This is a genomic window from Paenibacillus sp. QJM3NY_38, assembly GCF_056173265.1.
In genome coordinates this window covers 1-57671 of record NZ_JBWBUJ010000003.1, presented here as the reverse complement: position 1 = coordinate 57671, position 57671 = coordinate 1, and the positions used below count along the sequence as shown (strand labels likewise).

Sequence of the window (57671 nt, the reverse complement as noted above, 5' to 3'; positions counted from 1 at the left end):
ACCCTGCCTTGTTTAATTTATATTTGAATCAAAAATTACCAGATTCTTTTTTGATCATTGGTGTAGGAATAGGGGTCCTACCAACAAAACGCGGAAAACATACGCTAAGCCAATTTCCGGATGAAAAAAAGCCGATTTCCTTACTTTAAGGAATATCGGCTTGATATTATAAAAGATGGTTATCCTGTACAACAAGATAATTTGGATACATCTTTATCAAACGTAAGGGCAGCCAGCTTTAGTTCTTCTGCCATTGTCAAATAGGGAGCAAGGGTTTCGCGAAGATCTTCTACTGTTAAACACCGCAAATTTCGCAGTCTCACGGTCTCATTCATTGGTTTGGGTTTCGTACTTCAAAAATTAAACAAGACGATTGGGTATTATTTAGGATTAGATGTCACAGCAAGACTCATTGGTAGGGCCAGATTCCTCGTAACGTTTTCCCAGAAGGCGACCTAATTCAAAGGCTTCCTTAACGGGGTACACCTTCCCATTTGGATGTTGGTTAAGCCAATTTTGGGCTGCACTTTCCGTGCTAAAAAAATGGACTTCGTTGCAGAATGACGACCGAACAGAGGACGTATCATCCGGTGTTACTATTGAGACAACAGCCGTCGTTGGTTCCAGGCTTAAAACACGATCCGGTTCCACTGTCAATCTTATAGGCTTTCCAGTACTGTAACAAGGCGATTCAATATGAACCATATGCCCTATAAGTTCCGGAAACATAAGGGTGTCAAGAGCACACCACGCATACAATTGTTTCTCATCAACTTCAAAGCGATGGGGCGTAGGGATTAAGGTGAGACCAAAACCGACAACACGACCCTGTTCATCGAGTTCCACACTGGATAAGGTCGAGAGAATGTCCTTAACCTCATCGAGGGGCTTCCCGGTTGTTGTTGCAATGTCCTCAACGGTAACTGGTTCACCTTTTGTTAGCATTTGTAACAACGGGCGAAAGAGCCACTTCATGGAGCCTCCTCCCTCTCCCTTGTTCTGGTCAAATAGGGTTACAAGTTCCTGAATTTCAGTTTTCATGACTTTTTCCTCCTTGGATTTTTTTGTCAGTTTTATTGTTTTTCGATGTTACTTACATGATTATATCTACATTCGATTGTAAAATTCTTAGGAAGATATACTTGATTGAATACGTCTTTCGGGGAATCCAGAAACGCTCCAACGTGTTGTCGTAACTTTTGTAGATCTTTAATATGCTCATCTATCATAGTCAGTTTCTCCTTTAACAAATGCTGAAGACGAGGTTCTACCTCCACAGGTTTTTTTTCGAAAATCACTACCAGATCCGTCATTTCCTCCAGCGATACGCCTAAAGATCGGAGTTGTTTGATACCATTGATACAAAATACATGCTCTTGGTTATAAACGCGGTAATTGCCTTCACTCCGCTTAATGGAAGGTAGGATAAGTCCCTTTTCTTCATACAATCGAATGGCTTTTCGACTGACTCCTGTTTGTTGGGCTAGTTGACCAATCGTAAATTGCTCCACTTTCCTCCCTCCTCGTTAACTGGTGGTACCATCAGCTGAACTAACTATAACTAGAGTATACAACCTTCACCTAAGGGGAAGGTCAAGAAGAAAAAGATCTTTTCCCAATGAAATTGATAAGTACAGGGGTACCACCAACATTTTGACATAAAACCCACGCTAAGACATTTTTTGGAATAAAAAAGACAATTATCTCTATGTTAAGAGAAGAATCGTCTTTTATAAAAGCTTTCTTTAACTGAAGACGTACATTAAGGCTTCCTAAAAAGGTGATTAACCTGCACAACAAGATAATTTTGATACATCTTTATCAAACGTAAGAGCAGCTAGCTTCAATCCTTCTGCCATTGTTAAATATGGAGCCATGGTTTCTCGGAGATCCTCCACGGTTAAACCGAATTTGACAGCCAGTGTCGCTGCATAAATTACGTCTCCTGCATTTTCTGCTACCACATGAGCCCCTAACACTTTCAGTGTCTTCTCGTCCGCCACCAGTTTAAACACGCCTGTTGTTTCCCGATTAACCAGTGCTCTTGGAACGGCATCTAACGGCAAGACGGATGTTTTCACTTCATATCCTTTCTCTTTTGCCTGTTGCTCCGTTAAACCAACCGTTGCAATTGCTGGAGCTGTAAATGTAACCCCCGGAACCACTTCTAAATTCAGCTTTTTGTTCAGTCCACCGATAGCATTTCCTGCCGCAACTCCACCTTGATAAGCTGCTACATATACAAATTGAGGACCAAGCGTGACATCTCCTGCTGCATAGATGCGTGAATTCGTTGTTTTTGAATACTCATCGATTACGATTTCACCACGGGGGCCTACTTCAACGCCTGCATCCTGTAAATTCAAGGTTGCCGTGTTTGGTGTTCTTCCTGTGGCAACCAGTAATTGATCTGCCTCAATGATTCGCTTCTTGCCATTTACCTCTACATGGACCTTTTTAATGTCTCCATCTTGTTCGATTCGTTCAAAAGATGCTCCCGTCACTAAGTTGACCCCTTGTTCTGTCAAGGCTTGCGTGATTGCTTCTGAAACCTCAGGATCGTATTCCTTTAACAAACGCGGGCTTCTTTGCATCAATGTGACTTCTGAGCCTAGATTATGGAAGAGTTGTCCCAATTCCATCCCGATATAGCCAGAACCGATGACCGTAAGACGCTTAGGCACCTTCTTTAATTCAAGCAGAGTTGTGCTTGTTAAATAATCGACTTCATCCAGTCCAGGAATGTTTGGCACTGCTGGTGAAGCACCTGTCGCGATTAAGAATCGTTTGGCTGACAACTGCATGCCATTGACTTCAACGGTTTTTTCATCTACGAATTTCGCTTCGCCTTTGATTAATTCAAAGCCGTAGTCATCAATCAAATCCACATATTTTGAGTTTCGAAGATCCGTCACCAGTTCATTTTTCTGCTTGATCAATGGTGCCAAATCAACGTCGCCAGCTGACGTGTGCAATCCGATGAATGGATTATTTTTTGCCAGATGATTGATTTCGCCAGCCCGCAGCAATGTCTTCGAAGGAACGCAGCCAATATTCACACATGTTCCACCAACCGTTCCACGTTCGATGATCGCCACTTTCGCTCCGTATTTCACAGCTTCAATGGCAGACGAAAAAGCAGCACCGCCAGAACCGATGATAATGTAATCATAATCGCCTTCATCGCCTAACTGCACCATTTCTTGCGGTTGTAATTCTTCTACCTCTCCTGGCTGGTATTTGGCTTCAGCAATCGCCTTTTTCGCTGTTTCCACCTCCACGTCATTCGTTAGCTCAAATACAGCTTCTCCGCGACGAAAATCCACTTCAATCCCTTTTGCACCCATGTTTTCAAGAGCAACAGCTACATGCTCTTCACAACCCGTACAAGTCATTCCTTGAACGTTTACTCGATATTTTTTCATGTTAAATCTCTCCTTTTACTCGACTCCAAGCCCGAAATTCGAAACTGCCGTCTTAATTGCCTGTAAATCCGTTTTCTTATCATCAAAGGAAACCGTTACTTCGCCCTTGCTTCCACTGACTTTAATGGCTGTTTTGCTAACGCCATCTACCTGTTCCAGGACGCTTTCTACAACAGACGGTGGACAACAATCCATCCCCAAAACCGTGAATGTCCCTGTTTTAGTTGTTTCAATGGTAGTTTTTACTTCCTGCTTAGCATCTATAGTATTTTGTGCTTCTTTTTCGTTGCTACACGCACTAACCACTAACAGAAGGGATAATAGCATCATAATCCTAATTATTTGTACGCTCATATAAAGCACCTCATCTTTTATAGTCCACCTTCAACTAGAAATAAAAAAAGAAACATGCAGAAAACGAAAAACGTCGTGATCCATAAGCCGATGATAGAACTCTTCCTTTTGCCTTTTCTCCCGTAAACCATGTAAAAGGAGTATGCAAGAAGGATGATGGTAACGATGCTGAACAATAACCGATACTTTAGTGAATAGAAGGCTAATGCTCCTGCAAATCCAGTTAGTCCAAGAGGAATGAAAATCAGTGGACCTAGGCAGCATGCAGCCATAACAAAAGCTGAAAATACAGTAGCTACTTGCGACACTTTTTCCTTCATGATTTAAACCTCTCCATACTGCAACAATCATGCGTTTTTGTTTCCTTTTTTGTTTCATTCTTTGTTTCTGGGTCAAGTTTTCTCCAGCCCTTGAAAAGAGCAAAGACAAATAACAGACCCATCACGATGAAAATAACATCTTTAAAGTCCGTGAAGTATGAACCCAGTGCCGTTCCTGCAACCAACGGAAGCAGTAAAAACAGATGACACGGGCATGTGATTAGTGCGACAAGAAACCAGCCTGAACTTTTTATTGTGTTTTTCATCCTGTTTCACCTCTTATTTCTTCATCAATGTTTCAATAATGGGGCATTCGTAAATATCTTTGTTTTCAGGACATCTTTCTTTAAGATCCATCAGCATTTGTTCAATTCTTTTGAGATCTTGAATTTTATGCTGGATGTCTTCTATCTTAAGAACGGTGAAATCATACATATCACGGCACTTTGCTTCATCGCGATCGACGACCCCTAGCAATTTGTCAATTTCATTTAAGCTAAATCCTAATTCCTGCATCCGTTTTATGAAATTCAACCGATCGACCGTTTGTTGTGAATACATTCGGTATCCTTTTTCGGTACGATCAGGCTCTGGAATTAAGCCTAAACGCTCATAATATCTAATGGTCTCTTTGTTAACGTTACACTTCTCTGCGATTTCTCCGACTCGAAAATGCAATTTACTTCACCTCACATATAATATAAACCATGTACCATAGTACATGGTCAATATATTTTACTCCCTTCAATTAAATGATTCCAATACCGAAAACGACCGTTTTTGGTTAAAAACAGAGAACTTCTCTAAAACCTCAAAAACTACTTAAAATACATAACCAAAAATATAACCAAAATCTAAATACCAATATATCTATTACAAATCCCTTTTTGGTATAGTTAGGATATTAAAAAAGGGGGGATTCTTGTTGAAATTTGGATATGCACGTGTCAGTACACAAGATCAGTCATTATCGTTACAACTCGATGCATTGACTCACTACGGAGTGGACCAGACTTTTGAAGAAAAGGAATCAGGCAAGAGAAAAAACCGTCCGCAGCTTGACGAGCTTCTTAAAGTTTTGCGTAAAGGTGACACGGTAGTTGTCTATAAATTAGACCGTATCAGTCGTAGTACCAAACATTTAATTGAGCTTATGGAACATTTTGAAGCAAAGGGTATTCATTTTGTCTCCATACAAGACAAGATTGACACAACAACTGCTATGGGACGATTCTTTTTTAGAATGTTGGCCAGCATAGCAGAATTAGAACGAGATATTATTAGTGAACGAACGAAAGATGGATTGACGGCTGCTAGAGCTAGAGGAAGAAACGGAGGCAGACCGAAGGTTGATTTAAAGAAAATAGAACTTGCTATAAAAATGTACGAAAGCAAAGATTACTCTTTATCTCAAATTAAGACGGCAACAGGGATTGGAGCGACAACCTTATATCGTTATCTAGAAAAGAAAAAGATATCTAGCAAGGAGTTGTAGCATGAGAGGGAAAGAATTACTAACAGAAGATCAAAGAACGGAATTTGTACGAATTCCAGCTGATATGAGCGAAAGTGAACTAGAAACTTATTATACTTTTTCACAATATGACCTTGAAATTATAAAACGACACAGAAGAGATCATAATCGATTAGGCTTTGCTGTTCAATTATGTGTTCTACGCTATCCCGGATGGTCCCTTTCAGATGTTGGACCTATTCCAGATTACATAATCGAATACATAGCTAGACAAATAAATGTTAATCCTAATTCATTTTCTTTATATGCCCAACGAGAGCCAACTAAACATGAGCATATGGAAGAAATCCGTCAAGTTTATGGTTATGAAAATTTTTCCCTAGGGAACTATCGTAAGGTAGCTCAGTTTCTGTTGAATCATGCCCTTCAAAATGGAAATTCAATGTATCTTCTTCGTACAGCGCAAGAAGAACTACGAAATCAGAAAATTATTCTCCCTGGCATGACTACTATAGAAAGGCTTGTTTGGGAAACTCGTCAACGAGCAGAGGAAAGAATTTTTAAATCATTAACTTGTACTCTTTCAAAATGGCAAAAACAAAAGTTAGATAAACTTATAGATCCCTTTGTAGACAATAGAAAAACCCCCTTAGCATGGCTTAGAGAACTTCCCGGCCAATCTTCACCTGAAGCCTTTTTAAAAGTAATAAAGCGCTTAGAATATATACGAGATTTAAAATTAGAGATAAATTCAGAGCAAATCCATCCCAATCGGTTACTTCAATTATCTCGTATTGGAGCAAGGTATGAACCACACTCATTTCGAAGGTTTAAAGAAAAAAAGAAATATGCAATTCTTGTTTCCTATCTAGTAACACTAAGCCAAGATCTAATTGATCAAGCAATTGAAATTCATGATCGACAAATGATGATCTTGCAATCAAAAGGACGTAAAACACAAGAGGAAATGCAAAAAGAAAATGGAAAAGCAGTGAATGAAAAAGTCGTGCATTTTGCAGATATTGGTGCAGCACTTATCCAAGCACGAAATGAAGGGCTTGATCCATTTAATGCTATTGAAATGATTATGCCGTGGGATAAAATTGTTTCTTCCGTCGAAGAAGCCCAAAAATTAGCCCGTCCGATGGATTACGATTATCTAGATTTGTTAGAAAATCGGTATTCTTATCTAAGAAAATATACTCCTACTTTTCTTAAATCTCTTGAATTTCGTTCTACACAAGGTACAGAGCCATTATTGCAAGCTCTAAAAACGCTAAATGAAATAAATGAATCTGGTAAAAGAAAAATTCCAAATGATGCGCTAGAAAACACAGTAATCGTATTCATGTAATGGGTGAACGCCTAGATACATCGGCCTTTTTTTCCATTAGTGACGTTGTTGTAGGAACAGGTCGAGTAGCTCTTGAAGCGATGTCCTGCAAGCGGCCTGTAATTGCAATCGGTGCAAAGGGGATTTTTGGAATTGTGAAGCCAGATAATTTCAAGCTTGCTTGGAGGTATTACTTCGGAGATCACAGAGCCAAGGAAACTCTTGAAATAAGCAAGATCGAAAATCTGATTCTTACTGCATTAAGGTCTAAGAAAAGTTCAAAAAATTGGGGAGAAGCAGGACGTGAATTCGTTAAGAAGCAATTTAATATCTCTGGCATCGTCGATAAGCTGCTTAGCTTATATCAGTCCTTCATCTAGAAGATTTGGAGGGAAGACAATGTTCAATAAATTGATGATTGTAGCCCATCCTGATGATGAAATAATCTTTGGAGGAGCTCAACTTATCAAGGGAAAAGGGTGGAAAGTTATTTGTGTAACTAATGGAAAACACAAAGTGCGGGCAAGAGAGTTTAAAAAAGCAATGAAAGACGTAGGAGCCGAGTATGAAATGTGGAGTTATAAAGATAAATGGGAAGGAGATTTTAACCGAAAGGCTTTGAAAAAAGATATCGCACAGGTACTGCAAGCCAATCCTCAGATCACGATGATTGTGACCCACAATAAAAAAGGGGAGTATGGCCATACTCAACACAGAGCATTGCATCAGGTTGTCAGAGAGCTGGCTCAGGAGAAGATGTATATTTTTAAACGCTCTAAATATAAATTGCCTGAAGATCTGATCAAGCAAAAATACAAAATTTTAAAACGATACAGAAGTCAGGACATTGAATGGCTAAAGAAATATACGGATTACGAAAGTATTCGGAAATTAAGTTAGTGTATAATAATCGAATGTGCGGCAATGTTGTTTGTTACAGCGAATAGAATGGACAGTCCCTAAAGTAGTTATACTACCGGAACAGCCCATTCTTCGCTTCAAATGTCCAATTTGCTAAATGGAGACATTTGAGAGTGAATTATATTCTTCTCTACGGGTACCTTCATCTGGAATAGTTACGGTTGTATAAGGTATAAAGTCATCCGTATAGGTAACTAATTTACAATTTCTCATATATTCCTCAGTGTCCCGTTTCTGTGTATGTGACTGAATGTTCTCTCTTCGAATACATACGTAATTTTTCTTAGACACATAATATACGGTATAGCCAGCTCTGCGGCATTTTTTTGCCCATTTGGCATCTGATCCTCCGATCGTATCCTCAGGAAATTTCACCTGTTTCCATACCCTTTTACGAAAAAATAATGTCCCGCCTTTAACCCTTTTGCCAGGCACATTCTCTTGTCCGGGTCGGTATTCCATAAGCGCTTTTTTCGCCTCAAAATAAATATACGCTGTGTGTTTACCAACAATCGGTGCCTTTTGTGTTCTTAGTGCAATGATGGATTCTTTTAAATAATGAGCACCATAATAATCATCATCATCAAATTTGGCAATAAACGAACCTTTTGCCCGGGCAATGGCCCAGTTAAGACATTTCCCCAGTGTAAATTTCTCAGGAAGCTTATAGACTCTAACATTTTCGTACTCTTTTGCCTTCTTTCGCCACTTTTTAAGATTCATACTATCCTTATTAAGGATGACGATCATTTCTTTGTTATGCCATTCCTGTCGTTCATAGTTCGCAAAAATGTTATCCATATATTCAGGTCTCATGGTACACGCTATGATTGAAGCCACAGATTTCAACTCCTTTTCAGAATCATATTTTTTCTGGTGTTCCACACCGACTGACGGATAATTTTATATTCCTTATTCGTGATGACTTTTTTATACAACTTAAGAAAATTGTCAGCCATGACTTTATCCGAAAAATGCCTTTTTACATAGGATCGGCAAACTCTTGCGGTGGGGAAATTGTTACGGTATTTCACTTTGCGAACCATATCATCCGTAGAGTTACATAATAATTGTGGTAAGCCTTTTAGCACTTCTGGAACGGCCCCTGCTTTGAATCCGAGTACTGGTGTACCACAAGCCAAAGATTCGATAAGCACAAGTCCGAAGGGTTCGTTCCATGTAGAGGTAAATAACACACAGCTCGCTCTTGAAATCAAATTAATTTTCTTTGCTCCACCGACAGGACCGATAAATCGTATCTTTTCATTTAGATGCGGTTTGACTTCGCTATCGAAATACTCTTGATATGCAGGCTTGTTAATTGTGCCAGCAATAATTAATTCTTTCCCCGTTTTTTGTGCAACTTCAATCGCTAAATGAACTCCTTTTTCTTTCATGATTCTACCCAAAAATAAAAGATAGCCCTTTTTCTTGGTTCGAAAAGTATAGTCACTAAGACGAATCCCGTTATGCACGAAATAACCTTTCTTGTTCTTATCACGAATTTTCTTGCTTACAAATACGGGGATTTGTGATCCTTTTGCCTTTTTGGAATGGGAGTTGTGGAGCGTAGGAATGGGCGGATTTGTTTTCGCAACAATGCCATAGTGATCATGGATAATATCTACATTTGAAGGAATGCGCTTAATGATGAAATCCAACTGCTGATCCGGGTCATCAGTAGGATATTCGTACGTCCTTGTGGCGTTGGTTTTCGAACCTTTCTTAGCAAATAAAATGACCTCATGACCTCGACGAACCAACTCTTCTGTCAGGTAGTGAATATCGCGCTGAGTGCCGCCATAATCTTCTGGGGGAACGGGAAGTGTATTCGTAGATATTTGAACTATTTTCATACCATTTCAGTCTCCTTTGGTTAGCATGAAGCCAACGGCTCTTTTGCCGTCATCTTATGCGAATGACCTGTGGAATGAATGGGCGTCAGAAAATTTTCACAAGCGTCAACGAACCATTTCATAAGAATTAGAAAACTTAGTTTTCTGAGAAACGTTCAAGGCTGTTAGAGCCTATCTATAAAATCTATCAGATGTTCGTCCAATCCAAATATATTTGTTTTTCATAGAGTATACAGAAGTGAAAATTAGAAGGGAGGAAACGACTTGAAAGGACTAATTCTTTGTGCTGGGAAAGGTTCCCGTATGTATCCATTCACTTTCTCTTATCCAAAATCATTGATTCCTGTAGCCAATACTCCCTTGTTGCACTCCTGTATAGATAAATTGGTCGAACAAGAGGTTTCTGAGATCGGAATAGTAATCCAAAAATCCCAAGAATCACTCATTAGAAGTAGCTTAGAGAATGTCACTAGGTGGAGTACGAATATTACGTTTATTTATCAAAAAGATCCAAAAGGAATTGCAGATGCCATATTGCAAGCAGAGCATTTTATTGGTCAGGACTCATTCATTTTACTCTTGGGGGATAACTTAATTTCCATTTCACTCTCTCAACTTAAGAAGCAAATAGAAGAACATGGGAATCATGCTGCGCTGCTTCTATCGGAAGTGGATAGCCCTCAAGATTATGGCATTGCAGAGGTGGAAGACCACCGGATTGTAAAGCTTGTAGAGAAGCCGAAAGCTCCCAAATCAAATCTTGCGGTATTAGGAGCATACGGTTTTACCTCCTCTATTTTCGAAGCTGCCAAAAAGATAGAGCCTTCGGCGAGAGGAGAATATGAAATTACAGATGCGATCCAATGGCTGATTCAACAGGGCTACTCGGTATCTTACCATCAAGCTGAAATAGCAAATATTGACGTAGGAACTTTACAGAGATGGCTTGATGCCAATCAGAAAATGCTTCGGGAGATGCCGGTTGAAAATGATATTCATCCTTCGGTGACTCTAAAAAACTGCAAGATTATTGCCCCAGTCTCTATAGAAGCAGGCTGTATTTTAGAAGATAGTGTGGTTGGTCCTTACGTTTCTATTGGTGCAGATTCCACTATTAAAAGCTGCTACGTCAGAGACAGCATCCTATTAAGTAATGTTCATATCAAGCAACTAACACACGCTGTTGTTAATACGGTAGTGGGGATCGGTTCTACCTTGGCTGGCTTGGAAGCGAGAAGGAAGGGTGACGAAGAATGAAAATACTCGTGATTGGGACAGGCTATGTGGGTACGACGACTGCCTTGGTATTTGCCGAGATGGGCTGGAAAGTAGTAGGACTTGATACAGATGCACACAAGGTCGATCAATTAATGAAAGGTGAACTTTATTTCTATGAGCCGGGTCTCAAGGAACTACTGGTAAAACACCTTAAATCCGGTCAGATTATGTTTACTACAAATCAAGCAAAAGCTATTCAGGAGAATGATGTAATATTTATATGTGTCGGGACTCCAGCGCTTACTGATGGCAGTGCGGATTTAACTTATGTGAAGCAGGTTTCACAAGATATTGGTCGTTATATGAACGGTTATAAACTCATCGTTAACAAAAGTACCGTACCCGTAGGGACGCAGGAAAAAGTGACTCAATGGATATTGCGGTCACAGGCAGCATCTTATCCTTATGATGTTGCATCCAATCCTGAATTTTTAAGGGAAGGCAAGGCAATGGAGGATTCTCTAAATCCAGACCGGGTTGTCATTGGCGCGACGAGTACTAAAGCGACCAAAATGCTTCAGACCCTCTACGCTTCAGTTCAATGTCCCATTGTGGTAACAACACCGCGGACCGCAGAGCTCATTAAATATGCATCGAATGCTTTTCTAGCCACAAAAATTTCTTATATTAATGAACTTTCCAGATTAAGTGACAAACTTGAGGTAGATATAAAAGAGGTTGCTTTTGGGATGGGACTTGATCAAAGGATTGGCAGCAGCTTCCTGCAAGCAGGAATTGGTTATGGTGGATCATGTTTTCCAAAGGACGTTGCAGCTTTACTCCGTATAGCAAAGGATAATAATACGGAACTACAGGTACTGAAGAATGTCGTTGAGGTTAATGAAACACAATATTTGTATATGGTTGAGAAAGCTAGAAGAAGGTTAGGAGATTTCGCAGGCAAAAAAATAGTGGTTCTTGGCCTGGCATTCAAGCCCGATACGGATGACATACGGGAAGCTCCTGCGATCCGGCTCATTGAGGAATTGACTGTGGGACAAGCACATATTAAATTGTTTGACCCGGTCGCCAAACTTCCCTCATATTTGAAGAATTCAAATATTCAATCCATGATTACCCCTGAGGAAGGCTTTAAAGATGCAGATGCTGTTTTTATATGTACGGAGTGGAAGATGTATCATGACCTAAACTGGAGTATGCTCAATAAACAGATGAAGCAGCCCAACATCTTCGATGGCCGAAACATGTTGAATGCCGACTTCATGAAATCGCTGGGCTACTATTATCAAGGTATAGGCTACAACTAATATAGGTTGATGATTCTTGTAATACTCCTCAACCTAAAGGTGTCTTACTAAAAAGATGTTTGGATTCAATGGCTGATATAGTTCCAAAATATGCTGCCGGTGCGAGCTCATAAATTAAATCTGAATAAGTTATACTTCTCATAAAAATCCCCTGGTCCTTGATACTAAAGAACCAGGGGATTTTACATCCGGAATTGAAGAGAAAGACTACATCTCCAATGAACTGCACTTAAATAAAACTGGCTCTAGGGCCGCGGCAGTGAATACGAGTGAACCAGTGACAAATGCTGTCGTCGCCAATTCTAGTGATTCCACTTCTTCCTGTAATCAAGTTGTCTTGAAAACTCATTTACTTCGACACGCCTTCGCTACGCATGCTGCTCAAACGGAAAAGATTCCGATCGATATTGTGAAAACACTGTTACATCAAAAAGATTTATCTGTCACTGAGTATTATTCCGTACCCACACATCGACAAAATTTAGATACTGGAGACTCTCTGCGTGATAGTTGGCTTCTTTCATTGATATCCAGAAGGGTGGATTGTCAACAGTAAATTAGACAGCTTTTTTAAGGGCTTCTTGGCGATACTGAACAGGTGTCAGGTATCCCAACGTTCCATGAATCCGATGTTTGTTAAACCAGTTAACGTAATCGTATAATTCCAATTCCAGATGGCGAAGGCTCTGGAAGCTCATCTGGTGGATGAACTCAGTTTTCATGAATTTGTAGGTCGCTTCGGCCACGGCATTGTCATACGGACAGCCTTTCATGCCGATTATATTATCTTTTTTGATTGGCTGATTGCTTTACCACAGTTCAAAAAAGAATAGAAATTGAATTATCCACGCTAGAAACATTAACGATACGTGAAACAGAAAGCTTTTTGTCTTTTTTGGAGTATCAACTTGGGAATAATAAGCTAACAATCAACCGTAAGCTTTCTTCTCTTAAGTCCTCATTTGATTACTTACAGAATAAAGCCGAAACAATTGATTTAAAGAAAAAGAAAGTCAGGAAACGATCGCGAATCGTATGGAAGGAAAAATACTGAGAGAAAATGATTTTGAAGCTTTTAGAGTGTTTGTAGCATACGATTATGGCGAATTAAACAAAACAAACAAACGTATCATGCATTTCCATCAGTTTAATCGTGAACGAGATACGGCAATAATTTCATTAATCTTAGGAGAGGACTTAGATTATCAGAAGTTTCCGGAATCAATCTTGAGGATTTAGATCTGACGAAATCGTCTGTAAGAGTAACTCGAAAAGGGGGAAAAGAGCATTTAGCAGCCAAACATCCCTAGATATTGAGAATTACCTGCAGGTAAGGGAAACAAGATATACCCCAGAAAAAAATGAAAAATATTTGTTTATTGCAGCACCTGTAGGACGCAAAGGTAAAAATAGACGTTTAACACAACGTTCTATTGAAAAACTTATTGAGAAATATGCAACAGCCTTTGGAAAGCCGGCTTTGACGGTTCATTCTTTGAGGCATTCATTTGCCACACGTTATCATATTGAGAATATTGATGTCCCAAAATTAAAAAATCAATTAGGACATTCTTCAATACAAACTACAATGATTTATACGCACTTAACAGATGATCAAATGAAAAACGCTGTAAACAACATGGATAAATAATTTGGAGGGAGTGACACAAAGTTGCCTACCAAGTTACAAATTTGCTCCGTTAATTAAAGACAAAGGGCATAAATGCATGAAAGTAGGGTACTTTGTGTCATTTTGGTAGGGAACTTTGTGTCAATGTACAACGCTAAGTTCTTGCCCTTTAACGGAACAAGTTCTTGTCCTCCGACAAAAGGGGATCTTATAAAAAACAGAACGAAAATTGTCGAGGGACAAAAACATGTTCCCATTGACGATTAGATGTCTATCTAATCGGTTGGTTCATTAAGCTAACGGGCAGCACATTTCGAATGGAAAAGAATTATTCGGAAAAATTTCTGATGGAGAACTAGCCATAATTTCTTTGTTGCAAAACGCCGGAGCTTGAAGTATCTAGAGGAATTGCAACGCTGATTCATATTTTCGATCCTCCTGCAGTGATCGTTGGTGGCGGTATTATGGAGCAAGAATGGCTTGTACGTAGGATAGGCAATTGTACCCAAAAACTTCTACTGGATAGTTTTAAACATACGCAGATCATTCCAGCTAAGCCTGGGCAATAAAGCAGGGCTGATTGGAGCAACCTCTCTGTTTCATCGCAATATATAATGAAGGCCCCTTGATGATTGAGTAGCTAACGGATATCTATTCTTATAAGATAAATGTAAATTACCCTGTATGCGGATTGATCCGCATACAGGGTAATTAATTCTAGAAACAGCTAAACGTGCTGATTTGCTGCAGATCAATGCCGCTGTATAGCCAGAAGAAGCCATTCCAGCGGAAGCCAGCCACCGAATTTCTGCCGACAAATACCGGGAACATCCAGAAGCCGGGACCACGATTCGGCCAAATATATGTGTAGCGAAACAGACAGCCGGATATGGCTCTTGGATCTACCGCAAATAACGAAGCGGGTTGCTGTGGAATGAATGATGGTGGCGGCCCGGTAGGTGCCTGCATGCCTTGTGGTCCGCCGCCTCCACCCCCGGGGAACGATGGAGGACCAGGCATTCCACTGGCTCCTCCGGGACCCCCAGGTCCGCCAAACCCTCCGCCAGGTCCAAAAGGAGGTAAAAAATGTCATATAACATCACTCCTGTTCATTAGTGTATTGTATGTAGGCAATTGAGCAGGGGAATGGGTGTGAGCCCATAGAAGGCCGCTAATTTGGTCAAAATCCTGTCAAGTAGACAGTACAAAAAAGACACGATCAAGCTGCGACCGTTTATCCTTGGGCGCGCGGAGTAATGAAAGTGGCGCATATTAATTTTGAATGGGAGTGTTGTATTCATTTGTCGGATTACAATGAAGAGCCCTCGAAGCTTTCCAGAAGGATTCCTTCAAGGGGAACACAGGTTGTGAAACCACATAAATAGGGGTTCCTGAATTTGTGGATCCTCTAAAAATCTCACAACGCACTGAAGAAGGAATAGAAGACAAATTGGCTACCGAAATGCGATAGGCGCCATTGAATTGGGTGCGGATAAATTCCAACAAGGGCTAAAAGGGAATTGAACGGAAACGGTTCCTTTAAACTGAACACGAGGGTTTGTCTCAGCACCGGCAGTCATTAGACCTATCTGTCCGAATAACTGAGGCCTGCAAATGAATAGAATGGGCACCAAAATAGAGTTAGCCAAACTAGCATTTTGTGATGTTCGAGCATCCAAAAAAAAGTATTCATGATATGCTCACTTCCTCATGAATAGATATAGCATAGGATAATATATGTAATACCGGACGCAATGCATGGATGAAGTGGCTATGAAACTCAAAAAAGGCAATTGTCAGGTAGCGATTAGGTTAGCCATTATATTATTTTATATTTACAACGAAACAGCGTATTTTGGGATGTCTCCAAGGAATATATGACCTCGCATCCTGGAAGCGATTACATCCTTGTTGGTACTTTAGAGCGAACTGATGTTGACTCGAGTCGTCCTGTGGTCAGGGCAACAATGTAACCGTTATTATCAAAAAATCTTCCATTCGTTAATAATGCTCAGGGTAACTTCAAAGGATTTTGCAAAAACGGCTTCCTTCCAGGCCTCACCTATTCTTGTTAAATGGAGGTGATTTTTCATGCTCAGTCAGAGAATTGTATTTCATTCGAAATACTATAAAACGCCTGTTTTGTCTTCTTGGGTGTATTCCAGTAACGATATGAATTAACACCCCATACTATAAGGAGTGAGATTCATAACCTTATTGGAGGGGAAATTCATGAAGAAGCCAACTCTTCGATTGCTTATGATCATAGATAAATTGGAAGTGGGAGGAACAGAGACATATGTGTCCGCTGTTGTCGAAGAGATGGGAAAAAGAGGGGTCTCCATTTATGTAGCAGGTAATCGGGGGAGTTTGTTGTCCAAGTTCAGGGCGCTTGGTTGTCCAATATTTACGAAAATAAACGACCGGCAAAGATTGGAGCAATGGATTATCAAGCATAAGATCAACGTCATTAATGCTCACCATGAATCTACCGGAATAATCGGTAGCGCCCTCAGCAGAAAGCTGAGAATCCCTTTTGTCTACACCATACATGGGACATACTATCCTCGGGCACTGATCACGAAAATAATGAAGAGGTGTTATAGTCGTCACGCGGTTATTAGCGTTAGCTGGCCGGTTAAAAAGTGGCTGGAAGAGAAAAATATCCAATCTGTATTAATTCCAAATGGAATTAATACGCAGCATTTTAGATACAACAGAAACCAGCAGTTGCTCACACAATTAAACATTGCCAGTAAGTCGAAAGTGCTATTGTATGTCAGCCGAATAGAGGATGAAAAAGCAGAGATATGTAAAAGTTTTTTAAGAGCTGCACAGCGCTGTATGGATTCCTCCCCAAACATGCATGTCGTAGTGGTTGGTGGTGGACCAGGGTTGAATAGTGTCAAGAAACTAGCAGCCCGGTAGATTTTATTCCTAAACGTTGGAAGAAGCATGTTTATGGTGATGATGGAATAATTAACCGACACTATTATGAGATGGCTGCACTAACAGAGTTGAAAAATCATATTCGTTCAGGCGACATATCCGTAGTCGGTAGTAGACTTCATAAAGATTTTGAAGAGTATCTTGTTCCTAAAGAAGATTGGAAAACAACTCGTCTTACGGAAACTAAACTAGCCGTTCGTTCATCGGCAGATGAATATCTTGAGGAAAGAAGAAAGTCACTAGCTCAACGCCTTACATGGGTTTCAAATAATCTTGATTCTCTAGAAGGAGTAAATATCGAAAAGGCTAAGATCCGATTGGACCGTTTGGAGAAGAATACACCCGAAGAAGCGAGAGCTTTTAGCCTGTCTTTATATAATATGTTGCCAAGAATAAAGCTCACTGATCTTTTAATGGAGGTAGCACACTGGACAGGATTTGACGAAATGTTGATACATGCCTCAACCAATCGCCCACCAAAGGGAGAGGAAAAAGTAGTTCTCATGGCTGCTCTCATGGCGATGGGAACTAACATAGGACTTACTAAAATGGCAGAAGCGACACCAGGAGTTACCTATCATCAAATGGCTAATGCAGCGCAATGGCGTTTATTCGATGATGCTATAAGTCGTGCACAAGCGACATTAGTGAATTTTCAACATAAGCTTAAACTAGCTTCCTATTGGGGAGATGGAAGTACCTCTTCCTCTGATGGAATGCGCGTACAGGTTGGTGTTTCATCGTTACATGCCGATTCCAATCCACACTATGGGTCTGGAAAAGGAGCAACCATTTATCGATTTACTAGTGATCAATTTTCAAGTTTTTATACGAAAGTCATTAATACCAATGCTCGTGATGCTGTACACGTTATTGATGGATTACTTCATCATGAGACAGATTTAAACATTGAAGAGCATTTTACAGACACAGCTGGCTACGCCGACTCAGTATTTGGATTGAGTCATTTACTAGGATTTCGTTTTGCACCAAGGCTACGTGATTTAGCTGACTCTAAGCTATTCACGATCCAAACGCCAAATGAATTCCCAAAATTAGAAAATATACTCCGTGGTCGTATTAATACAAAAATTATTCAAGAGAATTTCGATGACGTATTACGTGTAGCTCATTCTATTCGAGAAGGAAAAGTGTCCGGTTCACTTATGATGGGGAAATTAGGGTCGTATGCGAGACAAAATAAACTTGCAACTACTTTGCGAGAAATGGGGAGAATCGAAAAGACCATTTTTATTTTGGATTACATATCTAACGAAACACTACGCCGTCGAATTCAACGAGGACTAAATAAAGGAGAAGCGATGAATGGGTTAGCGAGAGCCTTATTCTTTGGAAAACGAGGTGAGTTGCGGGAACGAGGAATACAAGACCAGCTACAACGTGCAAGTGCTTTAAACATTCTAATTAATGCCATTAGTGTATGGAATACCGTTTATCTTACAGAAGCAACAAAACTATTGAAGGAAAAAGGGAATTTGAGAGAAGACTTACTTAAACATATTTCTCCATTAGGATGGGAACACATTAATTTTCTTGGTGAATACAACTTTGATGCAAGAAAAGTAACAAGTTTACATTCCCTACACCCTCTTCTTCAATAATATTAAAGGCCGATGATTCCTTAGCGTAGGAATCATCGGCCTTTTTACCTCGGAATTTCTCTTGGCGTATGTTTTCCGCGTTTTGTTGGTAGGACCCCTACATGATGGGGTTTGTGGAGTGGAGTGAAACGGAACGGAGCAATCCCCATGATGTATGAGCATTGCCCCAGAGTCTTTAGCTTCCCTGCTAGGCCCGTTAAGAATCCCAATGGAACCCGGATGCTTTTTCCGGGGTCGCTTGGGATTTAGGGCCGATGAACCGGGGGATTAAACACCTGTTTTCTTCACTTGTTTAGGTTTGATGTGTACGTATTTTTCTCCTGGTACTTTCTGCAGCAGATAAAATGTACACAGAAACTATCACGGCCGCGGATCTGAAGCCGATAATATGTGTACAGGACTGAATCTCTCACATAATGGGTATAATATTACTAGAAGGGAGCGTGAAGATATGGCAACAGTATTTACTATAGCCATTTTGTCTTTTGTAGCGTGGCTTCATGCGGTAATCCTGCGGATCAGCACGAGCAAAGAGGAATATAACAAATACGTTTTCATATCCGCAATACTTATGTATCTATCCTGCAACTATATCCAAGCACAAACTTTTCAACATAAGACTATATTCAACTTAGCATTTATCGCTTATTCTTTAGTATCAATTCCAATCCATATATGGCTCCTATCAGCATGGACGAAATCGAAACGGAAACCTACACATTAAATTGTGATGAAACAGAAAACCTTTTGCCGCACCTGCGGCACAACTACTATAGAGACGCACAATATAAGCAAACGTAAACGTAAACATATACGTGTACATTGTTGATTCCATTACAAAAGGCCACCTGCATATGCAAGTGGCCTTTGTTTTACCCGTTAACGCCGTGATTAAATGGTGTTATTGTTGGATTGGAAGGCGGTGAAGAAACCGGAATCACAATACTAAGAAATGTCATCAGCATAAATGTAGCTACTAATGCTTTTTTCATGATGCACCTCCTGTAAGATATTTTGGTACTTTATTTGTTGCTCTGTGGTAGCTAGGTTACGGACGTTTTCAAACATCCCTATAGTTGTAATAAATTCCCTGTATAAGTCCATTGTAACCGCTATTTGCATATAATCAAGGATATAATTAATTGCGATATCGTACCGTCGCTGATTCAAATTGTATGCTGCAAGTTGATTCAGCAATTTTACGTAATATACACGATTTCCAAGGTCTTCAAGCTCAGAAAAAGTGTCTGTCTAATGACACAAACATCACCTTAAAGCCCAAATTCGGATGGATTTTTGACACAAACATCTCCTTACAAAGTTCTGAATGGAAATACTCTCAGTGACACAAACATCTCCTTTTATGCCGCTTGTGACACAAACATGCCATGATCCAATTTAGGTTAATTCCAAAGGGTTTGATGTCACGATTTTTCGCATTTTCTCTATATTCACTTTTGTATAAATCGTGGCTGTTTTGGGGTCCGCGTGGCCCAATAGATCAGCAATTGCCAACAAATCAGCTCCCTCACCGTCGTTATATAGAACGGTTGCACAAGTATGGCGCAGCTTATGAGGCGTTACTTTATAATTATTTGCTCGAACACCGGCATCTTTTGCAATTTCCTCGATGATTAATCCCACAGCTCTTCTTGTTAGCCGCTGCCCTCGTTTTTCCGAAATAAACAACGCTGGTTCATCAATTCTATTGCGTTTTTGTAGGATCATTTGCCGAACTGGCTTATAATTCTCCAGGGCCCGAATTATTTTCGGTGTCAACACGAGTTTTCTTTCCTTGTTCCCTTTACCAATGACTGCGAGCGATCCATCATCTTCATTGAAATGCTTGAGATCGATACTTACGAGTTCAGAAACCCGTAGTCCGAGCAATAAAAACAGCGTAGTGATTAATGAGTCTCTTTCTTTAAATTTGCGCTTCGCGGCGTATTGTTCAAATGTCATGGCATCCTGTAGAGAAAGGCTTTTAGGAAGCCGTTCACCGAGTTTCGGGTTCTCTATATACTGGGAAACATCATATCGAAGGTATTGTTGTTTAACAGCCCATTTAAAAAACTGTCTTATTGAGGAAATGATGCGTGCTCTCGTCGTGGCTGCAAAAACGGTGCCCAATTTTGGATGCCTTTTATTCGTATTCGTTGTGGAAAGTTTACCTCGAAGAATTTTTATCTATCAGCACTGATCGGACCTCGTTCCAACTCGATAATTGTACTTATACAACCTCCACGGTATATATACTAATGGTGGGGTACAGTCCCCTCCTTGTATTTAGAGCAAATAGGCTGCCTGACTTACTTTTTCTGGTAGCCTATTTGTCTCGTCCTGGTGATCATTCATGGATCGCAATTTGCCATCTAACCTCTCTTGCACGAGTACTCCCGAGTAATTCTTTTTATCCTGCCAAACTTGCCCTACGATCGATTGTAATGCCGAGTGTTCAGGGAATTCTTCTGCGGGGGTTACTGAGACCAGCTTAACTTGGAGGTTCCTCGAACTCTAGCCTTGGAAACCGACTTCTGATCTACGAAAGAGCCGATCCACCACGCGCTATTATTTGCCATGAACATCCTCCTCGATTTTCAGCTGACGTATAATTGGCGAATTGTTAACGAATCAGCAATGGTTTAACTTCATCAATAATCTTTTCTAACGCTTTTGAACATTGCTCGTACATCTGCTTTGTATTTTGTTCTTTGGTAGATAAGCCAAACATTTCGAGATCCGCTTCACACTTTTTCAATGTTGCAAGCAACGCGGCTTTTTTCTGGGGTTTCGGTACTTTGATCTGATCATCAAATAAATCAACGTATAGCTGGCCATAGGAATCCACCTGTCCAAGAAATACGTTATCAATCGAAACACCTAATTTCTCCAGTTCCGTATCCAGCCATTTCCTGTTTAGACCTATCGTGGCAAGCGGTTCGTCCATTATTTTTCCATCCATAATGACCGATTGAGGTTCTTGTTCCGGCCCGACATTTATTCCCAGGTGTTTAGGCGTTAACGGTTGATTTTCCTTGGTTAAAAGAACGCTAACGTTACCGCTTGACTCCATGATGGCGAATTCAACATCGGCAGCTTTGAACACATTCTTAGTTCGAAGCTGTTCCATAAGTTCATCCGTGGTAATCCTTTCTTTTTTTAGGTTATCCTCCATGATCTTGCCGTCCTTAATGAGCACTGTTGCTTTGCCGTCGAATAGGTCTCTTGCCGTTTTGCTTTTCAGCTGTAGAAATTCAATCCCTAAAGAAACAACGGTCCAAACCGTCATCGAAACCAAGCCCAGATACCAAGTGGACTCCAGATCCAACGAAACGTAAGCTGCAAGGTTGCCGATCGTGATTCCGGTGATATACTCAAACAATGAAAGCTCTGATACCTGTCGTTTACCCAATATCTTCGTTAGGACAAAAAGAACCCCCATAGACAATAACGTTCGCAAAGCAATTTCTACCCAATCCGGCATAATATCACCATTCCTTTCCAATCACATTTAATCGACAAAAGTTAATATGTCCCTATTCCATTATTTTCACACATTTCCATTTGAAAATTTTTCTAACGTAGCTTTTGTTGCGAGACGGAAATATTAATTTCGGTATTGGGAGAATGTAAGCATCTATTCCTATTACCCCTGAAACATTATCCTATCCTAAGGTAAAGGAGGTGACATTCCGTGACAGTTGCTTCTCAAGTGAAAACGTGCGTAGCATCTTTAAAAAGTGCTCAGGCGAGTCTGGAACAATTTGCTTTGGAAACACAAAATCAAGAAGCAAAATCGCTCTTTACGAATGCGGCCCAACAAACCCAACAAATCGTGCAGCAAGTAGAAAGCCGCGTACAACAGTTGGAAAATGAAGAGCCTCAATATAAGGGGTTTTAAGAAAAACAGACAAACCATGAATATTGAGGACATGGCTTGTCTGTTTTCATCGGTGAACAGATTAGAAAAGAGATCAAACCCTACAAGTTGAGTAGGGTTTGATCTCTTTTCGCCACTATTCTATTGTTTAGACAGCTAACCTTGGATAAACCTAAACACTGCCGCCCCCATCGCCACTGCTAAAGCTGACAGTATCCAAGTTCCCCCTAGGCCCAACGCACGCCCATGGCTACGGCCGCCAAATGATGAAGGTTGGAATTGAATGCCGATCTTTTTTCCCCATTCGCTTCCCTTGGGCGCTGTCCTATTGGAGTTGCCGAAATCATTGTAAGATTGTTGTATTCGATGGTCAGGAAGCTTTTACTGGAGGCATCAATATCGGGGATGAATATACCGGATTAAAGTCGAATGTCGGCTTTGACGCGACACCCATATTCGAATAGTGGGTTAACCTTCAAACGAACTGCAAGCAGTCTTCGACGCCCATTGGAATATCGCGCCTTACTTTGTGCCAGATGCAGACATTATTATGGCGATTAAAGCAGCTTTGGTTCGCGGTGTCCGAGTGCGCTTAGTTACCCGCCACGTGGTATCGATCATCGTTGGAGCTGCAAGTCGGACCTACTATGGAGAACTTTTGGAAGCCGGGGTTCATATCTACCTCTACAATAAAGGCGTGTTGCATGCGAAGTTAATGATCATTGACGGAGAAATTGTCCTCAAATTTTGATTTAAGAAGCTACCGTCTGAATTATGAAGTGTGCGAAGTTGTGTACAGTTCTGAAGTAGCACGAAAACTGGCGGAACAATTCGAGCATGATCTTGCGGACTCCATTCCCTTACGGATGGAAGTCCCGCCTCAACGCACGCATTTGCAGCGGATTCTCGATCAAACGGCGTGCTTGCTTTCACCAATCATTTGATGAAAGAGGAAATGAAAAGTTGTTTCTTCAATTCTCAATTGAGTTCTTGCTAGGTTTTGTAGGATTGTCCATCATTACAAAGATGTTAGGGAAAAACCAATTTAGTCAAGTAACACCGTTTGACTTCATTTCAGCTATTTTTAGGTGAAGTCGTTGGAAATACTCTATATGACATGCAACTGTCTACCCTATGCTGTATTCTTTATTCTTATGGAGGTCATTTATGTTAGCTATTAAGACGGCAGGCCAAAAGTTTTGGAAATAAGAAGTTGGATCGATGGAACCCTGTGCCTTAATTCCGATAGTAGCATAATTACCCAATAGTTGGATTTCGTGCCGAATCAACTTATAAAAATATGGAGACTTAGTCCCTGGGCATCCGTTGAACTGCTAAAAAAATAAGAAGTATCAAACCCATATACCCAAATAGCGGATAAAGATAAGTAAGTAAGGAGGTGAAACCGGCTTGACTAATCAAAAAACTAGCAAGTAATATGCCAAGAACCAACCAACTTTTAGGAAGATTATAAAGACTTTGGATTTGACGAGAAATTCCGAATACATTGCCTATCAATGTGGTGAATATTTCTCCATAGATTACGAGCAAAAACAATACATGAAAATACCGCCCGAAATCTCGAATAATCTCGGCCATCGGAATATCGTATTGAAGAATCTCGGGCATCTTTGAGCTCATTGCAAAATGGCTGACAAGAAGCATAAAACCAAGACCAATGCCTCCCCAAAACCCTCCCCATTTTAATGCGCTTTCGTCATCCACCTCACTCCCCAGAGGAACCATAACGGCTAGAATAAAAGCAAAATTCAATCCTGCATACACAAACGGACTCACGAACCACTTCAAATTGTACAGTTGTTGGTTCTGCCAACCGACTATATCAAAAATATTGTCTATTCTGACAACCTTTACGACAAGGAGAATAGTGAAAAAAAGCATCATGGGAACAACTAACGAGTTTACGAACATAATTCCGCTGATTTCCTTCGTCATCACCAGATAACATAAAACGATGCTGATGATAATACCCAGTTGATAGGGTAGACGGAGTTGTTCTTCGAAAATGGTACCGGTTCCTGAAAGCATCACGGCCGTTACCCCAAATAGAATAATTAAAGTCAAGGCATTTGCGACTTTGCCGAAAATCTTGCCAAACAGATAAACATTAAACTCCTGATATGAAAATGCTTTGATATGGTGAGCTAGAATCATCATTTTAGTGCCGATCCACACAAAAAGAAAGGTGCTGCATAAAATGCCTAATACCCCATAGGCTCCGTATACCGTGAAAAACTGCATAATCAACTGTCCTGAAGCAAATCCGGCTCCCACCACGGTTCCCGAATATGTTGCGGCGATTTGTATTATCATACTTGTATTTTTCTTCATATTTCACCCATGTCCTGGTATAGTATAGAATCATTAAATTCTATGCTTAAAAAAAATGCTTATTCCAAAAGGAACTCGTTGTCAGCCGTTATGACGAGAATCGATAGTGGTCCGGTAGATCATCAATTAACAAACTTGAGTCTTTAACAATGACATGGTAAATATGCAGCTCATGAATCTGGGCATGATTTTTGGAATCGGTAAACTTATGGTTTTGGCCTTTATTTATCTACCGAGGATGAATCTGTGCAATCAACGCCCCGCTTGGCGATGCTCGAAGCCAGCAGATATAGCCCCACATAGATAGGAAAAGAATAGGTATGTTTCCAGTGAACGGGGTGGTATAAATCGGCCATTTGTGAGACCGGCTCGGCCACAAAAGCGGAAAATCCCCCAAATAGGAGAGCTTTGAACAACGGATGTATGCCAGACTTGTACTGGAGTAAGAACATCACCGTGACGGGAAGAAGTGAAAAATTCCATGGAAAATTGGCCGGCATGATCGGTATGACCTCCCAGTGATAATGCCAAAGTCCCATGGCAATCCCAAGCTGGTCCAGCCACGACGACACGATAATCATCATAAACCCGGATAGGAGAAACTGTCCCGTAGCTCTCTTATCCCGAAATCCGATCCAAAATAGCCAGGGGCATATCGATAAACCTACTCCCAACCACCATTGTCGCGTAAATAGTACGTGAGTGCGCCAAATGTCAGTCATGTTGCGGCGTGCTTAGACAATCAATTGATAGGCTTGTTCGATTACATGATGAATCTGATTTTCGTCCACCGATGCCACCCCTTTCCGTTATCCGGATACCGATCATTTTTCATTCGATATGTGCCTGCTTTGCCTCTTTATATACGCGAGTTTCCATACAGTATATTCGACGTTACAAATACACCAACCGGCGGCAACGAAGTTGAAGGCGGTTGCGGTGGGACATAGCCGCTATACCCCGCCAAGTTTATATCAGTTGTCGCTACCCAGGTTCCATATTCGCCCGCTTGTAAAGAGGGGGGGAGCATCTGCAGACGTCCGGTGAGAACCAGATGCCGAAGTTGAATCTGGACATCGTCATAGATGGTTAAATGGCCGGAGTAGGCGGCGTAGGGGGAATGAAACATGATCTGCTGCGCGCTTTCATTCCAGCTTCCTTCAATTGAAATCGGCGTTCCGCGAAATTGGATGGTGCCTTGAATTTGCTGGTCCTGCAAAACACGCATCACTAGTTTGCCCCACACAACCGGTCTTCCGGCGACAGATGCATGAACTCCCCATATGGATAAGGGAGGTAAACTCTTTGTACTTGTTTGAGCCGCAATGGACATGATTTATCACTCCTCAAAGTTGGATCACGTCATTATATGCGTCCTCGGCAAAAATGCCAGTCACTGGGCATGAATTCTTTACAGATAACCGAACCTGATCAAGTAAAAGAAGATGGACTATCTCTTATACTGGTTGTTTCTTAATGCAGACAGGTTTCGAACAAAATTGTTTCAACCCATCCCAGTTGCCCCAGATGCAATTTTTACATCGATTTGGTTGTCTTGGGGCAGAGGTAGTCCAGTTTTTAATGCTTGTACTGAATGTTGGTAACATGCAGGCATCCGCCTTTCCAAATTTATGCAAACAGCATTTAAGTTGTCCAGAAACGAATCATCCTATGCAGTTATCCGCATCGTGAAAGTCCGCTTGGATTTGATCCCATCTACCCTTGTCCCCTGCATACAAATATCAAAGGCCGGAGCAACCCATTTTGGGCAACAGCCGGCCATTTGGTCCTATTTCGCAGGCATTCTACCGATGGCTCGAATCGCAAACATTTTTCACACACCGATTCTCCCAGTTGTTGCAGAAGTCCTCATATACTTGCTCTACGCCACAGTCGGATAGCATGTGCCTGGCCAAAAAGTCATACCAGAACTGGTCGAAAGACAAGGGCATCCGGGTTCCATATTGGGAACGAAGGGTTACATAGCGGTCCCAGATTTTGATTCGGAATGCTGCCAATTCATCACATCGCTCCATGTCGGTTCGCCTTTAAGCGGCGCTGGTGTCGCTGGATATTTCTGACGTTTTCGCTTTTTCTTCGGAGAGCTTTTGAAATTGTTTCGCCCTTTCCAGATGAAAGGTACGTAATTGTTCGTGATACTGAGCCATTTTCATGTGCCAATCGTACATTTGCCTGACATAAGCGGCCTGGTCATGCGTATACATGGGCATTGCCTGTTTGATAAACTGCATTTGAAAACATTCCTCCTTGGGTTAGGTAAAGTTGAACTTACAGCATTAGTCTATGGCAGGCGCATAGAAGCGACAACGGCATCCGCCCGGTTTCCGGTCATTTTATCGGGTTGGTTGTCTATATGCAGGCGGAAACACAGCCTTTTGGGGACCTGACTCCTATGATGCATAAAGGATATGAAAATCGGAATAATATCAGTTGCATATTCTGAAAATGGCGAATGAAAAGGAGAAAGTATGGAAAAAAGCGAACTTAAATCACAATTTAAACAGCGAATCAAAACGACAAGTAACAAATCTCCAATAATCTTGGATGGAAAGGCAAGTGAAAATGTTCCAACCGAGCCGAGTTTAATGGAGCGAACCAAAGAAGTGATGGAGAATATAGGAACCGAAATAAATAGCGTCTGACAGTATATGGCTTTTATAGCTTGGTCAACGTAACCTTTGAGATTATCGATGGGGACATTCCGTACAGATTGGAACAAGTAAATGTTTCTCATAATCAAAACCGGCCGGTTAGGGATCGCCCTGACCGACCGTTACAGTGTATTTTAGCCAACGAAATTCGGATTGGGCCCCGTATTATCCTTTGGGTTTTACGAACAATGCAGCGAGAAACGAAAAAATAATCGCTGCGGATATTCCGGCACTGGTCACTTCGAAAATTCCGGTGATGATCCCAATCCAGCCATTGCTCTTTAGTTCTTGAAGCGCACCATGGACAAGCGCGTTACCAAAGCTTGTAATCGGGACCGATGCTCCTGCCCCGGCAAATTCAATCAGCGGATCATACCATCCCATTCCGTCGGCAATCGCGCCCAATACAACAAGCAGGGTCATGGTGTGGGCCGGTGTAAGTTTCAAGACATCAAAACAAAATTGTCCGAAAACACAGATTGCACCTCCCACCAAAAAAGCCCAAAGAAAAATCATAATATCTCCCTCCCTGCCTCTATGGATACGGCATGAGCGATACAAGGAATGCTTTCCCCTTGTTGAAATGAAATCGGGGATAGCAGCGCCCCCGTAGCGACAACGAGGATTCGTTTCAGTTCACCTCTTCGCATCCGATTTAGCAAATGTCCATAGGTAACAACTGCCGAACAACCGCAGCCGCTTGCTCCGGCTTGAACCATTTGGGTTTCATAATCGTAAATCATCATCCCGCAATCGGAATATTCGGTTTGTTCGATGGGAAAGTTATGTTTCTTAAACAATTTACAGGCGATTTCATATCCGACTTTCGCAAGATCGCCGGTAACGATCAAATCGTAATAACCCGGTTCAATTCCCAAATCTCGAACATGCGCCTCAATGGTGTCTACCGCTGCAGGAGCCATCGCTGCGCCCATATTAAACGGATCTTTAATGCCCATATCGATAACCCGGCCAATGGTGGCAGAAGTAACAACCGGTCCGTCACCTTCCGTGGATACGATGGCAGCACCGGCCCCGGTTACCGTATATTGGGCGGTTGGCGGTTTTTGCGAGCCGTACTCGGTCGGATATCGGAACTGTTTCTCCGCACTGGAATCATGGCTGCATGTCCCCGCCAACACAAATTTCGCCGAACCGGAATTTACAAGGTTAGCTGCTAATGCCAGACTTTCCATCGAGGTTGAACAAGCCCCAAACACACCGATGTAAGGGATCGATAATGTTCGCGCGGCAAAACTGCTGCTAATGATTTGATTCATCAAATCCCCGCCTATGTAAAACTGTACTTGTTCCTTTGTCAACCCCGCATTTTCAATAGCCAGTTTTGCCGCTTCTTCAATCAATACCTTTTCTGCTTTCTCCCAGCTCTTTTGTCCCATCATGGATTCTCCATGGACAATGTCAAAATCTTTGGCCAGCGGGCCTCTTCCTTCAAATGGACCCACTACCGTTGCTGTTGATCGGATGAACGGCTTGTTCTCAAATAGCCAACTCTGGTGTCCCTTTAACATATTAAGATCCTCCCCCGCCTTTGATCAGCAAATGTACAATTCCTACCGCAAAGGCGGCGACTGTACCAAATACAATAACCGGTCCGGCCAGTTTGAACATTTTACCGCCAACACCGAGCACCATTCCTTCACTCTGATGTTCAATCGCAGCGGATGCCATCGAATTCGCAAATCCCGTCACAGGCACTGCGGAACCCGCACCAGCCCATTGGGCAAACTTATCGTACACCCCCATGCTGGTCAGAATGACAGAAAGGAGTATCATAACCGCCACGGTAGGGTCTCCAGCTTTTTTCTCATCAAAGCCGCCCCAATGCACAAACATTTCCTGGATGGCTTGTCCAACCAAACAAATGGTCCCGCCAGCTATAAACGCACGAATGAAGTTTTTGATTATGGGCCTCGGAGGTTCGACGCTTTGCGCCAATTCTTTATATTCCTGTTGTACCCGCGTTAAATTTTTCTTTATATTATTTGCCATGAACATCCTCCTCGATTTTCAGCTGACGTATAATTGGCGAATTGTTAACGAATCAGCAATGGTTTAACTTCATCAATAATCTTTTCTAACGCTTTTGAACATTGCTCGTACATCTGCTTTGTATTTTGTTCTTTGGTAGATAAGCCAAACATTTCGAGATCCGCTTCACACTTTTTCAATGTTGCAAGCAACGCGGCTTTTTTCTGGGGTTTCGGTACTTTGATCTGATCATCAAATAAATCAACGTATAGCTGGCCATAGGAATCCACCTGTCCAAGAAATACGTTATCAATCGAAACACCTAATTTCTCCAGTTCCGTATCCAGCCATTTCCTGTTTAGACCTATCGTGGCAAGCGGTTCGTCCATTATTTTTCCATCCATAATGACCGATTGAGGTTCTTGTTCTGGCCCGACATTTATTCCCAGGTGTTTAGGCGTTAACGGTTGATTTTCCTTGGTTAAAAGAACGCTAACTTCACCGCTTGACTCCATGATGGCGAATTCAACATCGGCAGCTTTGAACACATTCTTTATTCGAAGCTGTTCCATAAGTTCATCCGTGGTAATCCTTTCTTTTTTTAGGTTATCCTCCATGATCTTGCCGTCCTTAATGAGCACTGTTGCTTTGCCGTCGAATAGGTCTCTTGCCGTTTTGCTTTTCAGCTGTAAAAATTCAATCCCTAAAGAAACAACGGTCCAAATCGTCATCGAAACCAAGCCCAGATACCAAGTGGACTCCAGATCCAACGAAACGTAAGCTGCAAGGTTGCCGATCGTGATTCCGGTGATATACTCAAACAATGAAAGCTGTGATACCTGTCGTTTACCCAATATCTTCGTTAGGACAAAAAGAACCCCCATAGCCAATAACGTTCGCAAAGCGATTTCTAGCCAATCCGGCATAATATCACCATTCCTTTCCAATCACATTAATCGACAAAGGTAAATATGTCCCTATTCCATTATTTTTATGCATTTCCATCTGAAAATTTTTCTAACGTATGCTTTTGTTGCGAGACGGAAATATTAATTTCGGTATTGGGAGAATGTAAGCATCTATTCCCATTACCCGTGAAACATTATCCTATCCTAAGGTAAAGGAGGTGACACCGTGACAGTTGCTTCTCAAGTGAAAACGTGCGTAGCATCTTTAAAAAGTGCTCAGGCGAGTCTGGAACAATTTGCTTTGGAAACACAAAATCAAGAAGCAAAATCGCTCTTTACGAATGCGGCCCAACAAACCCAACAAATCGTGCAGCAAGTAGAAAGCCGCGTACAACAGTTGGAAAATGAAGAGCCTCAATATAAGGGGTTTTAAGAAAAACAGACAAACCATGAATATTGAGGACATGGCTTGTCTGTTTTCATCGGTGAACAGATTAGAAAAGAGATCAAACCCTACAAGTTGAGTAGGGTTTGATCTCTTTTCGCCACTATTCTTTTGTTTAGACAGCTAACCTTGGATAAACCTAAACACTGCCGCCCCCATCGCCACTGCTAAAGTTGACAGTATCCAAGTTCCCCCTCATTTCGACTGCAGCTTTCCTTTTAAGGAAAACCTCTTTACGTTCTTCCGACCAATCGTCGGTTAAAACGACTGGCCAGTTGTTTATATCCAAATATTTCGGTTCAATTTCGACATTTTCTAAAATCCGTTTTCTACCCAATTCGCTTCACCTCGGTCAAGATTCCTAATTCGACTTCCTTTATATTGGATGCAATTAGTTCTCCTGAATAAATTAAGAAATATATGGATACGACTGATCGGAATTGTTGAACATATGCTTTGCAACTCTCCGATAGTTTTAGTTTCGTCACCGAGAGCACGTAGAATGTGCCTTTTATCCGTTTCGATGGGAATATTCCGTTGACCGATATATGGCAGTAACTACTTCATATTTTTCAGGTAAAGATCTTGTCCGCGTATGTCCTCTTCGTAGAGTACTTTATAGTCATATCCTTATTTAAAGCACCATTTTTCTAACCTCTCATGATCAGTCTCTTGGTTTTTATATCTTACGTTTACAAACGTTTCTTTTCCGTTTCGTTCAAGCTGCCACATATCAAAAACCTTATCTTATGTAAATTATTTTCTAGCAGTTTCTCACTGTTTGGTCTTTCGCAAAATTTAAGAATGTTGGGATCCGTTTCGACCAATATCCAATGATCGTACTTAAGATCACCGAACAATTGAACGTCCTTTTGAAGCTTGTAACTATACCTTTCCCAATAGCTACTACCGACTGCTTCGTTTAATAGGAATATTGGCTCGTACATAAAACACCTTTTTTTGACAAGATTTTGCTATTATCTTATCATAGTCATAATTTTCGGTAAATAATTTTCGCGCCTTATAAGTATATGTTTGTGTCACCAGATACGTAAAAGGGGATGTTTGTGTCACTGAACTAGGACACAAACATCCCCTTTCAACTAATAAGAACCCTTGATTTTATTGAGTATTAATTATGGCATGTTTGTATCATTGGACAGTGTCTAACTGCTCAGGAATAGAGCTATAGTAATATTCGTCTATATTCCATTCATTCAAGTTTGCAGCTTCAAAAATTGTAACTAATCCGGGCAGTGTTTCCTCATCGTTCTCAAATATAAAATCAACATACTCTTTTAATAATTCTATCTTGCCAGACAATAAATCAACGGCGTACCCGTTAGCCTTCGCAAATCCTTTAAACCGCTCAATTTCCTCCATATCTTCATCTGTGGCATTCTCATACCATCCCAAATCCGCATATTTGGCTATGTACTCTCTAGCGCGGTCAAAAAGACCTTGCTTCTGGAAAACGATTGACTTTGCTAAATATCCGTATCCAAAATAAAAAATCAAAGGACGCTTTAGCATTTGATTTAAAGGAATAACAAGTTCACCCCATTTTTTCTTGTTTTCATACATCCGTTCTGCCAAGGACAAAATATGATTAGCAACGCGATCCGCTTCGTTCCAATTGTTCTGCCTGTAGTTTAGTCGGAATAACTCAAACCCTTTATCCAAGGCATTTACATGATCCGACAGCAAATAAAATTCATTGTCTATATCGTTCTGGTTTTCCACTACCAACCGCCTCCATAAAATAGATTCATTTCACTATATAAGAGCATCTTAGCTGTCATTACATAGAAATTTCCTCCATATAATTACAAATATAACCAACGAAATCCCCATTAGTCAAATCCCCTTAGTATCAAGTAGTTTGACCATGAAACTATATATCGACAAAACATTGTTTCTTTTGAAGATATTTACAGTATACCCCATGACACATATGGGAACAATATTTAAAACTTTTAAATCTTATAGTGGCTCCACTACATTTCGCCAATTGTCTACACTTCTTAGTAAGAGGAGTAGATCACTTTTATGAATCAAACTATTGCTGAACAAATCGGAAGTATTATAAGGAAGTTGCGGACCGAAAAGGGTTTAACCCAACAGGCCCTAGCAGATGAAATAGGCTCATCCTTCTCCTTTGTCGGCAGAGTTGAGCGCGGTGAAAGCAACATTACATTAGAGACCATCATAAAGATATCAAGCGCTTTAAATATTGAGTTCTTTGAACTTATGAGTTTAGGAAGAAGACAAGACAGCGAAGATATTATGGAAATCCATGCACTGCTATTAAAAAGAAGCGAGAAAGAGCAAAGAAAAGCACTTAACATATTGAAAGAGGTATTTGACGAAGTATAAAAAGTACAAAATCTATCCTGGCATGTGCAACAGAGCATAATCTGTATACAAAATGTGAGCTGCCGGCTCTTTCCGGAATCGTTTAATGTATACAAAAAACAAGAATGGCCACGCTGATCGAGAGTGGCCATTCTTGTGTATGTGTACAATTCTATTTTTTTGCAGTCGTGATAACGTATTTACCCTCTTCATTTTGATTAGGAATACTTGCAAAAGACCCTAAGTTTGCCTCATCAATACTCCATATCTGCTTTTCCTCATCATATAAAGCTTTTAGGGAAAGAGAATAAACATACTCCTTTTCCCTAAGATAATCGGTTTTCAGTCTATTCAATCGAATAACTCCGTCCAGCTGCATGACCGGATTACCCTCTTTGTCGATTACAATTTTGGGTGTTTCCTTATTGAAATAGGTTTTAATTAAATTATAAGAGTAGTTACCAAACATTGAAGGCTGATAAGCATTTGCTTGTTTAGCCTTGAATTTGTCCGTGGCACTTTTGAAAGGCTCAACACTTTGTTTTACACTTGCTTGAGCGTATTCCTCTGCAAAACCAAGGAACAACTCGTTTGCGAATTCTATATCAGGAATAAAATAGAAGTGTGATCCGCTACCAAGGGTATAGTATGATTTATCATAATGCGAGCTTAACGTTTCTCCCCACGGAAATTGCGCTGCAAGCTGTATCTCTTTCTCGTCAGATTCCTCTATAGGCCCAAACTCTGCTGATTTAGGGTCGCCAACACGGATTCCTGTCCCTTTACCTTTAAACAAAATTTCAGCTCCTTTTAGTTCCTTAGACAAATCCAGAACATACCCCGTTAAGTCAAATGACAATTCCCTACTCGGCTTTTCTCCAGCTGTTACTGATTTCTTATCAGTGATGCTTGTCCATGCAGATGACTTGATAGCTTCAATTTCATAGCTTCCTGCTAGTAATGGTTTTTGTAAGTCCTCACGCTTCACTTCTTTGCCATTAAGTTTCAACGTAACATCATTGCTAAGGTCTTTAAAGGTCACATAAGTTTCTTTAGGCAACAACACGTATTTATCAAAAAACAGCAGTTTCTTCCCCGATTTTTCTATGCTGAATGGAAACTCTCCACTCAAACGCATTTCTTTAACGCTGTTTGCTACATCAGAATTTTCCTTATCCAAGAGTTGCATTGTCAGCTCCTTGTTGTCAGCTGCTGTCTGCAAAAAGTATTTAGCCGAATCCTCCACTGTTGGATAGCCTTGTATTTCATCAGGCATTACAGATATGAGCAATTCTGTATCGTTATTGTCTATTGCCGCGCTGATTCTATTTAGGACACCTTCTCTTGAGGTGCTTGTGTTCACCACCATTGCTCCAGCGATCATAAGCAGTACAACTACTCCAAGACTGACAAACAACCATTTTTTACGTTTCACCATCACAATACTCCCTTCAAAATAAAGGGCTGAATAGCGATTATTCAGCCCTCAGATATAATGATTTAACCTTGCCCCACAGCCTCACCGGATGTATTCCCTCCAGCATCAGCAGAAGCTTTCTTTAAATGGTCAAATTTCCCTTGTTGGATTTCCTTGATTACATCATTCAAATTAATGCCATGGCTACTCAAAATCACTATGCTGTCCTCAATATTTCTTACCTTCTGTTGATGTTCAACTTCCTTGATCTGTTTGGCTACCTTCCGTAAGTCTTCCTCAATTTTCTCCTTTTTCTTTTTCAAAGCCTCTTCTTTCTCCATCAGCTTTAGCAATTTATCTTCCACAAAAAAACCTCCTTAACAAAATCCTTAGCAATCATAGTAATCATGCTTGTAACTAATCTGTTTATAAAGAAATACCATGAGTGCCAACAAAGCAATAATAGTGATCCCAATAATGATTTTCAGTGTTTGGGGTTGTATGGTGAATTTTTGCCGCTGTGGTTTTTCGGTTGGTTTAACAGCAGCTGATTCACTTAAAGCACTGTTTGCGGAGCTTTGAACACCGCGATCTGTAACAGCGTTCTGATTCCCGCTCGAATCCGTCCCGTTAAGCATTCTTTCGACGCTCGCCTCTGTAGGTTCCTCATTTGAAGAAAGCTCTTCTTTTGGCTTAGCCGTGGGTTTCAAAGAAAGCTGTATTTTGAATTCAACCGTATCACCTTTCTTGACGATAACTTTCTCGGACGAATCAATGTTATAGTCCGTGGCATTTTCCCCCACAACATTAATGAAATCAACTTTGTAAGTCCCTGGCTTCACGTCTTCTTCATACGTATATCCGTTCAACTTATCCAGTCGGGCCATAACATTCTCATTGTCAGTAGATGTGAAATTAACAAGGATAGTCTTATCGAATTCTGGAGGAACAGCAGCGCTTATTTGAAGCATGTTCCCTACCGCAGATTCAGCTTCTGGCTGTTTTGTTGGTTTACTCGTTGATCCGGTTGTAACTGGCTTCTGATCAGCCTTATTCGCCTTATTGGTTTGGCTTGCCGCCTTCGAAGAAGGCGGCGGCGTTTTAGTGGCTTCCGCTGCAAAGGAAGAACCAGCGGATACTGCAAAGAAGATAACAGAAGCGATCGCTATACTAGAGACAAAACGCTTTCGCACATATTCACCTACTCTCCTGAAAATAATAAGGGTCTTCTCGGGTACTTGAAGCCTTTATAACTGTTTACAATGACCCCCGTCCCTCCCTGACAATGTACATAGATAGGTTTACCCTTACTGTCTCTACCGATGAAAATACCAATATGATTCACACCGCCCTGTCCCGGTATGTTCTTAAATACCAAATCACCGGGTATTAACTCGCTTTCCTTGATCGCATAGGTTTTACTCCATTGATAAGAGGTACCGCCAGCAGAAAACGAGTTGCCAAGGCCAGCTGTTTTAAATGCCCAATCTATAAAGCCGCTGCAATCCATCCCGTAAGGCTGATATGTCCCGGTCGTCCTACTTCCCGGCGCTGTTACTTTAACCGGAGTTCCCCACTTATCGTTCCAACCGGGGCCGCTTTTCCCTCCCCAGAAATATTTGACCTTACCTTCCAGCGTTAGAGCAGTTTCAATCAGCTTTTTCCTCGCCTCGCTTACATCACCAGTAAATTCAGGCGGTGGAATCCCCGGTCCCGGTCCGGTTCCCCCTCCAGGTAATTCTTGGGCCAAATCCGGAAATTGCTCTTGTATCGCTCCCGAGGTAACAAGTCGCCTAGCCCATTCTTGTTGTTCTTCGTTGAAACCAATCTGTTCGAAAATATCCTCCATATCATAGGTGTAAATCTCAATAACAAGTGTTGTTTTAATTTCCGTTTCACAGTCTCTATTCCCATCGCTGTCCGTAGAACATTTTCTTATTCTTTCAGTCTCTGTCCTTGTTTCTATAACATTGAATTTCTCGTAAATTTCCTCCATAAATTTTTCTTGTTTATCTGTGAACTCTAAATCTTGTTCGAATTGAACTGCAAGAATGGCGAACATCTCAACCCAACTAGCATGGGCAAAACCATCTTCATTCATATAGTCTGTTCGAACCTTATCGTAACCACCACTATTTTGAAGCCGGTTGATTTCTTCTTGAAATTCATTATTAAGCCTCTCCACAACCTCCTTGTATTTTCGAGCATTATCTTCATCTGTCATAAAAAACGAACCAGCTGAAGATGTGGTGGTTCCCCCCATGCTGTTTGTCAGCATCATTAGGAAGAATATACCTGCCGCCACAGCCGCTCCTACAATCCAAACTTTGGGGTTAGCTGCTATAGCCGCCACAAATTTTTTAGCAGCCTGTTGAGCAGCAAGCTTTAAGTAGGAAGCGGCAGAAGAAGCAGCCTTTCTCATCCCATTTTTAAGGCCAAGCGATGAATAACGCCCTTTGGGTACATACTTGCTGCTTAATGTCTTGATCTTGTTGACACTGATTTTAGAACTGCCCTTAGTAGCATTGCTTCCCTTTATTTTGCGATGTGCTGAGATAGTTGGCACACGGTAGCGGCGATTTTTTATATAATGGTTGGCATGTTTAATCCGGTCTGTTGATTTTTTAATATTTTTATACGCGGTTCTGGTTTTTTTTACCCCATCCCTCGGAAGCTCCAAGGATGTAATAACGTCATGTGCTTCCTCATGATCATGAGGATCTATTGTCCGTGTAAGCTGCCTTGCAGTCTCTTTGGCAGCGGTCTTTATCTTTTCCTTGCTTTGCCTTGAAATATGGTTGCGAAGTGCAGCCCTGATCCCTTTGATATTGCTGGTGGAATGAACAGGTGTTTTTCGGGTAAGCTTCATTTTGTTACTGAGGCCACGCTTAACATATACGTTTCTGGCGGTGGTCTTTATCTTTTTGTCCTGGCGTTCCCTTAAAATATGTCTGCGTAGCCTAACGTTCATCCTCCTGTCACTACTGGAGGGGTGAACAGCTGTCCTCCGGTTAACCTTCACTCCACGCTTAACATGTGTATTCCTGATAGTGGCTTTTACCTTTTCATTCTGGCTCTCTCTTGAAATATGGCTGCGTAGCCTAGCATTCATCCTCCTGTCATGGCTGGAGGGCTGAACAACTGTTCTCCCGTTAATCTTCGCTCTGTTACTGAGGCCACGCTTAACATGCGTATTTCTGACAGTGGTCTTTATTTTTTCATTCTGGCTTTCCCTTGAAATATGGCTGCGTAATCTGGACTTCATCCCTCCGTTACTGGAGGGATGAGCAGCCGTGTTCCGGTTAGACTTCACTTTGTTATTGAGGACGCCCTTAGCATATACATTTCTGACAGTGGTTTTAGATGAAGTACGGGTACGGATATTGTTCTTCCTCATGCTGTATTACTCTCCAGATTAGCCTCCCTTACTTCATCAACCTTGGTCGTCATCATTTTGTATAATTTCGTATCCCTTGGGAACTCGTCATGGAAAGGAACAATCCCTTTACCTTCACCGTTCCCGATAAACATTAGCCCCTGCCCACTATCTGCATTTGTCACATAGCTAAGCTGCGTTTCCGATATGTCCAGCAAAGTCGCTAACTCGCGGCGATCCGATTTAGCTTGATTGAGCATCATCAAGAACATGGAGTTAGAAAGCATCGTTCGTGCAAGGTCTGATTTAAGCAAATCCTCGACGTTTTGGGTGATTCCTGTTGGAATCCCTCCCCATTTTCTGGCCCGTTTGTACAGTTCGTATAAGAAAGCTGCTGAATATTCATTAGCAAAGAGCAAGTAAATTTCATCAATATATATCCATGTCCGCTTACCCTTACCACGATTAAGGGTGATTCGGTTCCAAATTTGGTCAAGCACAATGAGCATCCCCATTGTCTTGAGCTGCTTCCCTAAATCCTTAATGTCAAAGCATACAAGACGGTTATCTATATTGATATTTGTCTTATTAGCGAATACAGACAGATTACCCTTAACATAAAGCTCAAGCGCTGTAGCAATTTCGATAGCTTCCGGGTCTTCTTGCTGTTTGAGCTGTTCATAGAAATCAATTAGTGTCGGTATATCATCTTTCGAAAACGTCTGTAGATACTTGTGGTATGTGAGTTTCAAGCATCGGTCAATAATTGATTTTTCCTTTGGTGTAAGGCCATATCTACCACCGACTATTACCTCGCAGAGAGAGAGTACAAAATCAGATTTAAGCATCAATGGGTCATCATCATCTGCATAGTCCATTGTCATATCCAGCGGATTGATGTAGTTCTTTGATCCAGCAGAAATATGAATAACTTCTCCTTTGAAATTGGATACAAGTCGTGTGTATTCGCGCTCCGGGTCGATGATGATCACATCATCATCCGTGTTGAGAAGCACGTTTACCATTTCCCTTTTTGCCGCGAAAGATTTACCTGAACCCGGCGTTCCCAATATAAAGCCGTTCGGTGTATCCAGCGAAAGCCTGTTGAACATAATCAATTTTCGTGATACAGCATTCAGCCCGTAATACATTCCACCCTCCTGAAACAATTCTTGGTTGGTGAATGGCATGAAAATAGCTGTGCTTTCTGTAGTCAATGTCCGTGATATTTTAAGCAGATTCAGCCCAAATGGTAAGCACGAATTCAATGCATCTTCTTGCTGGTAATGCAATGTACCCGTTTGACAAAGGAATTTACTGCTTATGGCTGAAATCTCTTTAGTATCCTTGTTTAATGCCTCAAGCGTATCTGCAAAATGAATCAATACGATGTTTGTTAGGAACATCTTTTGATTTTTATTGATCAAATCATCCAAAAGTTCATTTGCCTCTGTAAGCGAGTGCTTTAATTCATGAGGAATAAACGCCTCCAGATAACCGTTTTTAAGGCTTCGTTTCTGGTATTCAATCTTATTAGCTTCCATGCCTGTAATCTGCTTCTTAACGATCCTGAGCGCCTTATAAGAGTCCACAGATTTGATATTCATAGTCGTGATCAGATTAAAAGAGAAATCGGTGATCTCGCTAAGGAATTTGTCGTTTAGAAAGGTAGGCAAATCTTTGATGTAAATAGCCCTTGCGTATTTATCGCCTATTATCATATGATCCCGTTTAAAGGTAAGAGAGTCCGCAGCTATAAGGTCTTTGGTTATAAGCCCTTTTCTCTTATGCTCTTTCGGATCATAAGTAAAGTGTCCTTCTTGACCCATACGATACACATCATGTAGCAGCTCCAGACGTTCATTAAGGTTTAAACCACTGATGGAGCTACCCATTCTTTTGAATACGGCCTGCGTCTCTCTCTCCATTCTCAGGAATGTGTTGCGTGCTTCGTCCATGGAAATAGACTCAATATTGACCGTGACAAATTTCTCTTTTTTTATCTCATTCTTACCGCCCGATATTCTGCGTTTCAACATTTGATTGTACTCTTCACGAAATGGCTCCATATGGTCATTCCGAGACTTAATCATTACTCTGCTTTCAAAATCTTCTTTGTTAAAGCTTTTATTGATTATGGTCACTTGGAGATTAACAGTGTCATCAAAGAAGTTTAAAAACTCGCAGTATTTCGAAAATACTTCTTCTTGATCATCTTGCTTACTAACCTGATAATTGATGTCCACATAAGAGAAGGTTTTAGAGTAGCGATCCTTGCCATGTTTCAAAATCCCGTCCTCAGAAGCTGCGGAATATGGAATGGATTGTTGACTTGATTTAGGAATTCTCGCTTTCTTTTTTGCGCTTTTTTTGTTTAGAAACAGCACGCTTATTCCCCCCCTTTTGGTTTTCTGTTGTAAGCAGCTCAAACATATTCAAAGTGATATATTTTCTTTTTTGCGGATAAATGAACTCCTGCTGAATCACAGATTTTATAAATTGTTCAAAGGTCATACCGTTATAGTTAAAATATCCGATTAAGAATAATGGCATCGCAACGAATATAACCACCCAACTTGCAGCATCGGCTCCTATAACGTCCCTGCCAAACCAGTACAGCGGCACGTTAACCACAACGGCGATTAGGGTGCAAATCAACTGTCTGAGCGTTAAACCAAAGAACAATTTTTCTTTATAGGTTCTTATCTCCTTGGGGATTCTTATCTCAATCATAGTACCTCCAATTAGTGTACTCATTTATGTTTAGTGATTTAGGAGAGACGGTGAATGTACACAAAATAACGGGATCTTCCTGGCTGCCGGCTTTAAAATTGTATACATACTTTTGGATCTGCAGCTGAACCAGGCTTAAATTTTGTGTACACTCGAACTTAGTCACCCATTATCTTTCTTGACCATGATCCTGATTTGATCACAACAAGCAGTAAGGCCAATGAAGTCAGCATACCTTTCCAAAGCTCCATATTAGCCCCATTTCCGGTAAAGAATCCGAATGATACATTGGCTATGATCGCCACGTATACAATACATCCGATGATGATGATGATTCCCTGTAAGCAGACCGCGGCATAATCGAATACGAACCTTTTAGCCTTTTCTTTAAGTTCATCGTGTATAAATGCAGCTATTGGAATAGGGGCAGCAGCCGTGTATATTAAGAGCTGGAATAGTCGTCCAAAAACAATCAACATGATAACGATTTTGATCCCCTGCAGAATCCATTCGAAAGGCATCAGTTTAACTGAATAAAGCTTTTTATCGAACCAGCCCATATCTTCGTACTCAGCTTCCATGGCTGAAAAATCAATTTTATAAAGTGATGAATCAGCTCCAGTAGTTCCCACAAGACTTGAAACATAAGAGGATACATGGAAAATGATGTTTAACAAGTCAAGCGTGTGTTCCATGACTAACTTGGCAAACACCAGTTTTAACATACATGAGACAACCGTTTCCCACCTGAAAAAAGCGAAGTTCATTGACTTGTTCATAAAATCCAATAAAAAATATAGAGTCAGCAGACTGTATGCAACAGGCAGAATGGCTTGATGAATTTCTGTTATAACCGAGTACACCCCCGGATACTCGGAAGGCCCCTGATTTACTAACCCTGTAACCTCTGTAATAATTCCGCTAAAGCCTTCAAAAGCCGCTTTTATATCCTCAATCGGAGAAGACGCCAACTATTTCACCACCCACTTTTTTTGAGATAGGGGGCTGCAAGCCCCCTCACAATTACAGTCCGAAAAGTGCCAGTGATTTGGAGATACCAAAGACCATAAACCCTGCGGCCATTGTCTTCATTCCTCGAACTTTCCCATCGGCATCATCTTGTTTAAAACCTAATGCTGTTTGGATACCCCCAAAGAAGGCGACAACGAGACCAATTCTTCCTGCCCAAGTGGCAATTACATCAACAACACCGTCGAATTGGTCCATTCCCTCTGCCCCTCCGGCTGCGGCATAAATTTTAGTACCCGCCAACATAAGGGCAAAAGACAAGGACAGGACTTTAGCAACCACAGGTTTTTTGAAAGTGTTCATGATAAAATTTTTCATTTAAAAATCTACCTCTTTCATATTTTAATTTTTAGTTTTCATATCAGAATAATAGGTTTTTGGAATATGCTTTAGCAGTGACTAATTCAGCTTTAGCTAAATTAGCTCATCCATTTGCTTTTCTAAACTATCCAACTCATCAACATTTACAACAGTTAAATCTTCCATCCTTTCCTCTAACTCTTTATCGGGAACTCGCATGTTCACCAATTCAGCTATCGGATCGGAGGACGGGGATTGTTTCAAACTCATGGATGAATCAAAGTAATTATTCTCATTCGCCTCATAAAGTAACTTATAGTTAGGATGGGACTCTAGCTTATACTTGTCAGAATAAAAAGGATCAAGGCCCCTTACAAAAAGAATACATTTATTATCTGGCATTCGTGAAAGTTCGGAGATAGTCATTAAATCACGGCCTTGAGTACCGTAACTGGTACTTGATGAGCTATTCCTTCCTCTGGACTGACTTGTATTTTTGGTGTCAATCGTTTGTTTATCAAGCCCTTTATTCACCCATTCAAGTGTAGAACGCTCCTGTCCACCTAGAAACAGAATCGAATCACAGTTACCTATAATCGTTTCATATGTCTCTTTATAAAGCGATTTAAGTTGTGTCATATTTTGTATTATTGGTGCTACTGAAATATTTCGGCTTCGCATGGTGGCAATTAACTTATCAAATTCCGGAATTTGCCCGATATTAGCAAACTCATCGAGCCAGAACTTAACATGATGCTTTAGGCTGCCGCCACTCACAAAGTCAGCTTGATAATATAGAGAGTCAAACAGCTGGGCATACATCATAGCTACAAGGAAATTAAATGTGGTATCGCTATCCGGTATCAATACAAACAGTGCTGTCTTCTCGTCTCCCAACGCTTGCAGTTCAAGGTCATCGTCACTTAGTAGGTGTTCTACCTCTTCAATACCGAATGGCGATAAACGTACACCTGCCGATATGAGAATACTTTTTGCAGTTTTACCGGAAGCCATTTTAAAAATATCATATTGCTTGACGGCGATATGATTTGGGTTTTCTTCGCGTAGCACTTCGAACAGAAAATCGAATTCGCTTTTAAAGTCTTCCTCATCCTCCTTTATCTCTGCCAGCCTCAACATAGTGAATACTGTTGCAAATTTATGTTCATACTCAGGCAATTCATAAAAGATATAGAGGAATATAGCTTGCAAAAGCGCTCTTTCTGCACTTTCCCAAAATGGATCTGATGCTCCATGTTTGTTCCCATTGGTATTTTTGATCAGGTTGTTAATGACCTTTAGGATATCACTCTCCTTTTTGACATAGGCAAAGGGATTATATCTGCAACTTTGCGACATATCTATCAGGTTAAAAACCTTAACCTTATAGCCTTGTTGTGCTAAGGAATATCCCGTATCCCGAAGCAGCTCGCCTTTAGGGTCTGTAATGACAAAGCTTGTATTTGCCTGTAGAATGTTGGGTTTAACAACAAATCTACTTTTCCCTGTACCAGCTCCCCCAATAACTAAGAGATTTAAATTCTTCCTTACCTTCTTTGTATCAAGGCTAAGCCGTTCGGTTTGAGTTAAGATAATATTTGCAAATTGATCCTTGCTATTTTTTATTCGATTTCTCTCTGCATTACCTCCCCACTTGGCTGTGCCGTGTTCCTTTCCTGGCATAAGGTTCTTTTGAGTTGTGACCTTATATAGTGCAAAAATGAATACAGCGATCAATTCAAAAAATAAAATTTGAAGTGTCTTCTCACTTGGCAATACAAAAATGTTGTTGATCATGCTGGCCTTAGAAGCTTCGGTAAGCTGCTTTACATCCACAGTTTCAATATCAAACGGCTTCCCTGAAAGCTCAATCACATGATGAACATGCAAGGTTATATAAGCGATAACAACGTAAAGGATTACACAGAGGATCAAAAAGTTCCTATTCTGTATTTTCCTTTTTTCTTGATCGGTCATTATTGTAACTACCTCCCCCCTTTCTCCCTATTTCTGTTTTTTGTAGGTGGAGCCTGTTTTTGAGCTTCCACTAGCGGCCTAATTTGTTGTCTTCTTTCATCTAAGTTCATGCGTGTATTAACTCTGTGCAGCATGTCGCGTACCATTGTGGCCCTGTCATCCTGTACTGGCCCCTTACCAGTCGCACCTAACCTTTCTGTGAGGGATTCCCTACCCTTCACTTCTTCCTTTTCAATAGTTAAGTCAGACGTTTCACGTTTGAAATCAATCTCATTAACTTTAATGCCGTAACTTTCTGCCAACTCACGATGTTGAGGATTATTCATATCTAGTGTTACATGTGGAACTTTTATTTTATTCCCCTCAAGCCGCTCATAAAGCATTTGCTGCTCTGGCTCAGGCTCACTTGCCTCAGATTGCCTTCCCTCTCTCTGCTTGAGAAAATCAGGAATAGTATCTGGAGCTTCCTTCTGAGGCTCGGCCTGTAGTTCAGCTTCTTTGGCCTGCCCTCCGATGTAAATCTGCGGTTTAGAGCCATCATACTGAGATACAAGTCCCTCCGATTCCATGCGATCAATGAGGCTTCTCGCCTCACCGTAGCCGACATTAAGCTCGGACTGTAGTTTTGGGATCGCTATTTCCCCGGCCTCTCTCGCAAGATCGACAGCCTGCAAGTAACGTTCGTCTGCCATATTTTTTTGCGGGTCAGTGAATGAAGAAGTATCAATTCCTTCTCTTTCAGCCAGTTCACGTTGAAAACCCACATTCATATCCAGCACGGCATCGTTAACCTTAATTTCACTGTCCCCAACAACGTCATATTTCGATTTACCGTTGTTTGGCGTATCCGCACTATCTCTTACTGCCTTTTCATTTTCGAGACGTGCGTTATTCACTTGAAGGTCACTTAAATTGATACCTTCCTTTGCTGCCAATTCACGATGAAATTTAATGTCCATATCCAACACAGCATTAGGAACCCGGATGCTTGATTCTCCAACCACCTGATAGGGTAATGCTCTTTCAGGCTGCTTATCGGCGCGATCAGTCGGGGTCAGCTCTTTATTTATAAGGTTTTCAATAATACTTTTGACCCGAACTTCATCGCTTTGTTTATAGAAAACAGAATGTCGGCCTTCATCTTCAACCACAGCATAGGCGATTTGATAACGTTTAGCTTTCTCTGCAAATTCCTTTAATCTGCTTTTATCCAGATCGAATAGCTTAATTTCATCCTTGCTGGCAAGGAGCTTTTTCAATGATTTCTCGCCCGGCTTGTCGCCCTGTTCTCTAGCCTTATTGATGAGGAATATCAACATCTGTTTTATTGATTCGTTAGTCATTTTAGCGGTTTCTCTGGAGAAGTCAGAAGCCATTCGCGTAACAATTGTTGAAACATCACCGCCGATATCAGACATTCTATCGCCCCTCATTACGAATTTTTCACTGGAACAGTACACGTTTCATTGATGACCATTACACTGTTGCTGTATCTTCGCTTTCATCTTCAAGCTCTTTAATATCAACCTCCAGCGCCTTAGCAAGCTTTCTTATATTTTCGTGAGTCGGGTACTTGCGATTCCCTTTCTCGATTTGGGATATGGTTGGTTGCGGAACCCCCGATTTTTCCGAAAGCTTCAGCTGAGTCCAACCTTTCTCCTTTCTCTTTTTTTTAAGTTTATAAATAACTCGCACCTCCTTGATGACATTATATTCGAAAACGAATATTTTAGTCAACAGTTTTTTATTCTTATTCGAATAATTATTTGAGTAACGGGCATCGCTTATTCTTTTCTGTTATGATTTAAGTAAAATTCTCAGCAATGGTGCGTGAAGTGAATGGATCAGCTAAACAGTATAATTGGAGCCAATATTAAACATTTTAGAAAAGCAGTAAAAATGTCCACTACGACATTAGCTGAGTTATCAAAAACATCACAAAGTACGATCAGTAAGATCGAAAATGGAAGTTCAACCAGTATCGAAATCCTAATACAGATATGTGATGCTCTCAAAATATCGCTTAATGACATTCTTCCTGCCGGCTTATTGCCCGACACACAACCGGATCATTCCGGAAAGAGACAATTACTTGGGTTATTAGATGAACTAACGGATGCAGAAATTAAAACAATACAATTTTTACTCTCGGCCAACATACTTCCGGTAATAAAGCAAATCACCCCTTTATTAACAGCTTTAGATGAGTTGGATGAAAAATCACGTAATAATCTTCACACCCTTCTTTATTCGATATTAAATAACAGGTGATAGCTATATCGTACAAGTTTCGACAATTTCAAGGGAGGGCCAAAATTATACCCCCTCAATCAAAAATAAGAGACTGACCATATAGGGTCAGCCTCTTATTTTGATTTGTATTTGCTTTATTTGCTTCTTTACAGTCTCAACAGACTTGAACAGCACCTTTGCTATCTCCGCTTTATTCATCCCCTTTTCCCGTAGATCGTAGACCTCTCTCTCTGTGGGAGTAAGGATATACTTTAGCTTCCTCTCCTTTTTCAGCTCCGCAACGAGTACAGCGGACGCGTCAGAATGAATACCCGGATGATCACTGTAAGCTTCCCGTACAGCCCTTGGTATGTCCCGGTAAGACGTTTTAGTAATATAATTAACTGCGCCTTTATCAAAGGCATCCAGGATGATTTCCTTGTCGTTTAGAGCGGTCAACATAATTATATTGCTAAGTCCTAGCTGCTTTAACTCCAAAGCCGTATCCAGCCCGTCACATTCGTTAGGACTTAACATGACATCGACCAAGGCTACATCAACGTTATTTTCTTTATAAGCCCTTATTGCTGCCTCTTTACTTGCCGCGCAGCTAACCACATTCAAATCCTGTTCTCTCTCTATGAAGGAAGACAAGCAGTCTTCCCATACTGGATCATCCTCAACCAACATAACATTTATTTGGGTCATCAAATTCCCTCCTATAGCGGTAAAAGAACCTTCTTTTCAAACACACAGTATGGCGTTATACAAGTTGTTCAGTTATAGGAATTTGCAGAATAAAAGTTGTACCTAACCCCTTCTTGGATTGTACATCAATTTTCCCATCGTGCTTATGCATAACATTCATGCAGTAGGCCAACCCTAATCCGAAATTTTTGCTTCTGTTCTTAGTTGTGAAATACGGATGAAATATACGAGTTAAATCTTCCTGATCAATGCCCGAGCCGTTATCTTGGATTTCAATAACGATAGCCTTTCTGGTTTCATATGCAGATATTCGCAGCTGCCCATTTTGTTCCATAGCCTCAGCTGCATTCTTAATCAAATTCCGTAAAACCTCTTGCATATGCACACTGTCACAATACATTTTCACATTGGTTTTGACATGTATAACAACGTCTATATTTTTCTTTTCCAAATACGGTAAACTCATTTCAATACTGGATTCAATGATCTCACAGACCTTATGGTAATCAGGTATAAGTATAATCTCCTGAGAATGTTTCTGAATTCGATCAACCATTGAGAGCATGTGTGAAGTGGAGTCCATTATAGTATTAATGTCTTTTACAATCGGCTTCGGGTTTTCCCGTTCAGCTTCATACTTAATCCGATCAGAAAGTATGTCAATTTTACCAATCTCATTTTTTATAGTATGGTTTAACGCTGATGCCCCGGAAGTAACCGCACGCATCGCACTTTCACGCTTGTTATTATCGAATCGAAGTCTGACCCCTAAAAGTCCATGCTTTGAAATCAAAATAACAAAAGCCATAAACAAAAGGGTTATAACTAAAGGCATTAACCTCCACACTTCCTCAAAATCAAAAAATGCCTTAAACGTGTAGTTCACAAAAATTTGAAAGATGATCGGTGGAAAGGTGAACAAAATAATATAGAAGCGATTCCGTTTAATTAACTGGATGCTCTCTTTAGCATAGCTGACTATCAATAAAGTCATCCCCACCAATAAATAAGGCACACACCACATAAAGAGTATTCGAAAATTATTTTTTATGTCTGGATAGAATGGAGTGTTGAAAAGCATTATCACTATTGGGATCAGTAAAACATAAGCAAGCTTGCTCTTCAATTGTTTGTTGAAGAATCCGCTGTAACTAATGGCGAACATCAAAAAGCAATAGGGCAATCCATTATGATTCATGAATGAACCTATTATGTGTAATTTAAAAAGTATGTTTTCAATGGTCGGCGTGATCAGCTCATGTGTATGTAAGTAAGGAATGGCCGTTTCTGTCATGGCACGAGACAGGCCACCACCGCCAGCCGCAAAAGCAGAAAATGCAACCCACCGAGTAGATTCATTTTTTGGGTTATTTACAAGAAGAACAGCAGCAATTGTCCATAAAAAAATAAGAACAAAAACCATATTTCCTCCTACAATGTTTCGCCCAGTTGAACTATATCTGCTTTAATAAAACGGGCCTCTTTCTTTATCTGACCCATCCACTTTTCATCTTTCTTCGCAACTACTAAAGGATAGTCCACATGATTCAGTGCTGGTAAATCATATTTTGAATCTCCAATGGATAGAGTTACGGCAGGATCAAACTTGGCAATCTCCCTGCCCTTAAATCCATCAAGATTTGAGAAATCTATTGTTATCCCATTCCCATCCGGTTGTACCTTTAAGCAGCTGTAAGGAACATCGAAATACTCCCCATACTGTTTTACCAATAAATCAAAATTCGTCGAAAGCAATTCAACATAAACACCTTTTTCTTTCAGATGGAAAATCAAATCGTGAGTAAAGCTAATGAACCTACCTTTTAAGCTTTTCTCAAAAAATAACTTCGATAAGTATTCCAACTGAGCATAAGAATATTTTTTGAATTTTCGAAGCACAAAAAGTTTATTAAATGAATCCCGTGACACGGCATCCAATGCTAAAAAATATGGGGCACGGAGAACAAATGTTGAAAAGTATAGGGGCCACAACTTTTCTCCAATTTCTTGTTTTTTTATAAACAGATAAAATTGTACGATGTTACTTTTTGTTATTGTGTTATCTACATCAATAACAGCGTTCCTCACTCCTTTGTTGTCAATCAAGTCGTCAATGTAAGAAAAGTCTGTAATGTAGTTCATGCGTTCTCCCTTCTCCTAATAATTGGTTTACACCCAATTTTATCAGGTATCCGTTTGAGCAAAATGAGTCCATGTATACAAAAAATCTATGCATCTAGTCCCGATCTTTTCGATGCCGGTCCTATTTTTGTGTACAAATAATAGGAGTTCAATTGTGGCCAAGAAATGAAATGAGTACAATCGAACTCCTGCAGCAAGATCCCTGGATTAAATTTTGTGTACATATAATTGTTTTTAGCGTTCTTTCCTTTCATCACGCTCATTATTTTTATTCTTGGACAAATCGAAACGCCCTCTCTGATTCAGCGTTTTTTCAATATCAGTGAGCTTATATAGTTCTTTAGTCATTGCGTTATGCCGTTCCCTCAACTGTTCGATTTTTATTCCGTATGTTTCTTGTCTCTCTCTGTAAATTGAAAAGTCCTTCTCCTGAATATTAAGCTTATCCAGTTGGTTCATTGCTTTTTCAAATGTTTCGATCTCCGCACTATATTTTTTCTTCACGAGCATTTTTCTGATTGTCGCTGACTTATATTCTTCATAAATCGGCTTATGCTTGTTGTAAGCTTCGATTGTCTGATTAATGAGTATGATACTTCGATTTGCTTTATCTGCTTCCTCAATAACTCCATTGATTTGTTTCAATCGTTGCTCTGTATCTTTGATCGCTTGTTGTAGATCACTGCGACTTTTTAAATTGTAATCTGTTATTAGCTGGAGCTGCTTGGACAGTTTCAATATTTCAATGTCGGTGCTAAAATCTCTACGCGAATTTCTCCTTGTTGCCTCTTCTACCTTCCGGTTAGTGAGCGCCCGAAGCAACGCAATAGTCAGCATGAAATTAACCGCCAATGAACCTCTTTTATATTTGTAGTTCCTTGCTGCGTCAAAAATTTGTGTTCGAGTCGGCTTCCTTTTAAAGCGGTATTTGTATTTCCGTTTTGATTCAACAAAATTAAATTCTCTAAGCTGAGTTCGTTCCTTGATACGATCTTCTGTGTATTCTGGCCCTAGGGTTTTTCCGCGAACTGATCTTTCCATGCCAGGAGCCTTGAACGTCATATATTTAACATGACCTTGCTTCATCGTGTACCCAAGTCGCTTCATGTTCTGCATAAACTCTTCGAAGGATTTAGATGATTTAATGACTTCATCTATGTCCTGCTTGATATGTGCTTTCCACGAATTCCCCCTCTTCTCTTCGTTCCATTCTTTATAAGATTTCGGAATAGCATGTTCATTTTGAGGAATAACACTGAGGCTGTATTCCTTTGCAATCTCATCTGAATAATCTCTTGCATCCTGTAAGCTCTGTTTACAAGCATTGAATTTCTTGCCATTCAACGAAACAGAATTTATAACAACGTGATTATGAATATGGCCTTTGTCTATGTGAGTGCTTAGAACGTATTGATACTTATCGCCAAACATTTTCTCGGCCCACTTCAACCCAATTTCATGCGCCTTGTATGGATCAGTAATCTCATTTTCTTTAAAGGACTGCATGAAGTGAAACCCCAGCGTTCCTTTTTCTTTTTTATGATTTTTTTTATTCGCAAGCATCTGCTTATAAGCAAGCTTATCATTAGAAGCACAGTTAACCCCAGTAACCAAACAGCCATGATCGGTCTTATTATCATTCACTATATATTTAAGAGAACGGTTCAGCGTTGATCTAATCGTTATTTGTTTAACATACGGCAATGAAATCAACCTCCACCGTAAAATTTTTCAATCTGCTGATAGATAACGTCCAGTTGTTTTTTCAGATACTTGATGTCATCGAGCGTCACATGCTCCAGCTCATTAGCTCTTCGCGCTACCTGATTAATGTTCGTCCCGATCTTATTCACTTCATAAACCAAATCGTCCACCTGTTTAAAATCTTGTTTGACTATCAGACCATCAAGAGTCATGCTGCGACAGTATTTACTTCTATCTAAACCAGCGGCATCTGCCTTTTTATCAATAATCTCAAGTTCACCCTCAGTAACAAAAAACTTCACTTCTTTATCTCTGTATCGCTTTTTTGCCAACAGGATCACCATCCTCATTTTACAGGGGTATTAGGGCGCAGCCCTAAATGAAACGGGTATTAGGGTGAAACCCTAACAAGCGTTTTTTTCGGAAGTGTGGCTACACTTCCAATGCTTGCTACCCTAAACCAACCCAAAACGCCTTTACCCATCATTTTATCATTTCCATCATTTAGAATAAAGAAAAAACAAAAAAACCTCCCTACAAAGGAAGGTCCTTATACCATAGGTCCTCTCGTACCCTGCCAGATCGGCAGACGGTATAAAAGGGATGAGGTGGCTACGCTTTTAGCGAAACGTTCCTAACTCCAACAATTAGTTAAACCCATATTGCTACTACGTTCCTTATTCATATTGAATTACAAAAGTTCAATTACAAATCGATCCCTGCGAAGTTCTAACGATTGTATGAATAGTTTGTACACTTCGTCACCAGCGTTCCCAAGCCAGCTACTTAAGTCGAAGTAATGCTGACTACCAGTAAACAATTCAACTGTTGATCGAATCAAACCTCGATATGAACTGGAAAGTTGACCGACGATTTCAGACTCAGCATGATAACCATTTTCGTCGTTATCATCCTCACCAATCCACTCTCCCCAGTACCATCCTATCGGCCCATCAGACTCACTCCAATTTACTCTGTAATAAATTTCGGGGTGGGAAACAACGTAACAAGCAGCCGCATATTCCGGATTTTTGTAAGCATTAAATCTCTCTACAAGTTGAATGAAGTTTTCTCCGTGTTCCTTAGAAGCAAACCAAACATTCCCTAACGTCATGCCTCTTTTGGCAGGTTGTCCAGATTGTACTTTTTCCGTTTTCATTTGATCTTTCATGTCCATTCCACGCACTCTCCTAATCTATAGGTTATCGTCTATTCCTTTGGACTTTTTCCCGAGCTTGATCTATCGTGTAACCCTGACGAATATAATGATTTTCTTCCACATACTCCATGTGTCGATCAACTTTTTCTGGCATTGTTTCAGGACTCCAGCCTTCCTGAATAGCTCTTCGAAGAAAATTCAAAGGTGATTTAACCGGACGTGGTGACTGCCTCATAATAAGTAATAATTCCAATACTCGTTCAAAAGGTAACGGTCTTAGCAATTCCATAATTTCGAAACTAGGATAAGTAAGTGTTGCCGTTTGATAAGCCAAAGCTATTGCCCTTACACTCCCTTTCTCCATAAATCAAATCCCCTTTCATTCAATTGAGGAAAGACTTTCTAAAGCCTCCCTGCGTTCCTGACTACTCGACTTTGTATAAACGCGAGTGTAATTCAGGTTCGTGTGACCCAAGATATCAGCTACCCTTTGAAGAGAATAACCAGTCTCTATAAGATCATGAGCGAGTGTATGACGAGGAACATGAGTAGTTAAGTCATCTATGCCTGTCTTTTCGCTTAATGTTCGGTATAGATATTCAATACCTTGTTTAGTAAGGCTAGTGCCGCCTCTTGATGAAGTAAATAATTTTTTAGTGGCTGGATTGCCGCGCTCAGCCAGCCATTCAGTGAGTGCCATACGTAAATCTTTATTCATTTCAATACGTCTGGCTTTGCCTCCTTTACCGTCGCGTACAAATAAATATCCCGTTTCAAATGAGATATCTTCTGGTTCCAGGTCAGTAACTTCACTTACCCGAAGCCCAGCATACAGCTGTACATAGACGATCGCTCGATTACGTGTGAACTTCCAACGGTTCTTTTGCTCTAAATTCTTATCATCAACAGCCCTGAGCAATTTATTACGTTCAAAGCGCTCCAACCATCTCGGGTCTTGGTCAAAATCAGCAGCTATTTTTTGCGTTTTTACTTTCAATGCTGGATTACTTTGGATAAGTTCATTCTCATTAAGAAACCGAAAGAAAGAGCGAATTGATTTCACAAAATTATTTACTGAACTGACCGAATAGCGTTTTGGTTCTTCGTTTCCTCGCTGGTAAGTCGCTTCCTCAAGCAAATACTTTTTCCATGCATTCAAGTCCCGGCCTGACACATTTACGGGATCAAACGCCTCGCTTTTCATTATCCGGTTGTGCCACTCGATGAATATTTTTGCTACGGTAACATAACGATCTACAGTGTTTTTACTCGCTCCATCTTCGAAAAGCCATGCTTCAAATTCTTGTAAGAGGTTAGTCATCGCATTCACGTCCTAATATCAATTAACTTCACGATCTAACCTTACTAAAACTGCTTGCTGATAAACTTTGATCAATTCATTGTCCCAAGTTCTTAAAGCATCGCAAAGGTTAAAATCGTCATAGCTGCTGTTGAACAGGTTAGCCCCCAAAAGTATCAATTTTCGATATCCACTAGATAAAGTCGAATATGCTTCGGTTTCAATTCCATTTCCGCTTTCATCCTCTTCATAAGTTCGCTCAATAATGACGTTCTTCTTTTTTGTTAAAATGTCTTCCACTTCAACTTCCTTGTCCTGAAATTTGTACATCCACTCCATGGGGCCTTCGTCACCAAACTTCCCACTAGTCCGGTTGTAAATTTCGGGCAGCGCAAGAATATAACATAAAGACTTATACTCTGGATCATTTACCGAATGATAAAACTCAACAAGCTTATAATAGTTACTTTGATGGGCATCGTTTACAAAGTACATACCGTACGCCTCCGTTTTCTTTTGCATTAACTTAAAACCACTCAATCTCTTTCAATCCGCTTAATATCTACACCCAAATGATCTGCAAGCATAATCTCTGCATCAGCTTTCACCTTACCCCAAAGCATCGAAATGGAGTCCACATATCCTCTGCAAAGAAACTCAGCAGCAAGGGAATGAGGCGTTCTTTTCTCGTCAATTATTTTAATTCCCTTTTGCCTCATTCTCTGCCTAATAGAACGCTGCTGTTTTATAATTTCGTCTTGTATACTCTTTAGCTGCAATTCAAATATGTGGCGAAGCTTGAAATCAGCTTCCTTCATTTTTTGGATGTTCAGCTCTAAAACATCTAGTAAGACTGGCAATTCCAAGTACGCTTTAACTAACGCCATGTCCTCTGTATCAGCTTTACGCATTTCCCCTCCGCAGACGATTCAGCATCACTTTAAAGACCGATACAGCTCAAACGTAGACTTATCAAGTCTGTTTGATGTCGTGTAATGATGTAAGAGAAATTCAAGCGCCGAAGAATTCTCGTTTAGATTAAGTTCTTGCTTGAGTGCGACAAATTTCTGCTTGTGATCCTCACCTATTTCTAAAGCCTCTTTTTCCAAACGTGCTTTCTCTTTTTTTATCTCCTGTTTATAATTCTGAAAATCTTTATAGATTTGAATTAAGCTTTCAATGACGCCATATGTTGTCTTTGCATTGAACTTATCTTTCAAGTTCTCTATCTCCACTTTCAATTCATCTGGAACCTGTATTGTTGCTCTCGACACGTACACACACTCCTTATAAAGTTGTTTTGATCCTTTAGTTAAGTGGACAGAATCGTACTCAAAAAATCATTCCGGATCTCGCCGGTTCGACTCTTATTGTGTACAAAAATGGATCTGAAGCAGCTCGCCAGGATTGTTATTTGTGTACAGAATTAGAATGATTGTTGCCGATCAATTATTTCTGCCTTCTCACGATACTGTTTATCCTTCACAAGCGTTATCTTCTCATAAGAATCATCATATAGGGCCAATAAATACGCGAGTGTTTCTGAATCGGTCTTGCACTTCAACGCCTCACGTACTGAACGTAATGATGCCTTGACTCCGCTGCTGCAATCCACCCTCGGCCTTGCATCCTTAGACGTTGTTCTAGCCATTAACACACCTCCTGATGGGTCTGTTATGTATCATTTAGGGTCATAAAAAAACGATAAGGGGCCACAGCCTATCTCTCTGGTTCATCCTTGCTTTTAGGTTTCCGTTCAGTCTTACGATTGTCTATTAGAGGTTTAATCCGGTTCAATTTTTCCGCTAACGTAGAACGCGAGTCAAACGAATGTCTGGCCCATTCAGGCAGCTTGTCCACGAGATAGCGTACTTGTCCTCTCTCATTGATTTCGAGTAATTGCGTAAACTCCGAAGTATTGTCAAAAACGTATGTCCGGTCAGCAATTTTCGAAGCAACAGCCAAATTTTTAAGTGAACGATCATAACGGCGTCTAATGTCTTCCTCCGGTATGAAATGTCCTCCTTGAGCAACCCGCATTTCAACACGGCTTATATGGTATTCAACATTCTTCAATCCCACATAATACAAATCAACCTCAAAGCCGGATGCTTTTGCTTGTTCCATTTGACGAATGGCCGTTTTTCCTGAAAGAGTTGTCTCGATGGAAAAGCTTCTCCCTGACCGGATGCATTCCTTAACACGGTTTAAAGTTTCCCTGCCAGCTGCTGGTGAGACACTTTCAGGATTGTCAGGGTTGATACTTTTAGCAATCGCGTCCGGGTCGATTACCTCTCCGATCCGCCCGACTAATTGTTTAGTCAGCGTGCTTTTACCAGCTCCATTTGTACCAGCGAAAACAGTCATGACAGGTTTATTCATGATAGGCTACTTCTTTTCGTCCTTCTTCCGTGAAAACGACTTTAGTTTTTTTACCATCTGGATACTCCTTCACCATTTCCCCATTTTCTTCATAGACAGCTGGTACACCGTTTCTTTTAGCTTCTTCACGAGCAGAATGTGTCGCTTTTTTCAAAACTTCTTTCAATTCATTTGTGGAAATCCGACTCATCTGTAATCGCCACCTTTTCGAAAAAGTTATGTGTTGAATTTATAAATTCATTTTACCATAGTTATGTATTGAAAAACAAGCGTTTAGCGCAAATTTTCAATACATAACTTCTGTTATGTGTTGAAAAAAAACCGCCCTGTTGAAAGGACGGTTTAAGCCTTTATTATTTTCATTTTCAGGAATCTAACCAACAAATTTATGAGGATAGGCAAGGACAATATAACTAATGCAAATAATTTATCCCCCCAATTCGGAATAGAGCCTGAGAACAGAGTGTAGGCCATCATTCCGAACAAGGCTAAACGTGTTAAAAGACCAATCAGATTTTTCATGGGATACAGAAAGCTGGCGATCAGCACGATTATAATAAATTCCTGCATTCTTGCCCTCCTTTCATAGCGTTTCCTAATTATAGCATTTATTCAAGGGTATTGACATAGTAACCAAAGCCTGTTTTGTATCCATGAATACACATACGTATACATTTACGTTTACGTTTACATTCGATAATTGTAATTATATAAACGTATATGTATACGTAAACATTTACGTGTGCGCGCTTTCTTTCGTAAAGAATCACTTCATCCGTCTATTTGCTTAATTAAAGATTACATTTACGTATACGTAAATGTAATCGTATATGTATACGTAAACGTTTATAATTTGAGAAACAGACCGCCCGGTCAAAGGATGCGGTCTGCCCCATAAAGCCCACCTTGTAAGCCGCCGCCTTTATTTAAAGCGACTGCCAGAGAACCGTGTTACCAGCACGGTTCTCCTGAAACAAGTATAACACCTCGTTCAAATGGAATAAATGCCTTTTGTGGCGTTGATTTCAAATAAGGATTTGGCTGAAATAGGTTTTGCATACACGGCCCTAATAAAAGAGGCTGTCTGCGATCCGAGCAGATAGCCTCTTTTTGATACGTAAATGTAAACGTACACGTTTACGTAATTATTTATGTGCTTCATTAAAGTAAAGCCTCAATGCTTCATTGATGATCCTTGTTTTCTCCCCTCTGCCATTTTCCGCACTCTGACTATCTATCTTCTTTTTTAAATCATTCTCGATCCAAACGGTATCTCTTGTATGCGTTTCTTCAAATTTCTTCTTTTTAGGCTTGGGCTTCGGCTTGTCTTCGTGTGAAGTATCAATAAGTTCAGGATGAACGCTGCTGGCTGACGTGCTTCTTATTTTGTTTTTCAACTCATCCATCTTACTACTAGACACGTTTAATCAGCTCCTTAACGAATTCTCTGTACAGTTTTAAACCTTGATTCAACTCAGGATTATCTTTAAACCCATTAATAGACAAGCGGCCTATAGCAGCTGTACGGGTCATTATAGTTTCAAAGCATAATTCCCCGTATTCTTCCTCAATCAGCTCGATCAAAGCCTTATTATCGGTTCTCCTTGAATCTATGAGAGAACGCAGTATTCCTGCAATCTTCATATCCTTATTGACCAGTTCCTGCACATGAATGCATGTTTCTAAAAAGCGGCCAATTGCTGAATAGCAAAATTTACTTGCTTCAAACATAGCAACAACTGCATCAGAAGCAGCTAGTGCATTAATCGTCTGATCACCAAGAGCTGGCGGAGTATCAATGATAATATAGTCATATTCGCTTTGTACGTTCTCAAGAGTCTCCTTTAGCACTAGCGAACGGTTGCCTTTATAAGACTCATATAACCACGATGGAAAACGCGCCAAATGATCCTCTGCCGTGAGCAAGTCTAGCCCCTCAGATACCTTATGTACATACTTACGTGCGTCTTTTTCCTTTAGGGCTTCAAAAACAGTTTTCTCATGAAAGTTATAAATGTCTTGTTGAGTCAGTAATTCAGTCAAATTCCCTTGTGAATCCAGATCAACCGCAAGAACCTTTTTTTCATATTCCTGACTAAGAATATAAGCTACAATTCCGGAAGTAGTTGTCTTGCTCGAACCACCTTTTTGTATGCCAAATGAGATAACCTTTGCCAT

At 40.6% G+C, this 57671-nt stretch carries 64 protein-coding genes and 4 pseudogenes (1 of these 68 running past the window's edge); 18 read left to right on the top strand and 50 right to left on the bottom strand.

Translation table 11 applies throughout. The annotated features are described in order from the left end of the window. Window positions 1-149, top strand: the 3' portion of a protein-coding gene (locus AC0VZ8_RS35215; RefSeq protein WP_475488000.1) for a hypothetical protein. The gene continues 61 nt to the left of window position 1, outside the view; 149 of the gene's 210 nt are visible here — the last part of the coding sequence; its start codon lies off the left edge, out of view; the stop codon is at window positions 147-149. 241 nt (window positions 150-390) lie between these two features. On the opposite strand, the gene merB is transcribed toward AC0VZ8_RS35215, so the two are convergent. From merB to merR1, 7 genes are all read right to left on the bottom strand, one after another. Then, on the bottom strand, window positions 391-1041 hold the full coding sequence (merB, locus tag AC0VZ8_RS35210) for an organomercurial lyase MerB (protein WP_047914400.1): 651 nt from the start codon (window positions 1039-1041) through the stop codon (window positions 391-393). A 32-nt stretch (window positions 1042-1073) separates the two neighbouring features. Further along, complete coding sequence (locus tag AC0VZ8_RS35205; RefSeq protein ID WP_103110951.1) at window positions 1074-1511, bottom strand: MerR family transcriptional regulator; 438 nt, start codon at window positions 1509-1511, stop codon at window positions 1074-1076. A 273-nt stretch (window positions 1512-1784) separates the two neighbouring features. Then, window positions 1785-3425, bottom strand: coding sequence for a mercury(II) reductase (gene merA / locus AC0VZ8_RS35200; RefSeq protein ID WP_031642482.1), 1641 nt, complete (start codon window positions 3423-3425; stop codon window positions 1785-1787). Window positions 3426-3440: 15 nt separating this feature from the next. Beyond that, window positions 3441-3779, bottom strand: coding sequence for a mercury resistance system substrate-binding protein MerP (merP, locus tag AC0VZ8_RS35195; RefSeq protein ID WP_031642481.1), 339 nt, complete (start codon window positions 3777-3779; stop codon window positions 3441-3443). Between the two features lie 17 nt (window positions 3780-3796). Further along, entirely contained in the window at window positions 3797-4099 is a 303-nt protein-coding gene (gene merT / locus AC0VZ8_RS35190; protein ID WP_047914438.1) for a mercuric transport protein MerT, read from the bottom strand. Then, a complete protein-coding gene (locus AC0VZ8_RS35185; protein ID WP_047914437.1) occupies window positions 4096-4365 on the bottom strand; it encodes a hypothetical protein in 270 nt (89 codons plus the stop codon). Before AC0VZ8_RS35185 ends, merT begins: the two co-directional genes overlap by 4 nt. Before the next feature lie 13 nt (window positions 4366-4378). Then, a complete protein-coding gene (merR1, locus tag AC0VZ8_RS35180) occupies window positions 4379-4777 on the bottom strand; it encodes a mercury resistance transcriptional regulator MerR1 (protein ID WP_047914436.1) in 399 nt (132 codons plus the stop codon). Between the two features lie 247 nt (window positions 4778-5024). On the opposite strand from merR1, the gene AC0VZ8_RS35175 reads away from it, so the two are divergent. The 4 genes and pseudogenes from AC0VZ8_RS35175 to AC0VZ8_RS35160 all read left to right on the top strand — a co-directional run bounded on the left by AC0VZ8_RS35175 (window position 5025) and on the right by AC0VZ8_RS35160 (window position 7806). After that, a complete protein-coding gene (locus AC0VZ8_RS35175; protein ID WP_047914435.1) occupies window positions 5025-5594 on the top strand; it encodes a recombinase family protein in 570 nt (189 codons plus the stop codon). 1 nt (window position 5595) lies between these two features. After that, window positions 5596-6897: pseudogene (locus tag AC0VZ8_RS35170) on the top strand (DUF4158 domain-containing protein); the annotation flags it as partial. Window positions 6898-6926: 29 nt separating this feature from the next. Continuing rightward, window positions 6927-7286, top strand: a complete 360-nt coding sequence (locus tag AC0VZ8_RS35165) for a glycosyltransferase (RefSeq protein ID WP_274360070.1) — start codon at window positions 6927-6929, stop codon at window positions 7284-7286. 19 nt (window positions 7287-7305) lie between these two features. Then, window positions 7306-7806 (top strand): PIG-L family deacetylase, encoded by a 501-nt coding sequence (locus AC0VZ8_RS35160; protein ID WP_274360072.1) that lies wholly within the window; start codon window positions 7306-7308, stop codon window positions 7804-7806. Between the two features lie 114 nt (window positions 7807-7920). Here the strand turns inward: AC0VZ8_RS35160 and AC0VZ8_RS35155 are convergent, their stop codons facing one another. Together AC0VZ8_RS35155 and AC0VZ8_RS35150 are read right to left on the bottom strand one after the other, a co-directional pair. Further along, window positions 7921-8667, bottom strand: a complete 747-nt coding sequence (locus AC0VZ8_RS35155; RefSeq protein WP_274360074.1) for a glycosyltransferase family 2 protein — start codon at window positions 8665-8667, stop codon at window positions 7921-7923. Between the two features lie 5 nt (window positions 8668-8672). Next, window positions 8673-9683 (bottom strand): glycosyltransferase family 4 protein, encoded by a 1011-nt coding sequence (locus tag AC0VZ8_RS35150; protein ID WP_163753989.1) that lies wholly within the window; start codon window positions 9681-9683, stop codon window positions 8673-8675. A gap of 264 nt (window positions 9684-9947) precedes the next feature. On the opposite strand from AC0VZ8_RS35150, the gene AC0VZ8_RS35145 reads away from it, so the two are divergent. Together AC0VZ8_RS35145 and AC0VZ8_RS35140 are read left to right on the top strand one after the other, a co-directional pair. Then, window positions 9948-10940 carry a sugar phosphate nucleotidyltransferase gene (locus tag AC0VZ8_RS35145; RefSeq protein WP_274360075.1) on the top strand — a complete coding sequence of 331 codons (993 nt, stop codon included), beginning with the start codon at window positions 9948-9950 and terminating at the stop codon, window positions 10938-10940. Then, on the top strand, window positions 10937-12229 hold the full coding sequence (locus AC0VZ8_RS35140; RefSeq protein WP_274360077.1) for a UDP-glucose dehydrogenase family protein: 1293 nt from the start codon (window positions 10937-10939) through the stop codon (window positions 12227-12229). The genes AC0VZ8_RS35145 and AC0VZ8_RS35140 overlap by 4 nt, the downstream gene beginning before the upstream one ends. Before the next feature lie 557 nt (window positions 12230-12786). On the opposite strand, the pseudogene AC0VZ8_RS35135 reads toward AC0VZ8_RS35140, so the two are convergent. After that, window positions 12787-12999, bottom strand: a pseudogene (locus AC0VZ8_RS35135) (IS3 family transposase); the annotation flags it as partial. A gap of 479 nt (window positions 13000-13478) precedes the next feature. Here AC0VZ8_RS35135 and AC0VZ8_RS35130 point away from each other — a divergent pair. Then, window positions 13479-13880, top strand: coding sequence for a tyrosine-type recombinase/integrase (locus AC0VZ8_RS35130; protein ID WP_475488006.1), 402 nt, complete (start codon window positions 13479-13481; stop codon window positions 13878-13880). A gap of 383 nt (window positions 13881-14263) precedes the next feature. Beyond that, window positions 14264-14428: pseudogene (locus AC0VZ8_RS35125) on the top strand (ROK family protein); the annotation flags it as partial. A 148-nt stretch (window positions 14429-14576) separates the two neighbouring features. Here the strand turns inward: AC0VZ8_RS35125 and AC0VZ8_RS35120 are convergent. Next, a complete protein-coding gene (locus AC0VZ8_RS35120) occupies window positions 14577-14879 on the bottom strand; it encodes a collagen-like protein (RefSeq protein WP_274360078.1) in 303 nt (100 codons plus the stop codon). A 1212-nt stretch (window positions 14880-16091) separates the two neighbouring features. On the opposite strand from AC0VZ8_RS35120, the gene AC0VZ8_RS35115 reads away from it, so the two are divergent. Both AC0VZ8_RS35115 and AC0VZ8_RS35110 read left to right on the top strand, forming a co-directional pair. Next, window positions 16092-16787: a glycosyltransferase gene (locus AC0VZ8_RS35115; RefSeq protein WP_103111000.1), complete on the top strand. Its 696-nt coding sequence runs from the start codon at window positions 16092-16094 to the stop codon at window positions 16785-16787. Further along, window positions 16778-18430: pseudogene (locus tag AC0VZ8_RS35110) on the top strand (Tn3 family transposase); the annotation flags it as partial. The gene AC0VZ8_RS35115 and the pseudogene AC0VZ8_RS35110, both read left to right, overlap by 10 nt. A gap of 1398 nt (window positions 18431-19828) precedes the next feature. Here AC0VZ8_RS35110 and AC0VZ8_RS35105 read toward each other — a convergent pair. Next, on the bottom strand, window positions 19829-20560 hold the full coding sequence (locus AC0VZ8_RS35105; protein ID WP_052512302.1) for a tyrosine-type recombinase/integrase: 732 nt from the start codon (window positions 20558-20560) through the stop codon (window positions 19829-19831). A 493-nt stretch (window positions 20561-21053) separates the two neighbouring features. After that, entirely contained in the window at window positions 21054-21914 is an 861-nt protein-coding gene (locus AC0VZ8_RS35100; RefSeq protein ID WP_090728097.1) for a DUF421 domain-containing protein, read from the bottom strand. Between the two features lie 210 nt (window positions 21915-22124). On the opposite strand from AC0VZ8_RS35100, the gene AC0VZ8_RS35095 reads away from it, so the two are divergent. The 3 genes from AC0VZ8_RS35095 to AC0VZ8_RS35085 all read left to right on the top strand — a co-directional run bounded on the left by AC0VZ8_RS35095 (window position 22125) and on the right by AC0VZ8_RS35085 (window position 23402). Then, a complete protein-coding gene (locus AC0VZ8_RS35095) occupies window positions 22125-22331 on the top strand; it encodes a DUF1657 domain-containing protein (protein WP_007781230.1) in 207 nt (68 codons plus the stop codon). 529 nt (window positions 22332-22860) lie between these two features. Continuing rightward, window positions 22861-23061, top strand: coding sequence for a phospholipase D-like domain-containing protein (locus AC0VZ8_RS35090; protein WP_274360061.1), 201 nt, complete (start codon window positions 22861-22863; stop codon window positions 23059-23061). Between the two features lie 86 nt (window positions 23062-23147). Continuing rightward, window positions 23148-23402, top strand: coding sequence for a DUF421 domain-containing protein (locus AC0VZ8_RS35085; RefSeq protein WP_371264636.1), 255 nt, complete (start codon window positions 23148-23150; stop codon window positions 23400-23402). 216 nt (window positions 23403-23618) lie between these two features. Here the strand turns inward: AC0VZ8_RS35085 and AC0VZ8_RS35080 are convergent, their stop codons facing one another. From AC0VZ8_RS35080 to AC0VZ8_RS35065, 4 genes are all read right to left on the bottom strand, one after another. Then, window positions 23619-24662, bottom strand: coding sequence for a YkvI family membrane protein (locus tag AC0VZ8_RS35080; RefSeq protein ID WP_475488005.1), 1044 nt, complete (start codon window positions 24660-24662; stop codon window positions 23619-23621). A gap of 221 nt (window positions 24663-24883) precedes the next feature. Beyond that, the gene (locus AC0VZ8_RS35075; RefSeq protein ID WP_285080841.1) at window positions 24884-25384 is read right to left on the bottom strand and encodes a CBO0543 family protein; all 501 of its coding nucleotides are present in this window, start codon (window positions 25382-25384) and stop codon (window positions 24884-24886) included. 137 nt (window positions 25385-25521) lie between these two features. Then, the gene (locus tag AC0VZ8_RS35070; RefSeq protein WP_090728256.1) at window positions 25522-25995 is read right to left on the bottom strand and encodes a hypothetical protein; all 474 of its coding nucleotides are present in this window, start codon (window positions 25993-25995) and stop codon (window positions 25522-25524) included. Between the two features lie 715 nt (window positions 25996-26710). Continuing rightward, window positions 26711-26914 carry a hypothetical protein gene (locus AC0VZ8_RS35065; protein ID WP_023559066.1) on the bottom strand — a complete coding sequence of 68 codons (204 nt, stop codon included), beginning with the start codon at window positions 26912-26914 and terminating at the stop codon, window positions 26711-26713. A 237-nt stretch (window positions 26915-27151) separates the two neighbouring features. On the opposite strand from AC0VZ8_RS35065, the gene AC0VZ8_RS35060 reads away from it, so the two are divergent. Continuing rightward, window positions 27152-27325: a hypothetical protein gene (locus AC0VZ8_RS35060; protein WP_153784608.1), complete on the top strand. Its 174-nt coding sequence runs from the start codon at window positions 27152-27154 to the stop codon at window positions 27323-27325. Between the two features lie 174 nt (window positions 27326-27499). Here AC0VZ8_RS35060 and spoVAE read toward each other — a convergent pair whose 3' ends face one another. From spoVAE to AC0VZ8_RS35040, 4 genes are read right to left on the bottom strand one after another with little or no spacing between them, the layout of a single operon-like run. Then, entirely contained in the window at window positions 27500-27850 is a 351-nt protein-coding gene (spoVAE, locus tag AC0VZ8_RS35055; RefSeq protein ID WP_475488004.1) for a stage V sporulation protein AE, read from the bottom strand. Next, complete coding sequence (spoVAD, locus tag AC0VZ8_RS35050; protein ID WP_475488003.1) at window positions 27847-28866, bottom strand: stage V sporulation protein AD; 1020 nt, start codon at window positions 28864-28866, stop codon at window positions 27847-27849. Before spoVAD ends, spoVAE begins: the two co-directional genes overlap by 4 nt. A gap of 1 nt (window position 28867) precedes the next feature. Beyond that, complete coding sequence (gene spoVAC, locus AC0VZ8_RS35045) at window positions 28868-29347, bottom strand: stage V sporulation protein AC (RefSeq protein ID WP_429784490.1); 480 nt, start codon at window positions 29345-29347, stop codon at window positions 28868-28870. 44 nt (window positions 29348-29391) lie between these two features. Next, complete coding sequence (locus tag AC0VZ8_RS35040) at window positions 29392-30252, bottom strand: DUF421 domain-containing protein (RefSeq protein ID WP_475488002.1); 861 nt, start codon at window positions 30250-30252, stop codon at window positions 29392-29394. A 208-nt stretch (window positions 30253-30460) separates the two neighbouring features. Between AC0VZ8_RS35040 and AC0VZ8_RS35035 the strand changes: the two genes are divergently transcribed. Next, complete coding sequence (locus AC0VZ8_RS35035) at window positions 30461-30667, top strand: DUF1657 domain-containing protein (protein ID WP_007781230.1); 207 nt, start codon at window positions 30461-30463, stop codon at window positions 30665-30667. Window positions 30668-31831: 1164 nt separating this feature from the next. Here AC0VZ8_RS35035 and AC0VZ8_RS35030 read toward each other — a convergent pair. After that, window positions 31832-32422, bottom strand: coding sequence for a hypothetical protein (locus AC0VZ8_RS35030; RefSeq protein WP_047914445.1), 591 nt, complete (start codon window positions 32420-32422; stop codon window positions 31832-31834). Window positions 32423-32728: 306 nt separating this feature from the next. On the opposite strand from AC0VZ8_RS35030, the gene AC0VZ8_RS35025 reads away from it, so the two are divergent. Beyond that, entirely contained in the window at window positions 32729-33055 is a 327-nt protein-coding gene (locus AC0VZ8_RS35025) for a helix-turn-helix domain-containing protein (RefSeq protein WP_047914423.1), read from the top strand. Window positions 33056-33206: 151 nt separating this feature from the next. Here AC0VZ8_RS35025 and AC0VZ8_RS35020 read toward each other — a convergent pair whose 3' ends face one another. The 11 genes from AC0VZ8_RS35020 to AC0VZ8_RS34970 all read right to left on the bottom strand — a co-directional run bounded on the left by AC0VZ8_RS35020 (window position 33207) and on the right by AC0VZ8_RS34970 (window position 45603). After that, window positions 33207-34472 (bottom strand): TcaA second domain-containing protein, encoded by a 1266-nt coding sequence (locus AC0VZ8_RS35020; RefSeq protein ID WP_047914422.1) that lies wholly within the window; start codon window positions 34470-34472, stop codon window positions 33207-33209. Between the two features lie 62 nt (window positions 34473-34534). After that, window positions 34535-34816 (bottom strand): hypothetical protein, encoded by a 282-nt coding sequence (locus tag AC0VZ8_RS35015; RefSeq protein ID WP_090728099.1) that lies wholly within the window; start codon window positions 34814-34816, stop codon window positions 34535-34537. Between the two features lie 24 nt (window positions 34817-34840). Then, the gene (locus tag AC0VZ8_RS35010) at window positions 34841-35644 is read right to left on the bottom strand and encodes a hypothetical protein (RefSeq protein ID WP_047914420.1); all 804 of its coding nucleotides are present in this window, start codon (window positions 35642-35644) and stop codon (window positions 34841-34843) included. Between the two features lie 8 nt (window positions 35645-35652). Continuing rightward, on the bottom strand, window positions 35653-37848 hold the full coding sequence (locus tag AC0VZ8_RS35005; protein ID WP_047914419.1) for a C40 family peptidase: 2196 nt from the start codon (window positions 37846-37848) through the stop codon (window positions 35653-35655). Then, entirely contained in the window at window positions 37845-40214 is a 2370-nt protein-coding gene (locus AC0VZ8_RS35000) for a VirB4-like conjugal transfer ATPase, CD1110 family (protein ID WP_047914418.1), read from the bottom strand. Before AC0VZ8_RS35000 ends, AC0VZ8_RS35005 begins: the two co-directional genes overlap by 4 nt. Then, entirely contained in the window at window positions 40165-40560 is a 396-nt protein-coding gene (locus tag AC0VZ8_RS34995) for a PrgI family protein (protein WP_052512301.1), read from the bottom strand. Before AC0VZ8_RS34995 ends, AC0VZ8_RS35000 begins: the two co-directional genes overlap by 50 nt. 158 nt (window positions 40561-40718) lie before the next feature. Beyond that, window positions 40719-41531: a VirB6/TrbL-like conjugal transfer protein, CD1112 family gene (locus tag AC0VZ8_RS34990; RefSeq protein ID WP_047914417.1), complete on the bottom strand. Its 813-nt coding sequence runs from the start codon at window positions 41529-41531 to the stop codon at window positions 40719-40721. Between the two features lie 52 nt (window positions 41532-41583). After that, on the bottom strand, window positions 41584-41907 hold the full coding sequence (locus AC0VZ8_RS34985) for a hypothetical protein (RefSeq protein ID WP_047914416.1): 324 nt from the start codon (window positions 41905-41907) through the stop codon (window positions 41584-41586). A gap of 96 nt (window positions 41908-42003) precedes the next feature. Continuing rightward, window positions 42004-43866, bottom strand: a complete 1863-nt coding sequence (locus tag AC0VZ8_RS34980) for a VirD4-like conjugal transfer protein, CD1115 family (protein WP_047914415.1) — start codon at window positions 43864-43866, stop codon at window positions 42004-42006. Window positions 43867-43874: 8 nt separating this feature from the next. Further along, on the bottom strand, window positions 43875-45284 hold the full coding sequence (locus AC0VZ8_RS34975; protein WP_047914414.1) for a DUF3801 domain-containing protein: 1410 nt from the start codon (window positions 45282-45284) through the stop codon (window positions 43875-43877). A gap of 58 nt (window positions 45285-45342) precedes the next feature. Further along, window positions 45343-45603: a helix-turn-helix domain-containing protein gene (locus tag AC0VZ8_RS34970; RefSeq protein WP_081872839.1), complete on the bottom strand. Its 261-nt coding sequence runs from the start codon at window positions 45601-45603 to the stop codon at window positions 45343-45345. 102 nt (window positions 45604-45705) lie between these two features. Between AC0VZ8_RS34970 and AC0VZ8_RS34965 the strand changes: the two genes are divergently transcribed. Further along, complete coding sequence (locus AC0VZ8_RS34965) at window positions 45706-46137, top strand: helix-turn-helix domain-containing protein (protein WP_047914413.1); 432 nt, start codon at window positions 45706-45708, stop codon at window positions 46135-46137. 87 nt (window positions 46138-46224) lie between these two features. Here the strand turns inward: AC0VZ8_RS34965 and AC0VZ8_RS34960 are convergent, their stop codons facing one another. The 17 genes from AC0VZ8_RS34960 to AC0VZ8_RS34880 all read right to left on the bottom strand — a co-directional run bounded on the left by AC0VZ8_RS34960 (window position 46225) and on the right by AC0VZ8_RS34880 (window position 57671). Continuing rightward, window positions 46225-46806, bottom strand: coding sequence for a response regulator transcription factor (locus AC0VZ8_RS34960; protein ID WP_047914412.1), 582 nt, complete (start codon window positions 46804-46806; stop codon window positions 46225-46227). 55 nt (window positions 46807-46861) lie between these two features. Then, on the bottom strand, window positions 46862-48229 hold the full coding sequence (locus AC0VZ8_RS34955; RefSeq protein WP_047914411.1) for a sensor histidine kinase: 1368 nt from the start codon (window positions 48227-48229) through the stop codon (window positions 46862-46864). Window positions 48230-48237: 8 nt separating this feature from the next. Continuing rightward, window positions 48238-48948: an HAD family hydrolase gene (locus tag AC0VZ8_RS34950; RefSeq protein ID WP_047914410.1), complete on the bottom strand. Its 711-nt coding sequence runs from the start codon at window positions 48946-48948 to the stop codon at window positions 48238-48240. A gap of 234 nt (window positions 48949-49182) precedes the next feature. Continuing rightward, entirely contained in the window at window positions 49183-50652 is a 1470-nt protein-coding gene (locus AC0VZ8_RS34945; protein ID WP_052512300.1) for a relaxase/mobilization nuclease domain-containing protein, read from the bottom strand. Window positions 50653-50657: 5 nt separating this feature from the next. Beyond that, window positions 50658-50993: a plasmid mobilization protein gene (locus AC0VZ8_RS34940; RefSeq protein ID WP_238546513.1), complete on the bottom strand. Its 336-nt coding sequence runs from the start codon at window positions 50991-50993 to the stop codon at window positions 50658-50660. A 350-nt stretch (window positions 50994-51343) separates the two neighbouring features. Next, window positions 51344-51829 carry a DUF2538 family protein gene (locus AC0VZ8_RS34935; protein ID WP_090728101.1) on the bottom strand — a complete coding sequence of 162 codons (486 nt, stop codon included), beginning with the start codon at window positions 51827-51829 and terminating at the stop codon, window positions 51344-51346. A 25-nt stretch (window positions 51830-51854) separates the two neighbouring features. Further along, window positions 51855-52175 carry a hypothetical protein gene (locus AC0VZ8_RS34930; RefSeq protein WP_052512299.1) on the bottom strand — a complete coding sequence of 107 codons (321 nt, stop codon included), beginning with the start codon at window positions 52173-52175 and terminating at the stop codon, window positions 51855-51857. A 15-nt stretch (window positions 52176-52190) separates the two neighbouring features. Next, entirely contained in the window at window positions 52191-53132 is a 942-nt protein-coding gene (locus AC0VZ8_RS34925) for a tyrosine-type recombinase/integrase (RefSeq protein ID WP_047914407.1), read from the bottom strand. A gap of 18 nt (window positions 53133-53150) precedes the next feature. Beyond that, a complete protein-coding gene (locus tag AC0VZ8_RS34920; RefSeq protein ID WP_047914406.1) occupies window positions 53151-53606 on the bottom strand; it encodes a DUF2538 family protein in 456 nt (151 codons plus the stop codon). Window positions 53607-53647: 41 nt separating this feature from the next. Continuing rightward, complete coding sequence (locus AC0VZ8_RS34915) at window positions 53648-54022, bottom strand: YhjD family protein (RefSeq protein ID WP_047914405.1); 375 nt, start codon at window positions 54020-54022, stop codon at window positions 53648-53650. Window positions 54023-54046: 24 nt separating this feature from the next. Then, window positions 54047-54385, bottom strand: coding sequence for a hypothetical protein (locus AC0VZ8_RS34910; RefSeq protein ID WP_047914404.1), 339 nt, complete (start codon window positions 54383-54385; stop codon window positions 54047-54049). Window positions 54386-54537: 152 nt separating this feature from the next. Continuing rightward, the gene (locus AC0VZ8_RS34905) at window positions 54538-54762 is read right to left on the bottom strand and encodes a hypothetical protein (RefSeq protein ID WP_047914403.1); all 225 of its coding nucleotides are present in this window, start codon (window positions 54760-54762) and stop codon (window positions 54538-54540) included. 68 nt (window positions 54763-54830) lie between these two features. Beyond that, a complete protein-coding gene (locus AC0VZ8_RS34900) occupies window positions 54831-55493 on the bottom strand; it encodes an ATPase (RefSeq protein ID WP_090728092.1) in 663 nt (220 codons plus the stop codon). Next, a complete protein-coding gene (locus tag AC0VZ8_RS34895; protein ID WP_047914433.1) occupies window positions 55486-55683 on the bottom strand; it encodes a hypothetical protein in 198 nt (65 codons plus the stop codon). Before AC0VZ8_RS34895 ends, AC0VZ8_RS34900 begins: the two co-directional genes overlap by 8 nt. A gap of 152 nt (window positions 55684-55835) precedes the next feature. Further along, window positions 55836-56063 (bottom strand): hypothetical protein, encoded by a 228-nt coding sequence (locus AC0VZ8_RS34890; RefSeq protein ID WP_047914432.1) that lies wholly within the window; start codon window positions 56061-56063, stop codon window positions 55836-55838. A 575-nt stretch (window positions 56064-56638) separates the two neighbouring features. Further along, a complete protein-coding gene (locus AC0VZ8_RS34885) occupies window positions 56639-56914 on the bottom strand; it encodes a hypothetical protein (protein WP_047914431.1) in 276 nt (91 codons plus the stop codon). Next, the gene (locus AC0VZ8_RS34880) at window positions 56907-57671 is read right to left on the bottom strand and encodes a ParA family protein (RefSeq protein ID WP_047914430.1); all 765 of its coding nucleotides are present in this window, start codon (window positions 57669-57671) and stop codon (window positions 56907-56909) included. Before AC0VZ8_RS34880 ends, AC0VZ8_RS34885 begins: the two co-directional genes overlap by 8 nt.

Coding starts and splice junctions, on each gene's coding strand:
- AC0VZ8_RS35100 (WP_090728097.1), bottom strand. CDS start 21,914: ATGCCGGATTGGGTAGAAATTGCTTTGCGAACGTTATTGTCTATGGGG.
- AC0VZ8_RS34975 (WP_047914414.1), bottom strand. CDS start 45,284: ATGTCTGATATCGGCGGTGATGTTTCAACAATTGTTACGCGAATGGCT.
- AC0VZ8_RS35020 (WP_047914422.1), bottom strand. CDS start 34,472: ATGGTGAAACGTAAAAAATGGTTGTTTGTCAGTCTTGGAGTAGTTGTA.
- AC0VZ8_RS34980 (WP_047914415.1), bottom strand. CDS start 43,866: ATGACCGATCAAGAAAAAAGGAAAATACAGAATAGGAACTTTTTGATC.
- AC0VZ8_RS34900 (WP_090728092.1), bottom strand. CDS start 55,493: ATGAATAAACCTGTCATGACTGTTTTCGCTGGTACAAATGGAGCTGGT.
- merP (WP_031642481.1), bottom strand. CDS start 3,779: ATGAGCGTACAAATAATTAGGATTATGATGCTATTATCCCTTCTGTTA.
- AC0VZ8_RS35075 (WP_285080841.1), bottom strand. CDS start 25,384: ATGACTGACATTTGGCGCACTCACGTACTATTTACGCGACAATGGTGG.
- merA (WP_031642482.1), bottom strand. CDS start 3,425: ATGAAAAAATATCGAGTAAACGTTCAAGGAATGACTTGTACGGGTTGT.
- AC0VZ8_RS34895 (WP_047914433.1), bottom strand. CDS start 55,683: ATGAGTCGGATTTCCACAAATGAATTGAAAGAAGTTTTGAAAAAAGCG.
- merT (WP_047914438.1), bottom strand. CDS start 4,099: ATGAAGGAAAAAGTGTCGCAAGTAGCTACTGTATTTTCAGCTTTTGTT.
- AC0VZ8_RS34960 (WP_047914412.1), bottom strand. CDS start 46,806: ATGACCCAAATAAATGTTATGTTGGTTGAGGATGATCCAGTATGGGAA.
- AC0VZ8_RS34920 (WP_047914406.1), bottom strand. CDS start 53,606: ATGTACTTTGTAAACGATGCCCATCAAAGTAACTATTATAAGCTTGTT.
- AC0VZ8_RS34935 (WP_090728101.1), bottom strand. CDS start 51,829: ATGGACATGAAAGATCAAATGAAAACGGAAAAAGTACAATCTGGACAA.
- AC0VZ8_RS35090 (WP_274360061.1), top strand. CDS start 22,861: ATGGCGATTAAAGCAGCTTTGGTTCGCGGTGTCCGAGTGCGCTTAGTT.
- AC0VZ8_RS35085 (WP_371264636.1), top strand. CDS start 23,148: ATGATCTTGCGGACTCCATTCCCTTACGGATGGAAGTCCCGCCTCAAC.
- AC0VZ8_RS35185 (WP_047914437.1), bottom strand. CDS start 4,365: ATGAAAAACACAATAAAAAGTTCAGGCTGGTTTCTTGTCGCACTAATC.
- AC0VZ8_RS35025 (WP_047914423.1), top strand. CDS start 32,729: ATGAATCAAACTATTGCTGAACAAATCGGAAGTATTATAAGGAAGTTG.
- AC0VZ8_RS34905 (WP_047914403.1), bottom strand. CDS start 54,762: ATGGCTAGAACAACGTCTAAGGATGCAAGGCCGAGGGTGGATTGCAGC.
- AC0VZ8_RS34925 (WP_047914407.1), bottom strand. CDS start 53,132: ATGACTAACCTCTTACAAGAATTTGAAGCATGGCTTTTCGAAGATGGA.
- AC0VZ8_RS35115 (WP_103111000.1), top strand. CDS start 16,092: ATGAAGAAGCCAACTCTTCGATTGCTTATGATCATAGATAAATTGGAA.
- AC0VZ8_RS34950 (WP_047914410.1), bottom strand. CDS start 48,948: ATGAACTACATTACAGACTTTTCTTACATTGACGACTTGATTGACAAC.
- AC0VZ8_RS34880 (WP_047914430.1), bottom strand. CDS start 57,671: ATGGCAAAGGTTATCTCATTTGGCATACAAAAAGGTGGTTCGAGCAAG.
- merB (WP_047914400.1), bottom strand. CDS start 1,041: ATGAAAACTGAAATTCAGGAACTTGTAACCCTATTTGACCAGAACAAG.
- AC0VZ8_RS35160 (WP_274360072.1), top strand. CDS start 7,306: ATGTTCAATAAATTGATGATTGTAGCCCATCCTGATGATGAAATAATC.
- AC0VZ8_RS35120 (WP_274360078.1), bottom strand. CDS start 14,879: ATGCCTGGTCCTCCATCGTTCCCCGGGGGTGGAGGCGGCGGACCACAA.
- AC0VZ8_RS34985 (WP_047914416.1), bottom strand. CDS start 41,907: ATGAAAAATTTTATCATGAACACTTTCAAAAAACCTGTGGTTGCTAAA.
- AC0VZ8_RS35165 (WP_274360070.1), top strand. CDS start 6,927: ATGGGTGAACGCCTAGATACATCGGCCTTTTTTTCCATTAGTGACGTT.
- spoVAE (WP_475488004.1), bottom strand. CDS start 27,850: ATGATTTTTCTTTGGGCTTTTTTGGTGGGAGGTGCAATCTGTGTTTTC.
- AC0VZ8_RS35070 (WP_090728256.1), bottom strand. CDS start 25,995: ATGTCCATTGCGGCTCAAACAAGTACAAAGAGTTTACCTCCCTTATCC.
- AC0VZ8_RS35080 (WP_475488005.1), bottom strand. CDS start 24,662: ATGAAGAAAAATACAAGTATGATAATACAAATCGCCGCAACATATTCG.
- AC0VZ8_RS34930 (WP_052512299.1), bottom strand. CDS start 52,175: ATGGAGAAAGGGAGTGTAAGGGCAATAGCTTTGGCTTATCAAACGGCA.
- AC0VZ8_RS35040 (WP_475488002.1), bottom strand. CDS start 30,252: ATGCCGGATTGGCTAGAAATCGCTTTGCGAACGTTATTGGCTATGGGG.
- AC0VZ8_RS35150 (WP_163753989.1), bottom strand. CDS start 9,683: ATGAAAATAGTTCAAATATCTACGAATACACTTCCCGTTCCCCCAGAA.
- AC0VZ8_RS35140 (WP_274360077.1), top strand. CDS start 10,937: ATGAAAATACTCGTGATTGGGACAGGCTATGTGGGTACGACGACTGCC.
- AC0VZ8_RS34955 (WP_047914411.1), bottom strand. CDS start 48,229: ATGGTTTTTGTTCTTATTTTTTTATGGACAATTGCTGCTGTTCTTCTT.
- AC0VZ8_RS34890 (WP_047914432.1), bottom strand. CDS start 56,063: ATGCAGGAATTTATTATAATCGTGCTGATCGCCAGCTTTCTGTATCCC.
- AC0VZ8_RS35065 (WP_023559066.1), bottom strand. CDS start 26,914: ATGCAGTTTATCAAACAGGCAATGCCCATGTATACGCATGACCAGGCC.
- AC0VZ8_RS34965 (WP_047914413.1), top strand. CDS start 45,706: ATGGATCAGCTAAACAGTATAATTGGAGCCAATATTAAACATTTTAGA.
- spoVAD (WP_475488003.1), bottom strand. CDS start 28,866: ATGTTAAAGGGACACCAGAGTTGGCTATTTGAGAACAAGCCGTTCATC.
- AC0VZ8_RS34915 (WP_047914405.1), bottom strand. CDS start 54,022: ATGCGTAAAGCTGATACAGAGGACATGGCGTTAGTTAAAGCGTACTTG.
- spoVAC (WP_429784490.1), bottom strand. CDS start 29,347: ATGGCAAATAATATAAAGAAAAATTTAACGCGGGTACAACAGGAATAT.
- AC0VZ8_RS35005 (WP_047914419.1), bottom strand. CDS start 37,848: ATGAGGAAGAACAATATCCGTACCCGTACTTCATCTAAAACCACTGTC.
- AC0VZ8_RS35060 (WP_153784608.1), top strand. CDS start 27,152: ATGGAAAAAAGCGAACTTAAATCACAATTTAAACAGCGAATCAAAACG.
- AC0VZ8_RS34995 (WP_052512301.1), bottom strand. CDS start 40,560: ATGATTGAGATAAGAATCCCCAAGGAGATAAGAACCTATAAAGAAAAA.